Source organism: Paramesorhizobium salinisoli (assembly GCF_003335045.1).
Classification (GTDB): domain Bacteria; phylum Pseudomonadota; class Alphaproteobacteria; order Rhizobiales; family Rhizobiaceae; genus Paramesorhizobium; species Paramesorhizobium salinisoli.
In genome coordinates this window covers 1-56263 of record NZ_QOZG01000002.1, presented here as the reverse complement: position 1 = coordinate 56263, position 56263 = coordinate 1, and the positions used below count along the sequence as shown (strand labels likewise).

The 56263-nt window shown below is 62.4% G+C and carries 54 protein-coding genes (1 of these 54 cut by a window edge); 33 read left to right on the top strand and 21 right to left on the bottom strand.

Annotated elements, in window-relative coordinates:
* On the bottom strand, positions 1-1307 hold the 5' portion of the coding sequence (locus tag DUT91_RS03850) for a glutamate--cysteine ligase (protein ID WP_114439084.1). The gene continues 67 nt to the left of window position 1, outside the view; only the first 1307 of its 1374 coding nucleotides appear in the window; its start codon is at positions 1305-1307; its stop codon lies beyond the left edge, outside the window.
* Positions 1308-1440: 133 nt separating this feature from the next.
* Positions 1441-2178, bottom strand: coding sequence for a 16S rRNA (uracil(1498)-N(3))-methyltransferase (locus DUT91_RS03845; protein WP_114439083.1), 738 nt, complete (start codon positions 2176-2178; stop codon positions 1441-1443).
* Between the two features lie 105 nt (positions 2179-2283).
* Between DUT91_RS03845 and DUT91_RS03840 the strand changes: the two genes are divergently transcribed.
* Together DUT91_RS03840 and DUT91_RS26120 are read left to right on the top strand one after the other, a co-directional pair.
* Positions 2284-2982, top strand: coding sequence for a type 1 glutamine amidotransferase (locus DUT91_RS03840; protein WP_114439082.1), 699 nt, complete (start codon positions 2284-2286; stop codon positions 2980-2982).
* A 210-nt stretch (positions 2983-3192) separates the two neighbouring features.
* Positions 3193-3333 (top strand): hypothetical protein, encoded by a 141-nt coding sequence (locus DUT91_RS26120; RefSeq protein WP_200834894.1) that lies wholly within the window; start codon positions 3193-3195, stop codon positions 3331-3333.
* Positions 3334-3357: 24 nt separating this feature from the next.
* Here DUT91_RS26120 and DUT91_RS03830 read toward each other — a convergent pair whose 3' ends face one another.
* The 3 genes from DUT91_RS03830 to DUT91_RS03820 form a co-directional block, all read right to left on the bottom strand.
* On the bottom strand, positions 3358-4095 hold the full coding sequence (locus tag DUT91_RS03830; RefSeq protein ID WP_114439080.1) for a metallophosphoesterase: 738 nt from the start codon (positions 4093-4095) through the stop codon (positions 3358-3360).
* Positions 4092-4898 (bottom strand): FCD domain-containing protein, encoded by an 807-nt coding sequence (locus DUT91_RS03825; RefSeq protein ID WP_114439079.1) that lies wholly within the window; start codon positions 4896-4898, stop codon positions 4092-4094. The genes DUT91_RS03830 and DUT91_RS03825 overlap by 4 nt, the downstream gene beginning before the upstream one ends.
* Before the next feature lie 75 nt (positions 4899-4973).
* The gene (locus DUT91_RS03820; protein WP_114439078.1) at positions 4974-5894 is read right to left on the bottom strand and encodes a LysR family transcriptional regulator; all 921 of its coding nucleotides are present in this window, start codon (positions 5892-5894) and stop codon (positions 4974-4976) included.
* A gap of 162 nt (positions 5895-6056) precedes the next feature.
* Here DUT91_RS03820 and DUT91_RS03815 point away from each other — a divergent pair, with 162 nt between their 5' ends.
* The 5 genes from DUT91_RS03815 to glcF are packed head-to-tail and all read left to right on the top strand — an operon-like array spanning position 6057 to position 11165.
* A complete protein-coding gene (locus DUT91_RS03815) occupies positions 6057-7553 on the top strand; it encodes an FAD-linked oxidase C-terminal domain-containing protein (RefSeq protein ID WP_114439077.1) in 1497 nt (498 codons plus the stop codon).
* Between the two features lie 3 nt (positions 7554-7556).
* Complete coding sequence (locus tag DUT91_RS03810; protein WP_114439076.1) at positions 7557-8147, top strand: ASCH domain-containing protein; 591 nt, start codon at positions 7557-7559, stop codon at positions 8145-8147.
* 10 nt (positions 8148-8157) lie between these two features.
* Positions 8158-9369 carry a glycolate oxidase subunit GlcE gene (gene glcE / locus DUT91_RS03805; protein ID WP_114439075.1) on the top strand — a complete coding sequence of 404 codons (1212 nt, stop codon included), beginning with the start codon at positions 8158-8160 and terminating at the stop codon, positions 9367-9369.
* Positions 9370-9420: 51 nt separating this feature from the next.
* Positions 9421-9813, top strand: a complete 393-nt coding sequence (locus DUT91_RS03800) for a DUF4870 family protein (RefSeq protein ID WP_245419534.1) — start codon at positions 9421-9423, stop codon at positions 9811-9813.
* 29 nt (positions 9814-9842) lie between these two features.
* Positions 9843-11165, top strand: a complete 1323-nt coding sequence (gene glcF / locus DUT91_RS03795) for a glycolate oxidase subunit GlcF (protein ID WP_114439074.1) — start codon at positions 9843-9845, stop codon at positions 11163-11165.
* Positions 11166-11177: 12 nt separating this feature from the next.
* Here glcF and DUT91_RS03790 read toward each other — a convergent pair whose 3' ends face one another.
* Positions 11178-11999: an aldo/keto reductase gene (locus tag DUT91_RS03790; protein WP_114439073.1), complete on the bottom strand. Its 822-nt coding sequence runs from the start codon at positions 11997-11999 to the stop codon at positions 11178-11180.
* A gap of 280 nt (positions 12000-12279) precedes the next feature.
* Positions 12280-13125: a L,D-transpeptidase gene (locus DUT91_RS03785; RefSeq protein WP_114439072.1), complete on the bottom strand. Its 846-nt coding sequence runs from the start codon at positions 13123-13125 to the stop codon at positions 12280-12282.
* 230 nt (positions 13126-13355) lie between these two features.
* Between DUT91_RS03785 and DUT91_RS03780 the strand changes: the two genes are divergently transcribed.
* Positions 13356-14000, top strand: a complete 645-nt coding sequence (locus DUT91_RS03780; protein ID WP_114439071.1) for a DNA-3-methyladenine glycosylase I — start codon at positions 13356-13358, stop codon at positions 13998-14000.
* A 58-nt stretch (positions 14001-14058) separates the two neighbouring features.
* Here DUT91_RS03780 and copM read toward each other — a convergent pair whose 3' ends face one another.
* Together copM and DUT91_RS03770 are read right to left on the bottom strand one after the other, a co-directional pair.
* Positions 14059-14466, bottom strand: a complete 408-nt coding sequence (copM, locus tag DUT91_RS03775; RefSeq protein ID WP_200834893.1) for a CopM family metallochaperone — start codon at positions 14464-14466, stop codon at positions 14059-14061.
* 81 nt (positions 14467-14547) lie between these two features.
* On the bottom strand, positions 14548-14889 hold the full coding sequence (locus DUT91_RS03770; RefSeq protein ID WP_147272154.1) for a hypothetical protein: 342 nt from the start codon (positions 14887-14889) through the stop codon (positions 14548-14550).
* Positions 14890-15026: 137 nt separating this feature from the next.
* On the opposite strand from DUT91_RS03770, the gene DUT91_RS03765 reads away from it, so the two are divergent.
* The 5 genes from DUT91_RS03765 to DUT91_RS03740 all read left to right on the top strand — a co-directional run bounded on the left by DUT91_RS03765 (position 15027) and on the right by DUT91_RS03740 (position 20076).
* Positions 15027-15638, top strand: a complete 612-nt coding sequence (locus DUT91_RS03765; protein WP_114439069.1) for a LysE family translocator — start codon at positions 15027-15029, stop codon at positions 15636-15638.
* 372 nt (positions 15639-16010) lie between these two features.
* Positions 16011-17510 (top strand): histidine--tRNA ligase, encoded by a 1500-nt coding sequence (hisS, locus tag DUT91_RS03760; protein ID WP_114439068.1) that lies wholly within the window; start codon positions 16011-16013, stop codon positions 17508-17510.
* 220 nt (positions 17511-17730) lie between these two features.
* Entirely contained in the window at positions 17731-18867 is a 1137-nt protein-coding gene (locus DUT91_RS03750; RefSeq protein ID WP_114439066.1) for an ATP phosphoribosyltransferase regulatory subunit, read from the top strand.
* Complete coding sequence (hisG, locus tag DUT91_RS03745) at positions 18864-19574, top strand: ATP phosphoribosyltransferase (protein ID WP_114439065.1); 711 nt, start codon at positions 18864-18866, stop codon at positions 19572-19574. Before DUT91_RS03750 ends, hisG begins: the two co-directional genes overlap by 4 nt.
* Positions 19575-19590: 16 nt before the next feature.
* Positions 19591-20076 carry a GNAT family N-acetyltransferase gene (locus DUT91_RS03740; RefSeq protein WP_114439605.1) on the top strand — a complete coding sequence of 162 codons (486 nt, stop codon included), beginning with the start codon at positions 19591-19593 and terminating at the stop codon, positions 20074-20076.
* 49 nt (positions 20077-20125) lie between these two features.
* On the opposite strand, the gene DUT91_RS03735 is transcribed toward DUT91_RS03740, so the two are convergent.
* The 4 genes from DUT91_RS03735 to DUT91_RS03720 form a co-directional block, all read right to left on the bottom strand.
* Complete coding sequence (locus tag DUT91_RS03735; RefSeq protein ID WP_114439064.1) at positions 20126-20527, bottom strand: DoxX family protein; 402 nt, start codon at positions 20525-20527, stop codon at positions 20126-20128.
* Positions 20528-20631: 104 nt separating this feature from the next.
* A complete protein-coding gene (gene fumC / locus DUT91_RS03730) occupies positions 20632-22023 on the bottom strand; it encodes a class II fumarate hydratase (protein WP_114439063.1) in 1392 nt (463 codons plus the stop codon).
* Positions 22024-22091: 68 nt separating this feature from the next.
* Positions 22092-22352, bottom strand: a complete 261-nt coding sequence (locus tag DUT91_RS03725) for a hypothetical protein (RefSeq protein ID WP_114439062.1) — start codon at positions 22350-22352, stop codon at positions 22092-22094.
* A 103-nt stretch (positions 22353-22455) separates the two neighbouring features.
* Positions 22456-23016 carry an NADPH-dependent FMN reductase gene (locus DUT91_RS03720; RefSeq protein ID WP_114439061.1) on the bottom strand — a complete coding sequence of 187 codons (561 nt, stop codon included), beginning with the start codon at positions 23014-23016 and terminating at the stop codon, positions 22456-22458.
* 131 nt (positions 23017-23147) lie between these two features.
* On the opposite strand from DUT91_RS03720, the gene DUT91_RS03715 reads away from it, so the two are divergent.
* On the top strand, positions 23148-23528 hold the full coding sequence (locus tag DUT91_RS03715; RefSeq protein ID WP_114439060.1) for a winged helix-turn-helix transcriptional regulator: 381 nt from the start codon (positions 23148-23150) through the stop codon (positions 23526-23528).
* A gap of 337 nt (positions 23529-23865) precedes the next feature.
* Here the strand turns inward: DUT91_RS03715 and groL are convergent, their stop codons facing one another.
* The 3 genes from groL to DUT91_RS03700 form a co-directional block, all read right to left on the bottom strand.
* Positions 23866-25509 carry a chaperonin GroEL gene (gene groL, locus DUT91_RS03710; protein WP_114439059.1) on the bottom strand — a complete coding sequence of 548 codons (1644 nt, stop codon included), beginning with the start codon at positions 25507-25509 and terminating at the stop codon, positions 23866-23868.
* Between the two features lie 66 nt (positions 25510-25575).
* A complete protein-coding gene (groES, locus tag DUT91_RS03705) occupies positions 25576-25872 on the bottom strand; it encodes a co-chaperone GroES (protein ID WP_114439058.1) in 297 nt (98 codons plus the stop codon).
* 406 nt (positions 25873-26278) lie between these two features.
* Positions 26279-28255, bottom strand: coding sequence for a TadE/TadG family type IV pilus assembly protein (locus DUT91_RS03700; RefSeq protein WP_245419532.1), 1977 nt, complete (start codon positions 28253-28255; stop codon positions 26279-26281).
* Positions 28256-28485: 230 nt separating this feature from the next.
* Here DUT91_RS03700 and DUT91_RS03695 point away from each other — a divergent pair, with 230 nt between their 5' ends.
* The 6 genes from DUT91_RS03695 to DUT91_RS03675 all read left to right on the top strand — a co-directional run bounded on the left by DUT91_RS03695 (position 28486) and on the right by DUT91_RS03675 (position 35350).
* Positions 28486-29343, top strand: coding sequence for a TIGR01459 family HAD-type hydrolase (locus tag DUT91_RS03695; RefSeq protein WP_114439057.1), 858 nt, complete (start codon positions 28486-28488; stop codon positions 29341-29343).
* Positions 29344-29361: 18 nt separating this feature from the next.
* Complete coding sequence (locus DUT91_RS03690; RefSeq protein ID WP_114439056.1) at positions 29362-30366, top strand: bifunctional riboflavin kinase/FAD synthetase; 1005 nt, start codon at positions 29362-29364, stop codon at positions 30364-30366.
* Between the two features lie 146 nt (positions 30367-30512).
* On the top strand, positions 30513-31292 hold the full coding sequence (locus DUT91_RS03685; protein ID WP_245419589.1) for a MipA/OmpV family protein: 780 nt from the start codon (positions 30513-30515) through the stop codon (positions 31290-31292).
* Positions 31293-31569: 277 nt separating this feature from the next.
* Complete coding sequence (gene ileS / locus DUT91_RS03680) at positions 31570-34488, top strand: isoleucine--tRNA ligase (RefSeq protein ID WP_114439054.1); 2919 nt, start codon at positions 31570-31572, stop codon at positions 34486-34488.
* A 29-nt stretch (positions 34489-34517) separates the two neighbouring features.
* Positions 34518-34673: a hypothetical protein gene (locus DUT91_RS25735; protein ID WP_160113621.1), complete on the top strand. Its 156-nt coding sequence runs from the start codon at positions 34518-34520 to the stop codon at positions 34671-34673.
* 11 nt (positions 34674-34684) lie between these two features.
* Positions 34685-35350 (top strand): hypothetical protein, encoded by a 666-nt coding sequence (locus DUT91_RS03675; protein ID WP_114439053.1) that lies wholly within the window; start codon positions 34685-34687, stop codon positions 35348-35350.
* Between the two features lie 20 nt (positions 35351-35370).
* Here the strand turns inward: DUT91_RS03675 and DUT91_RS03670 are convergent, their stop codons facing one another.
* A complete protein-coding gene (locus tag DUT91_RS03670) occupies positions 35371-35832 on the bottom strand; it encodes a nucleoside deaminase (RefSeq protein ID WP_245419529.1) in 462 nt (153 codons plus the stop codon).
* Positions 35833-35915: 83 nt separating this feature from the next.
* On the opposite strand from DUT91_RS03670, the gene DUT91_RS03665 reads away from it, so the two are divergent.
* The 5 genes from DUT91_RS03665 to DUT91_RS03645 all read left to right on the top strand — a co-directional run bounded on the left by DUT91_RS03665 (position 35916) and on the right by DUT91_RS03645 (position 42136).
* Positions 35916-37682, top strand: coding sequence for a pseudouridine synthase (locus DUT91_RS03665; protein WP_114439051.1), 1767 nt, complete (start codon positions 35916-35918; stop codon positions 37680-37682).
* Positions 37663-38226 carry a 16S rRNA (guanine(966)-N(2))-methyltransferase RsmD gene (gene rsmD / locus DUT91_RS03660; protein ID WP_114439050.1) on the top strand — a complete coding sequence of 188 codons (564 nt, stop codon included), beginning with the start codon at positions 37663-37665 and terminating at the stop codon, positions 38224-38226. The genes DUT91_RS03665 and rsmD overlap by 20 nt, the downstream gene beginning before the upstream one ends.
* A gap of 67 nt (positions 38227-38293) precedes the next feature.
* Positions 38294-39889: a M16 family metallopeptidase gene (locus DUT91_RS03655; protein ID WP_245419527.1), complete on the top strand. Its 1596-nt coding sequence runs from the start codon at positions 38294-38296 to the stop codon at positions 39887-39889.
* A 2-nt stretch (positions 39890-39891) separates the two neighbouring features.
* Positions 39892-41211: a M16 family metallopeptidase gene (locus DUT91_RS03650; RefSeq protein WP_114439048.1), complete on the top strand. Its 1320-nt coding sequence runs from the start codon at positions 39892-39894 to the stop codon at positions 41209-41211.
* A 43-nt stretch (positions 41212-41254) separates the two neighbouring features.
* Entirely contained in the window at positions 41255-42136 is an 882-nt protein-coding gene (locus tag DUT91_RS03645; protein WP_114439047.1) for a patatin-like phospholipase family protein, read from the top strand.
* 102 nt (positions 42137-42238) lie between these two features.
* Here DUT91_RS03645 and DUT91_RS03640 read toward each other — a convergent pair whose 3' ends face one another.
* Positions 42239-44080 (bottom strand): monovalent cation:proton antiporter-2 (CPA2) family protein, encoded by a 1842-nt coding sequence (locus DUT91_RS03640; RefSeq protein ID WP_114439603.1) that lies wholly within the window; start codon positions 44078-44080, stop codon positions 42239-42241.
* A gap of 185 nt (positions 44081-44265) precedes the next feature.
* On the opposite strand from DUT91_RS03640, the gene DUT91_RS03635 reads away from it, so the two are divergent.
* Genes DUT91_RS03635 through lpxK form a run of 6 tightly spaced genes read left to right on the top strand, consistent with a single transcriptional unit; the run spans position 44266 to position 49904 of the window.
* Positions 44266-45609: a TldD/PmbA family protein gene (locus DUT91_RS03635; protein WP_114439046.1), complete on the top strand. Its 1344-nt coding sequence runs from the start codon at positions 44266-44268 to the stop codon at positions 45607-45609.
* Positions 45596-46417, top strand: a complete 822-nt coding sequence (locus tag DUT91_RS03630) for a 3'(2'),5'-bisphosphate nucleotidase CysQ (protein ID WP_281032581.1) — start codon at positions 45596-45598, stop codon at positions 46415-46417. Before DUT91_RS03635 ends, DUT91_RS03630 begins: the two co-directional genes overlap by 14 nt.
* A 37-nt stretch (positions 46418-46454) precedes the next feature.
* Complete coding sequence (locus DUT91_RS03625; RefSeq protein WP_114439045.1) at positions 46455-46724, top strand: DUF4170 domain-containing protein; 270 nt, start codon at positions 46455-46457, stop codon at positions 46722-46724.
* A gap of 35 nt (positions 46725-46759) precedes the next feature.
* Positions 46760-47560: a lysophospholipid acyltransferase family protein gene (locus DUT91_RS03620; RefSeq protein WP_114439044.1), complete on the top strand. Its 801-nt coding sequence runs from the start codon at positions 46760-46762 to the stop codon at positions 47558-47560.
* Positions 47557-48876 carry a lipid IV(A) 3-deoxy-D-manno-octulosonic acid transferase gene (gene waaA / locus DUT91_RS03615; RefSeq protein WP_114439043.1) on the top strand — a complete coding sequence of 440 codons (1320 nt, stop codon included), beginning with the start codon at positions 47557-47559 and terminating at the stop codon, positions 48874-48876. The genes DUT91_RS03620 and waaA overlap by 4 nt, the downstream gene beginning before the upstream one ends.
* Positions 48876-49904: a tetraacyldisaccharide 4'-kinase gene (gene lpxK / locus DUT91_RS03610; protein WP_114439042.1), complete on the top strand. Its 1029-nt coding sequence runs from the start codon at positions 48876-48878 to the stop codon at positions 49902-49904. The genes waaA and lpxK overlap by 1 nt, the downstream gene beginning before the upstream one ends.
* Before the next feature lie 84 nt (positions 49905-49988).
* On the opposite strand, the gene DUT91_RS03605 is transcribed toward lpxK, so the two are convergent.
* The 3 genes from DUT91_RS03605 to queF form a co-directional block, all read right to left on the bottom strand.
* Positions 49989-50222, bottom strand: coding sequence for a DUF2093 domain-containing protein (locus DUT91_RS03605; protein ID WP_114439041.1), 234 nt, complete (start codon positions 50220-50222; stop codon positions 49989-49991).
* 69 nt (positions 50223-50291) lie between these two features.
* Positions 50292-52166 (bottom strand): DNA mismatch repair endonuclease MutL, encoded by a 1875-nt coding sequence (gene mutL / locus DUT91_RS03600; RefSeq protein WP_114439040.1) that lies wholly within the window; start codon positions 52164-52166, stop codon positions 50292-50294.
* A gap of 262 nt (positions 52167-52428) precedes the next feature.
* Positions 52429-52890, bottom strand: coding sequence for a preQ(1) synthase (gene queF, locus DUT91_RS03595; RefSeq protein ID WP_114439039.1), 462 nt, complete (start codon positions 52888-52890; stop codon positions 52429-52431).
* 107 nt (positions 52891-52997) lie between these two features.
* Here queF and DUT91_RS03590 point away from each other — a divergent pair, with 107 nt between their 5' ends.
* Complete coding sequence (locus DUT91_RS03590) at positions 52998-55043, top strand: NADH:flavin oxidoreductase (protein ID WP_114439038.1); 2046 nt, start codon at positions 52998-53000, stop codon at positions 55041-55043.
* Between the two features lie 122 nt (positions 55044-55165).
* Positions 55166-55672, top strand: a complete 507-nt coding sequence (locus DUT91_RS03585) for a DUF1993 domain-containing protein (RefSeq protein WP_114439037.1) — start codon at positions 55166-55168, stop codon at positions 55670-55672.
* Positions 55673-56263 lie beyond the last annotated feature (591 nt).

Sequence of the window (56263 nt, the reverse complement as noted above, 5' to 3'; positions counted from 1 at the left end):
ATCTTTTCGGCATCCGTCGTGCCGCGCGCGACGATTTCCTCGAGTGGCGCCAGGTAATGCGTCTCGTCAAAACCTTCGCTGTTGAGCCGCTTGCGGTTCTTCAGGCCGAGATGTGAAATCTCCAGCGTTTCGCGCGCAATGTCGCGTACGGTGCGGTTGCGGAAAACGGCGCTGAGCGCTTGCGCCGGCACCGCGTCGCGCAGTTCCTGTACTTCTTCATATTGCCAGTCGCGGGTCAGTTCCTCTGCGGCATCGAGCGCCTCAGTATCGTAGAGCAGGCCTACCCAATAGGCGGGCAGCGCGCAGATGCGCCGCCATGGGCCGCCATCGGCGCCACGCATTTCAAGGAAGCGCTTCAGCCGCACTTCCGGGAAGAGTGTCGAGAGATGATTGGCCCAGTCACCCATGTTCGGCATGCCGTCCGGCACCTCGCCCCGCAAGGCGCCATTCATGAACTGGCGGAATGTCACATGGGTCGCGTCGTAATAATGCCCCTCGCGCAGGACGAAATACATCGGCACGTCAAGCGCCCACTCGACATAATCGGCAAATCCGAAATGTGACGAGAAGACGAAGGGCAGGATTCCGGAGCGCTGGTTGTCCGTATCGCGCCAGATATTCGAGCGCCAGGACTGCAGGCCGTTCGGCTTGCTCTCGGTGAAGGGGGAGCTTGCAAACAGCGCCGTCGCAATCGATTGCAGCTTCATCGACACCTGCATCTTGCGACGCATGTCGGTTTCCGACGCGAAGTCGAGATTAACCTGGATGGTGCAGGTGCGGTACATCATGTCGAGGCCTTCATGCCCCACCTTGGGCATGTAGTTCGTCATGATCTTATAGCGCGATTTCGGCATGACGGGCGTTTCCGCCAGCGTCCATTTCGGGCTGCCGCCCGTGCCGAGAAAACGGATGCCGAGCGGGTCGGCGATCTGGCGCACCTGCGAGAGATGCGCGTTTACCTCACGGCAGGTCTGGTGGATGGTCGAAAGCGGCGCGCCGGAAAGTTCGAACTGGCCGCCCGGTTCAAGCGAGATGGCGCCCTGTCCGGTAGGCTCCACAAGCCCGATGATATTGCCTTCGTCGATGATGGGGTCCCAGCCGAGCTTGACTTTCATGCCATCGAGAATAGCGCGGATACCGCACGGGCCTTCATAGGGGACGGGGCTGTTGTCGGCGGTATAGAAAGGAAATTTCTCGTGCTCGGTGCCGATGCGCCATTGCTCCGCCGGCTTGCTGCCCGCCGCCAGATAGGCCACCAGTTCATCCGCTGAGGAGATCGACGTTTCGTCCGTGGTATCGCGCGCCATGCCTTGCCGTTTCCCTAAACCCCTGGTTCTTTGGTCCGTGATTGGACGGTTTTGTCAAACTGCGCAAGTGAATTCCATTTATGCCCTTATCAACGGAAATTGATTACGGCCCCGCATTCTTCGGGCCAAGACGCTAGTCCCAGTCGCCGATCGTCGCCTGTACCAGCGCCAATGCCGCCACGGCCGCCGTGTCGGCGCGCAGGATGCGGGTTCCGAGCGGAATGGCGGTGACGAAGGGCAAGCGACGCATGAGGGTGCGTTCCTCTTCCGAGAAGCCGCCTTCCGGGCCGATGATGAGGCCGAGCGGCCCCGGCCCGAGGGCCTGGAGCAGCGGCAGGGGGTTGTTCGTCTCGTGCCCTTCGTCGCAGAAGATCAGGCGGCGGGTGGGATCCCATTCATCGAGGAGTCGGTCGAGCTTCACCGCCTCGCGGCATTCGGGAAGGCTCAGCACGCCGCATTGCTCAGCCGCTTCCACCGCATTGGCGCGGATGCGCTCAATGCCGATCTTCGGAACCTGCGTGTGCTGGGTGATCACCGGCTGCAGCACGCCCGCGCCCATCTCCACCGCCTTTTGCACCAGATAGTCCAGCCGCCCCTGCTTCAGCGGCGCGAAACAATAGACGAGGTCCGGCTGCGGCGTCTGCGGCCGCGTTTCTTCCAGTACGTCGAGCCCGATACGTTTCTTGCCTTCGACACGAAGTCTGGCTTTCCACTCGCCGTCGCGGCCGTTGAAGACGAGGATTTCGTTGCCGTCCTTCATCCGCAGCACATTGGAGAGATAATGGGCAGTCTCGGCCGACGGCTCGACATGCCTGCCGCCGCCAAGCGGAGCATCGATGAATAGTCTCTGCATTCTGTAATTCGCGCGCATGTTTCACCGATGGCAGAGCAGGGGCCTTTCGGTCAAGTCCACCTCTTTTGGACCGGTCAGGCGCATGCTATCGCTTCTCATGCCGCCAGCACACGGAATCACGAAATGCGCGTTCTCACCGTCCAGAACTATAGGGGCACCGGTCTGGGCCAGGTCGACCAGGCGCTTGCGGAGGCCGGCGCCGAAATCGACCTTTGCGCCGCCTATCTGGGCGATCCGCTGCCGCAATCCGATGATGGATATGACGCGTTGATCGTGCTTGGTGGGGAACAGAACGCGCTGGCCGATGACGAATATCCTTACCTGCCGGCGCTCACCGCGCTGATCCGCGATTTTGGCGATGCCGGCAAGGCGGTGCTCGGCATCTGCCTCGGTAGCCAGCTCGTCGCCCGCGCCTATGGCGGAAAGAACATCCTCGATCGCCCGGTGGAATTCGGCTGGCATGAGGTGCGTATTTCCGAGGCCGCAGCCGACGACCCCGTGCTTTCCGCCTTGCCGGCGGCGTTCCCCATCTTTCATTGGCATAGCGATACGTTCAGCTTGCCCCAAGGCGCAGTGCACCTGGCTTCAAGCGACAAGACGGCCAATCAGGCTTTCCGCCTCGGCCGCGCCGTCTATGGCATCCAGTTCCATTTCGAGGCGGACCGCCAGCTGGTCGATAAATGGAACAGCATGTTTGGCGAGCAGATTCGCGAATATCACCCGGGGTGGCTCGAAAACTACGTTTCCGAAGCGGCGCTAAACGGCCCGGCAGCCGACGCCGCCGGCCTCGCACTCGCCCGCGCCTGGGTGCGGCAGATTTAGCCACCCGGAAACGTTGCTCTCCTGCCACAGAGATCGCTCAAAGCTCGCCAATTTGTGGAAATCTAAAATCCTCATTCGGCTGTTCAGTTGTATGAAAGGAATTGCAGGTGTACTTGGGCCATGCACCGGCAGCGACCTGATGATCCGGATTTTCAACCGGGCGTTTTCCTTGCCGGAATATCAAAACTGAAGTTTGTGGAGACGTTCAAAATGACTGCCAAGGGCGCTACGCTCCTTACCGTTCTCATGATCTCCGCCATCCTGTTCATGGCCACGGGCATCTTCTCCGTCGATGCGGGCAATCATCAGGTATCCAGCGACGGATACGGCATTTCGTCCGACTTCCATTAATCCTTAGGAATCACCGGTTTTCGATCAAGGCTGCGTCTGGATGAAGCGCTTGGCCGCTCCGTCGATGACGATGGCGCTGAGCCGGCCTGAATGCCAGGCGAACGTGTCGACATTGACCCGGTTGATCCTCACGTCGATTTCTTTAAGCGGCGTATGGCCATGGATGACGACCTTCTCGAAAGGCTCCGTCCAGTCGAGAAATTCGCGCCTGATCCAGATCAGATCCTCCGGGTCCTGCCTATCGAGCGGGACGCCGGGCCTGATGCCTGCATGGCAGAAGAAGAAGTCGCCGAATGTCGCGGCGCGGGGCAGGTGCTTGATGAACTCGACATGCGCCTGCGGCACTGCATCGACCAGCGCGACATAGCCCCGGTCGACCGAAACGGGATTGTCGAAATCGATCTCGGCCCCATAGGAGAGCGCCGTTTCGCGGCCGCCATTCCTGGCGAACACACCGTCCGGCTCGGCAAGCGCCAGGAAATCCAGGAAACTCACATCGTGATTGCCGGCGAGGACCAGATTGCGGCCGTCCTTTTCCTGCGCATCGATCAGAAAATCCAGAACGTTTTTTGAATTCGGGCCGCGATCGACATAGTCGCCGAGATGTACGATGCGCCAATCATGCGCGGGATTTTCGGTAAGATCGGCACGGATCATCCCATGCAGGCTCGCAAGCAGATCCGCCCGCCCGTGGACATCGCCGATGGCGTAAAGGCGCAGGCCCTCCGGCCCCGCCGCTTCGGGAAACGTGACTGGCATCATGAGTCCTGACTTGCAATGGCGTGAGGTGGGCCGGAACTGCGCTGGGTGAGCCGGAGGCGCGAGATCTGCTGCCATGAATCGCTGCGCTCGGCCTCGTGCATGGCGCGCTCGATGAAATCGATATGCGCCTCGACCGCCTTGCGCGCCGCCGGGGCATCCCCGGTGATCACCGCATCGAAGATGGCCCGGTGCTGCGCCAGGAGCAGCTCGCGTGCACCGGGAAAGCCATAGATCAGCGTACGATTATAGAAGACACCGTCGGCCAGAAGCCGGTAGCAGGAGCGCAGCGTATGCAGCAGCACGATATTGTGCGCGCATTCGCCGATGGCGTTGTGGAACTCGACGTCGAGATGCGCCTCCTCGCCGAAATCATCCTTGCCATGGGCGGCCTCCATCGCCTCCATGATCTGCGTCAGCAGCGCCTTGTCGGCCACCGTGGCACGCTTCGCCGCGAATTCGGCCCCGATGCCTTCGATCTCCCGGCGATATTCGAGATAGTCGGCGGTCGCCTTGCGGTGGCTGGCGATGAGGTCGATAATGGGGCGGGTGAAGACTTGCCCAATCACATCGGCGACGAAGGTGCCCTCGCCATGGCGGGTGACCAGCAGGCCGCGGCTCTCCAGCCGCTTCAGCGCTTCCCGCAGGATCGGGCGCGAAATATCGAACTGCCGCGCCAGTTCGCGTTCGCCCGGCAGGCGGTCGCCGACCCGCAATATGCCTTCCAGGATGAGCAGCTCGATCTGGCTGACGACATCGTCCGCGGTGCGCGACGGCTCGATCCTGGAAAATATCTGCTCGCCCATCGATCTTCGCCAAACAATCCTGTGAGAGGGCAGAGTAGCGGTATCAGGCAAAACTGGTCAATTGATTTGTCCAGTTCATGCGGCCGTGTCGCTTTTGCCTTTTTCCCAATAAGGCACAGGTCCGTAGAGGTCGGCGAGATAATCGATGAAAAGCCGCACCTTGGCGGGCAGGAACTGGCGCGAGGGATAGACGGCGTGGATCGCAACCTTGCGCGTCGCGGTATAATCCGGCAGCACCTGAATGAGCTTGCCTGCCGAAAGCTCAGGGCCGATGTCCCAGGTCGAGCGCTGGGCGATGCCGAGCCCACCCAGAACCGCCTCGCGCACCACTTCGCTGGAATTGGTCTGCAACGGCCCGGCGGGGCGTAAGCTCACCGGACCATCCGGGCCTTCGAGCCGCCAGGGATCGTTATTGTGCGGGGCGAGGCAGACATGGTTTTCCAGGTCGGCGAAATCGCGGGGCATTCCGTGTTCCGCGACATAGCGCGGCGCGGCGACGAGGATGCGCCTCACCGGCGCAAGCCGCCGCGCCACCAGGCTTGAATCCGAAAGCTCGGCAATGCGGATCGCCAGATCGTAGCCTTCGCCGACGATATCGACGATCTCGTCCGTCAGCATCATGTTGATGGAGAGATCGGAATTGGCTCGCATGAAGGGTTCGAGATAGGGCGCGATATGCATCCGCCCGAAGGTGGTCGGCGCCGAGATCTTCAGCGTGCCGCGCGCATCCGCCGAGCGGCGCGAGACGAAGCTCTCGGCTTCCTCGACGCCTGACAGAATGGCCAGCACCCGCTCGTAATAGCCCTGGCCAGCCTCGGTGAGCGCGATCTGCCGCGTCGTGCGCTGCAGAAGCCTTGTGCCGAGGCGATCTTCCAGCCGGCGCAGCCGTTTCGAGACGACGGCGGGAGAAAGCCCCAGTTCCCGACCGGCCGCCGACATGCTGCCGCTCGACACCACCCGGGCGAAGATCTCCATATCTGCCAGATTGCTCATCATGCGCGTGTCGGCCCGTTACAGGAATTCCAGCCTCAAAGGGGTCTTCATTCATTCCCTGAGGGAATAACGCCTTCAACGACGCTGTGTCCGTCTGTAGCATTTACAAGCTTGTTGGCAGACAGGTAAACTGTTTTTACCACTTTTCTCATTCGGGAGCGCCCCATGTCCGGACTGACGATGCCGAAAGCGGACAGCAACACGCTGTCGCGGCGTGCCGAGATCGTCGCTGACCTGCGCGACATCGTGCCGGGCGAGGGCGTCGTCGATGCGACCAATGAGATGCGCGTGTTCGAATCCGATGGCCTTACCGCCTATCGCCAATTGCCTCTGGTCGTCGTCCTGCCGCAGACGGTGGCGCAGGTTTCGCGCATCCTCAAATATTGCCACGCCAACGATATTCGCGTCGTGCCGCGCGGCTCCGGCACCTCGCTTTCCGGCGGCGCGCTGCCGCTGGAGGATGCGGTGCTCCTCGTGATGTCACGCTTCGATCGCATTCTGGAGATCGACTATGCCAACCGGGTCGCGGTGGTGCAGCCGGGCGTGACCAATCTCGGCATCACCCGCGCTGTCGAGCATGAAGGTTTCTACTATGCGCCCGATCCGTCCTCGCAGATCGCCTGCTCCATCGGCGGCAATGTGGCCGAGAATTCCGGCGGCGTGCACTGCCTGAAATACGGCCTGACCGCCAACAATGTGCTCGGCATCGAAATGGTGCTGATCAATGGCGAGGTGATCCGTCTCGGCGGCAAGCATCTGGATAGCGAGGGCTATGACATGCTGGGTCTGATGACCGGGTCCGAGGGCTTGCTCGGTGTCGTCACGGAAGTCACCGTCCGCATCCTGCAGAAGCCCGAGACGGCGCGCGCGGTTCTCATCGGTTTCCCCTCCAGCGAGGCGGCGGGGCAGTGCGTCGCCGACATCATCGGCGCCGGCATCATTCCCGGCGGCATGGAGATGATGGATCGGCCGGCCATTCACGCGGCGGAGGATTTCGTCCATGCGGGCTACCCCCTCGATGTCGAGGCGCTGCTGATCGTCGAGCTGGACGGTCCCGAAATCGAGGTGGATCATCTCATCGCCATGGTCGAGGCCATCGCGGGCAGGAACAGCGCCACCACCTGCACCGTGTCGCAATCGGAAGAAGAGCGCATGGCGTTCTGGGCCGGGCGCAAGGCGGCTTTCCCCGCGGTGGGCCGCATTTCGCCGGATTATTACTGCATGGACGGCACCATCCCGCGCAAGGAACTGCCGAAGGTGCTGGCCGGCATGCGCGAACTCTCGGAGAAATATGGTCTGCGCGTCGCCAATGTCTTCCACGCCGGCGACGGCAATCTGCATCCGCTCATCCTCTACGATGCGAACCTGCCGGGCGAGCTTGAAAAGGCGGAAGCGTTCGGCGCGGATATCCTCCGGCTGTGCGTGAAGGTCGGCGGTGTCCTGACCGGCGAGCATGGCGTCGGGGTCGAAAAACGCGACCTGATGCCCGAAATGTTCAATGAGACGGATCTGAACCAGCAGATCCGCGTCAAATGCGCCTTCGACGAAAAACACCTGCTCAATCCCGGGAAGGTGTTTCCGCAGCTTCACCGCTGCGCCGAGCTTGGCCGGGTTCACGTCCATCGCGGCCAGATGGCCTTTCCCGATATTCCGAGGTTTTGAGGGATGCTGTTCAAGGCTGATATCCTTGAGAAGATCGCGAGCGGGCAAGTGGACCTGGCGTTCCGGCGCTGGCGTCGTCCCAGCGTCAGCGAGGGCGGTCGCCTGCGCACGCCCGTCGGCGTTCTCAGGATCGGCGCGGTCGAAATGGTGGAGCTTTCCGCAGTGACGCCGGAGGAGGCGAGGCGGGCTGGCTATCCGGAATTCGATGCTTTTCAGGCCGAGTTTGAACGTGACGATGCATTGCCGCTCTATCGCATAAGGATCGATGCGGTGGTGGCCGACGAGCGCGCCGCGCTGCGCGGGCAGGCGATTGTGCAGCCGGACGAATTTGCGACGATTATCGATCGCTTTGAGCGCTGGGACCGCGTCGCCGCGCGATCCGGCTATCACCGGGCGATCCTCGCCATTATCGCCGAGCGGCCATCCACGCCCGCAGGCAAACTTGCTGAAGCGGTCGGCATCGACAAGATCAAATTCAAGCGCGATGTGCGCAAGCTGAAGGAACTGGGCCTCACCGAAAGCCTCCATATCGGCTACCGGCTTTCGCCGCGTGGCCAATCGGTGCTGGCGCTGTTGTCGGGAGAGAATGCGTGAGAGAGGCTGCATGACGACAATCACCCCCGCAACCGAGGAAGACGTCCTCGAAGCCGTGCAATGGGCGCTGTCGGAAGAAACGCCGGTGGAAGTGCTCGGCCAGGGTTCCAAGCGCGCGATCGGTCGCTTCGTGCAGACCGAGCACGCGATCGACGTTTCGAGGCTTTCCGGCGTCACGCTCTATGAACCGGAAGAACTGGTTCTTTCGGCAACGGCGGGGACGCCGCTTGCCGAAATCGAGGCACTGCTTGGCCAGCACGGGCAATGCCTGCAGTTCGAGCCGATGGATTACGGTCCGCTTCTCGGAGGCGAGCCCGGGAGGGGAACGATCGGCGGTGTTCTCGCCGCCAATCTGAGCGGCCCCAGGCGGCTCAAGTCGGGCGCGGCCCGCGATCATATTCTTGGCGTGCGCGTCGTCTCTGGCCGGGGCGAACTCTTCAAATCGGGTGGCCGCGTGGTGAAGAATGTCACCGGCTACGATCTCTCCAAGGGCATGGCCGGGTCGTGGGGCACGCTCGGCATCGTCACCGAAGTGACGTTCAAGGTGCTGCCCGCGCCCGAGACCGAAACGACGCTCGCCATTCGCGGGCTCGATGACGAGGAGGCGGCCCGAGCCATGGCCATTGCTCTTGGGTCGAGCGGCGAGGTTTCGGCTGCAGCCCATCTGCCTGTCACGGTCACCGGCAAGGTGATCGGAGGCGCTTTGTCGGGCAAGGCGTCGACGCTGCTGCGGCTCGAAGGTTTCGCGCCCTCGGTCAGGGATCGCACGGCGAAGCTGAAGGCGTTGCTGCGGCCTGCGGGCGATATTGACGAGATCGCCGAGGCGCAGTCGCGCCAGCTCTGGCGGGAGATCCGCGATTGCCTGCCCTTTGCCGATGGAACCGGGCGTTGCGTCTGGCGTGTCTCGATGACGCCGATGGTGGCGCACAAGATGGTGGCTGCGCTCCGCCTGGGCGCCGGCGTCGATGCCTTCTATGACTGGCAGGGCGGGCTGGTCTGGTTGCGCATGGAGGCCGATCCCGAGCCGCTGGCGCTGCGCCGCCTGATCGCCCATTTCGGCGGCGGCCACGCGACGCTGGTGCGCGCTCCCGCCGCCATGCGCGCCGCAATCGATGTGTTCGAACCCCAGCCGCCGGCGCTTGCCGTCCTGTCGCAGCAGCTGAAGCACCAGTTCGACCCGAAGGGTATTCTCAACCCCGGCCGCATGGCGGCGGGATCGTAAGGCGTGGCCCGGTGTTATTATGGGCATGGAAACAATTGACGGAGGATCATCATGCCCGAACAACCCGCTGACAATGGCCCCATGAATAATGGTCCGCGCCCGACCGGCGGCTGGCTTGAGCCCGGCGCGCAGAACATCCAGGCGATCTATTTCCTCTATCTGGCGGGTCTTGCGATCGGCGTCACCCCGCTCATCGGCATCGTCATGGCCTACCTCAACCGCGGCAAGGCGGGCGGCTGGATCGAGACGCATTACAGCTGGGCGATCCGCACCTTCTGGATCGGCATATTCTACGGCTTCATCGCGACCCTGCTGATGGTCGTCGGCATCGGTTTCCTGCTGATCCCTGTCGTCATCATCTGGCTGATCGTGCGCTGCATCGTCGGCCTGCAGGCGGTCAGCCGGGGTGAAGCGCTGAAGAACCCGCAAAGCTGGATTCTCTAGGACCCGTTATTTCAGAATAGGAACACGCCGTGCAGACCAATTTCACTCCTGAGCAATTGCGCGATCCCGGTGTGGCGGAATCGGAAAAGATCCTGCGCAAATGCGTTCATTGCGGCTTCTGCACGGCGACCTGCCCGACCTATGTGACGCTCGGCAACGAGCTCGACAGCCCGCGCGGGCGCATCTATCTCATCAAGGACATGCTGGAGAACGGCAGGCCGGCCGACGAGCAGATCGTCACGCACATCGATCGCTGCCTCTCCTGCCTCTCCTGCATGACCACCTGTCCGTCCGGCGTCAATTACATGCATCTGGTCGATCATGCCCGCGCCCATATCGAAAAGACCTATAAGCGCCCGCTGATGAACCGGCTGACGCGGGCGCTGCTCGCCGCCGTCCTGCCCTATCCCGGCCGTTTTCGCGCGGCCCTTTCGGCCGCGAAATGGGGCCGGCCTCTCGCGGGCCTGTTCAGGGCCATTCCGGGGCTGAAACCCGTGGCCGCCATGCTCGACTTCGCGCCGCGTTCAGTGCCCGCCAGATCCGCCTTCGCCGAGGCTGGAACGCACAGGCCGAACGCCGCCTTGCGCGGTCGCGTCGCCATTCTGACCGGCTGTGCCCAGCCGGTGCTGAAACCCGGCATCAACGAGGCGACGATCAGGCTGCTTACGAGGGTAGGCATCGAGGTCGTGGTGCCGAAAGGCGAGGGCTGCTGCGGCTCGCTGGTGCATCACATGGGGCGCGAGGAACAGGCGCTCGATGAAGCCAGGCGGAATGTCGATGTCTGGACCCGCGAAATGGACAATGGCGGCCTCGACGCAATTATCGTCACCGCCTCGGGCTGCGGTACGACCATCAAGGACTATGGCTACATGCTGCGCCTTGATCCCGCCTATCAGGACAAGGCAGCGAAGGTCTCGGCGCTCGCCAAGGATGTTACGGAGTATCTGGCAACCCTCGACCTGCCGGTGCCGGAGAAGGCTCCCGGTCTCACCGTGGCCTATCATTCCGCCTGCTCGATGCAGCACGGCCAGAAGATCACGCGCCAGCCCAAGGAGCTTCTGGCGCGGGCGGGCTTCACCGTGAAGGAGCCGGCGGAAGGCCATCTTTGCTGTGGCTCGGCCGGCACCTACAACATCATGCAGCCGGAGATCGCGCAGCGCCTGCGCGACCGCAAGGTGAAAAATATCGAGGCGACGCGCGCCGATATCATCGCCACCGGGAATATCGGCTGCATCACCCAGATCGCGTCGGGCTCGAAGCTGCCGATCGTCCACACGGTCGAGCTGCTCGACTGGGCCTATGGCGGGCCGAAGCCCGCCGATCTGGCGATAACGGAAAAAACCGCCGCCTGAAACGGCAAATGTCTAGATGCTGTCAGGATGTGGCCCGATCCGGCCATCCTGGGCGTTCAGGGCGGAAATCGCGTCGTGATCGCCTGAAGTGAGCTTGAAATTCAACACATCGAAATTCTCCCGGATGCGTGACGGCGTCACGGATTTCGGGATGACGATATTGCCGATGTCGAGATGCCAGCGCAGGATGATCTGCGCCACGGTCTTGCCGTGCTTGGCGGCGATCTGCTTCAGGTCGGCGTTTTCCAGTATCTTGCCCTGGCCGAGCGGGCTCCAGGCCTCGGTGGCGATACCTTTCTTTTCGTGAAACACACGCAATTCGTTCTGCTGAAACTGCGGATGCAGTTCGATCTGGTTCAGCACCGGCGTCACATCCGTCTCCTTGATCACGCGCTCAACGTCGGCGATGCGGAAATTTGACACGCCGATCGACTTGACCAGACCCTGTTCCCTAAGCTCGATGAGCGCGCGCCATGTGTCGAGGAAGCGGTCCTGCGATGGTACCGGCCAATGGATCAGGTAGAGATCGACATAGTCCGTGCCGAGGCGCTTGAGGCTCGCGTCGAGAGCCCGGAACGCTGAATCATATCCCTGGTCGGCATTCCATAGCTTGGTCGTGAGATAGATGTCGCCGCGCGCTATGCCCGATCCCCTCAGCGCCCTGCCGACGCCTTCCTCGTTCCCGTAGACCGCTGCGGTGTCGATATGCCGGTAGCCCGCTTCGAGCGCCTGGTTGACGGCGGCGACGGCCTCGTCATTGCCGACCTGCCAGACACCATAGCCGAGTTGCGGTATCTCGCTGCCGTCGTTCAGTTTTATCCCCGGTACGCTCATGGTCCATCCTTTGCTTTCATTGTCCGGCCCCTGACCGGAAGGCGAGGCGATCAACCCTGGCGGGAGCCTCGAAATCATTGAAAGGAGTATCATCGGAAAAGGTTGCGTGGGGCAAGAGCGCCCCTGTGATGGATATGGCGTTTCCGGCAAAAAGAAAAAGGGCAGCAGCGCCGGAACCTTTCATGATGAGACGGACCGGTTTTGTCGGTCCGTCTTATCCGAGGTTTCCTGCGCTGCTGCCCAGCGGCGATGCCCTGGCGGGCTTCCCCTCTTGTTGTCTCTACATAACCACGACCTTGGTGCCGATCTTCACGCGCTCGTAGAGATCGGTGACATCCTCGTTGCGCATGCGGATGCAGCCGGAGGAGGCGGCCGTGCCGATGGTCCAGGGCGCGTTGGTGCCGTGGATGCGATAGAGGGTGGAGCCTAGATAAAGGGCGCGGGCGCCCAGCGGATTGGCCGGGCCGCCTTCCATGTGTACGGGCAGGACGCGGCCGTTCTTCCGCTCGCGCGCGATCATCTCCGCCGGCGGGCGCCAGTCCGGCCATTCTGCCTTGCGGGTAATGGGATTGGTACCCCGCCAGCCGAAGCCCTCCTTGCCGACGCCGACGCCATAGCGCCGCGCCTTGCCATTCGGCCCCACGAGGTAGAGGAATTTCCGCGCCGTATCGACGACGATGGTGCCTGGCTTGTGCGGACCGTCATAATCGACCGTCTGCGGCAGGTAGATCGGATTCATCTGCCGCTGCGGCCGATCTTCGGAACGCCTGACCGCGCGCTGGGCCGGACGCCTGTAAGTCACCTCGCGATAGCGCGGTGGCTGGTCGGCCGCCATCCCCGGGGTGCCACGCATCCCCGGGGTGCTGCGCATCCCCGGCGCGCGACGCACCGCCACGCGGCGGGTCTTCTGGGATGGAGCGTAATAGCGTTGCGGGGTGAAGGACGGTGCCGGATAATAATAGCGTGGTTGCTCGAGCTGCATCACCCACGGCGCGGCAAGGTCCGGGCTCATGACCACCGGGGGTCTGGTGGCATAGCGGTCGCTGGCCCATGCTCCGGTCGCGGAGATGGCGGAAATCGTGATTGCGGTCACGGCGGTGATGAGAAGAAGGTGGCGAGGTTTCATATCTTGTGCCATTGCCCTTGGGCCAGCCCCGGCTCCTGACAGGACGTTGTCAGGAGTGGAGGGTGGCAGTGTCGATGATGGGATTGTGGCCGAGCTTCGGAGTCGGAAAGGTGAATCGAATTCAATAAAATGCGATTCTTCGGCAAAACCATTTCTTGTGGTTATCACCCGGTTTCGAACGCTGGTTAATGCCGTCTGAATGGCGAAAGATAAGAAGTGGAACAGGCATCATGACCGAGGAAACGCCCGTCAAAACCGGACTTGTCGAAGGTGCGGATGGCAAGACGCGCTGTTTCTGGCCCGGCACTCTGCCTGACTATCTCCATTATCACGATCATGAGTGGGGCAGGCCCGTCGCCGACGACCGGCGCCTGTTCGAAAAGATCTGTCTCGAGGGTTTCCAGTCAGGCCTTTCCTGGCTGACGATCCTGCGCAAGCGGGAAAATTTCCGCGAGGCCTTCGAAGGCTTCGATTTCGAGCGCGTTGCCCGTTTCGGGGAAAAGGATGTCGAGCGGCTGCTCGGCAATGCCGGCATCATCCGCCATCGCGGCAAGATCGTCTCGACTATCAACAATGCAAAACGCGCCATAGAACTGGCTTCGGAAAAGGGCTCGCTCGCCGCCTATTTCTGGTCTTTCGAGCCGGGCGATGAGGAAAGGCCTGATATCATGGATTATCAGACGCTGAGGGCCAATCCAACCAGCCCGACATCCCTCCGCCTGTCGAAGGATCTGAAAAAGCGCGGCTGGAGCTTCGTCGGGCCGACCACGATGTATGCCCATATGCAGGCGATGGGCCTCGTCAACGATCATATCGAGGGCTGTTGCTGCCGCCAGGAGGTCGAAACCCTGCGCAAGAATTTCATTCGGCCCTGAGAAAAACCCGCCGGCATGAACCGGCGGGTCTCCCAAACGGGTTCAATGAGCGTCGGGCTTAGTGCCCGTTTTTGGCGAGCCAGGCCTTCATCGTCTCGATCTCGGCCTCCTGGGCCTTGATGATGTCTTCGGCAAGCTTGCGCAGGCTTGAGTCCTTGCCATATTCGAGTTCAATGCGCGCCATGTCGATTGCACCCTGGTGATGGGCGATCATGCCGCGAACGAAATCAACGTCGGCATTGCCGGTGAACATGATGTCCATGCCCTTGTGCATCCGTGCGTTGGCCTCGGCAAAGGCCTTGCTGGAAGGCCCCTTGTCGCCTTTGGGTTCGCTCATCTGCATCTGGCCATTATCCGCGCTCTGATGGCCGGAATGGTTCATCTCTTGCGCAAGGGCGGGCCCAGATGCAGGCAAGGCGAGGCAGAGTGCGAGCGCAGGCCCGATGATGGTGGTCTTTCTGGTCATGTGTCTGTCCAGTTCTGGATATGGTTTCTCTGCGGGCGTAAGTGCGTTCTTCGCCCGTTTGATGTCTTTCGTTCGGGATCGTCACGCCCGGGGCGGTGGGCTCAGCGGTGAAGGGACTGTTCCGGCAAGAGGTTGCGCAAGCGCGGCCCCATAGGCAGAAACCGGCGCTACTTTCCGCAATGCTGGCCCGCTTTCCGCAGGAAGGGCAAAACAGGCAGCGCAGAGCATCGGGTGGACAGCCGCATCCTTTCTCTCGTCGGACTGACGGGAGCCGTGCTCGTGGGAGCCGCGATGAAGGGAATGCGCGGTCTCCGTGCCGCTCATTGTGTGCCCGCCGCCGATGTCGAATGTCGCCGAAAGCGCCGGCAACCAGCCGGAAACAAGCGCGCCAAGCACCGCGATGAGGATGATGAAGCGTCTCATGGGTAAAGAGATATACCTTCGCCGGAAAGATGGAAAGGTTCGCTCATCCGCCCACCAGTCGAGGATATCGGAAAGCGACTTTCCCTTTGAATCGGTCTGCAAAACCTGCAACATTGCGGAAGTTTCGAGAGGGTTTCATGGATATCGCTTCGCTGTTTATTTTCGCCGGCGCGCTGCTCGTTGCGGCCGGCTCTCCGGGGCCGAGCATCGGCGCGCTGGTGGCGCGCGTGATCAGCCGAGGCTATCGCGACGTCCTGCCCTTCCTCTTCGCCATGTGGATCGGCGAGGCGATCTGGCTTTCGCTCGCCGTCTGGGGCTTGGCCGTGGTGGCGCAGACCTTCCATCTCGTCTTCACCATCATCAAATATGTCGGCGTCGCCTATCTTCTCTTCCTTGCATGGAAGATGTGGACGGCGCCCGTCGAGATGCGGGATGGCGCGCTGCCAAAGGAGAATTCGGCGGGCAAGCTGTTCATGGCCGGTTTCGCCGTAACGCTCGGCAATCCCAAGATCATGATGTTCTACATGGCGCTTCTGCCAACGATCATCGATCTCGGTCGGGTCACCCTGCTTGGCTGGGCTGAGTTGATCTGTGTCATGATGCTGGTGCTGATCGCCGTCGATATATTCTGGATCGTGCTCGCGGCGCAGGCGCGACGCTTTCTCAGGAGCGTGCGCGCCATGCGCATCGCCAACCGCACCAGCGCCACCATGATGGCCGGTGCTGCGGCCGCCATCGCCACGCGATAGCATTTCCTTCCTCATGGGAGGGAGATCGTCCCTCCGCCTTTGCCGGACCTCACTTGATCGGTGAGGAAGCGGCAGTATCTTCTATAGAGGATACAAATATCCGAGTCGGGGCAGGGGTGGTTAAAGCTATATGACGCTTTCAACCATCGAGCCGAAGACGGGGCGGACAGGTTGACAAGGTGGCAGAACGGCTCTTTTGCGGGCTTTTCGACCGCCATGCAGCCGATTGAGAGGGATAGACTCTCTGCCCTTGCCGCGCCTGACCTGATCGGTTAGGAAAACGACGCTATCGCCTATAGTAGATACTTTGTGTTCGAAATGGGGCAGCGATAGTTGAAGCTACATGACAATTCCAGACATCGGGTAGAAGACATGGCGAACAAGGCTGACAAGGTGAAGGCACGGCTTCCGCGCGGGCTTGTCGACCGCCATGCCGCCGATATCCGCGCCACGGACAAGATGCTGGCGGCGATCCGCGAGGTCTATGAGCGCTACGGCTTCGACCCGGTCGAGACGCCGATGCTGGAATATACCGATGCGCTGGGCAAGTTCCTGCCTGACCAGGACCGGCCGAACGAAGGCGTGTTCTCGCTGCAGGATGATGACGAGCAGTGGATGAGCCTGCGCTACGACCTGACCGCGCCGCTGGCGCGCCATGTCGCGGAAAACTTCAACGAGATCCAGCTTCCCTACCGCACCTATCGCGCCGGCTATGTCTTCCGCAACGAGAAGCCGGGCCCGGGCCGCTTCCGCCAGTTCATGCAGTTCGACGCCGATACGGTCGGCGCACCGTCAGTCGCGGCGGATGCCGAGATGTGCATGATGATGGCCGATGTGATGGAGGCGCTGGGCATTGCGCGCGGCGACTATATTGTCCGGGTGAACAACCGCAAGGTGCTCGACGGCGTCATGGAGGCCATCGGCGTCACGGACGAAGGGCAGAAGCTCGCTATCCTGCGGGCGATTGATAAGCTGGACAAGTTCGGCGTCGAAGGCGTGAAACTGCTGCTTGGCGAGGGCCGCAAGGATGAAAGTGGCGATTTCACCAAGGGGGCAGGGTTAAATGACAACCAAATCGATCGTGTGCTGAAATTGGTGGCTCCGGTGGTGGGCACGCGACTGGAATTGCAATATTTCATGAGTGGAGCCGTTCACGGTTCCGATATCGGCTTAGAGGGCGTCGGCGAATTGGATCAAATCGGCGAGCTCATTGAGGCAGCCAAATATTCCGACCGCATCCGCATTGACCCTTCAGTCGTTCGCGGCCTCGAATATTACACCGGCCCCGTCTTCGAAGTCGAACTGACCGCCGAGATCCCCAATGAAAAGGGCGAGATCGTGCGTTTCGGCTCGGTCGGCGGGGGCGGGCGTTATGATGGGCTCGTCTCGCGCTTCCGTGGCCAGCCGGTTCCGGCAACAGGCTTTTCCATCGGCGTGTCGCGCCTGATGACGGCCTTGAAGAACCTGGGCAAGCTCGGCGAGGGCGATGTGCTCGCTCCCGTGCTCGTCACCGTGATGGACGGCGACATGGAAGCCATGGGGAAATATCAGGATTTCACCCAGAAGCTTCGCGCCGCCGGCATCCGCGCCGAGATGTACCAGGGCAACTGGAAGAAATTCGGCAACCAGCTCAAATATGCCGACCGCCGCGGCGCGCCCCTCGCCATCATCCAGGGCGGGGACGAACGGGCGAACGGCGAGGTCCAGATCAAGGATCTGATCGAGGGCAAGCGCCTTTCCGGGGAAATCGAAAGCAACGAGGAATGGCGCGCCAGCCGCCCCGCGCAGGTGACCGTGAAGGAAGAGGATCTGGCCGCCAAAGTGCGCGAGATGCTGGACCAGCAGGCGCAGGACCGCGCCGGGGGCGCGTGACTGTCATGCTTGATTTGCGGTTGTTCACCCCCCTCTGCCCTGCCGGGCATCCCCCCCACAAGGGGGGAGATTACCACGTCATGGATGGCGGCTACCAATCGCAGCTGTCGAAGAGCAAGCAATACGGCGCATGTCGGCTAATCTCCCCCCTTGTGGGGGGGATGCCCGGCAGGGCAGAGGGGGGTGTGATCGTAAACGCGCGGCGCAAGGACCTGCTCGCATGACCCCCTCCCGCATCCCTGCCTTCGCCAAGGACCTCTCCGCATTTCTCTCCGGCCGAAATGCCGAGCTTGTCGATATCCCGGTCATCCAGCCCGCCGATCCCTTCCTCGACATGGCGGGCGAGGATCTGCGCCGCCGCATCTTCCTGACCGAGAACGAAAACGGCGACAGCCTTTGCCTGCGGCCTGAATTCACCATTCCGGTCTGCCGCAATCATATCGCGCTCAATGCCGCGACGCCGAAGCGCTATGCCTATCTCGGCGAGGTCTTCCGCCAGCGCCGCGAGGGCGACACCGAATTCTACCAGGCGGGCATAGAGGATCTGGGCGATGCCGACGAGGCGCGCGCCGATGCCCGTTCGCTGGCCGACGCGCTCGCCTGCGTGCGCGTGGTGGCGCCCGCTAAAGAACTTGAGATCGTGCTCGGCGACCAGGCGATGTTCGAGGCAGTACTTGCCGCTCTTGGCCTGCCGCGCGGCTGGCAGAAGAAGCTGGTGCGCACATTCGGCAACCCCGCGCAGCTGAAAAGCCTGCTCGCCGGCCTCTCCTCGCCGCGCGAAAATGGTGTGCTGCCCGAGCCGCTGGCCGGGCTGGTCGCCTCAGGCGATGAAGCCGCGCTCGCCGCATCTCTCGAAGCGGATATGCGCGAGGCGGGCATCTCGCCAGTCGCGGGCCGCACTCCGGCCGAGATCGCCCACCGGCTGGTCGAGAAGGAAAGCCTCGCCTCGATCAGGCTGCCGAAGGAAGCCTTTGCGGCGCTCGAAGCCTTCCTCGCCATCCGCGAACCGCTCGACCACGCGCCGCAGCACTTGCACGAATTCGCCGCGCAAAACCATTTCGAACTGCCATCCAAACTGGGTGACGCCCTGAAAGCCTTCGCCGCCCGCGCCGAAGCGATCAAGGCCGCCGGCATCGATTTGCGCGATGTCCATTATGATGCGGCGTTCGGCCGCCCGCTCGATTATTATACGGGCCTCGTCTATGAGATCCGCGCCGCCTCGGGCGGTGGCGCGATCGTCGGCGGCGGGCGCTACGACCGCCTTTTGACGCTATTGGGCGCGCCCAGCGCCATACCGGGCGTCGGCTTTTCCATCTGGCTTGATCGGCTGGCAGAGCTCGCGGGGAGGCCGCAATGATCGCGACATCGACAAACGTCACGCTGGCGCTCCCGTCCAAGGGGCGTCTCAAGGAACAGGCGCTGGAAGTTCTCGCAAACGCCGGGCTGCAAGTCGTCCTGCCGCAGGACCAGCGCAATTACCGCGCGCGGATCGAAGGCATGGAGGGCGTGGATATCCTGTTCCTGTCGGCCTCGGAGATCGCCCGTGAGCTCGGCTATGGCGGCGTCGATCTCGGCGTTACCGGCGAGGATCTGATCCGCGAGACGCTTGCATCAGCCGACGAGCGGGTCGCCATCGAAGCGCCGCTCGGCTTTGGCCATGCCGATGTCGTGGTGGCGGTGCCGGAGGTATGGCACGACGTGACGACCATGGCCGATCTCGACGATGTCGCCGCCGATTTCCGTCAGCGCCACGGACGCAGGCTGAGGATCGCCACGAAATATTGGCGCCTGACGCAGCAGTTCTTTTCGCTGAAGCACGGCATCCAGGTCTATCGCATCGTCGAAAGCCTCGGCGCGACTGAAGGTGCGCCTGCCGCCGGTTCCGCCGATATCATCGTCGATATCACTTCGACCCGCTCGACGCTCAAGGCCAACCGTCTCAAGGTGCTCGAAGACGGCATCATCCTGCGCTCGCAGGCCTGCCTCATCTCCGCCCGCCGCAGCGACGGCAATCCCCGGGTTGCCGACATCTCCGCCCGCATCCGCGGCAGTTTGAAATCCTAGCGAGGAAGTCATGCCGGTGATCATCAGAGATGAGAAGCCGGCCGACATTGCCGCAATCCGCCGCGTGGTGGAGGCCGCTTTTCAGCAACCTGCGGAGGCCGATCTGGTCGACCGGCTTCGCGCCGATGGCGACAGCGTGCTTTCACTCGTCGCGGAGGGTGAAGGCGAGATCATCGGCCACGTGCTCTTTTCGCCGATGTCCGCGCCCTTTCCGGCGCTCGGCCTCGCGCCGGTATCCGTCCTGCCCGAAAGGCAGCACTCGGGTATCGGCAGCAAGCTCATTCGCGAAGGATTGACACGGGCGGAACGTAGGGGATGCCGCGTCGTGTTCGTTCTCGGCGAGCCGGAATATTACAAGCGTTTCGGCTTCGATCCCGCTCTGGCGACCGGCTTCGCCTCGCCCTATGCCGGGCCATACCTCATGGCGCTGCCGCTAAACGGGGTGATGCCTGCCGAACGGGGCAGGGTAGACTACGCCCCGGCGTTCGCGACGTTGGGCTAATAGAAAAGGCCGCGGAACCTCCGCGGCCTTTTCCATCATTTATATCCGATCAGCCGCGCTTGGCGTCGATCGACAGCGCGCCGGCGCCGGCTGCTGCGAGCACGAAGAAGCCGCCGGCGATGGCGATGTTCTTCTGGAAATTGATCATCTGCATCATGTCGGCAAAGTTCGTGTGAGCGACCAAGGCCGATGCGATGCTGAACAGGCCGAGCGCGATGGCCGCGATGCGGGTCTTGAAGCCGACGAGGACGGCAAGACCGCCGAAAAACTCAAGCAGGCCGACGAGGACCGCGACGACGGTCGGAGCCGGAAGGCCTATGCTGCCGAAATAGCCGGCCGTGCCGGCGATGGCGGTCAGCTTGCTGAAGCCGGCCGGGATGAAGAGCGAGGCGAGAAGGGCACGGCCGAGCAGATTGCCGTAGGGATTGCTGGAATAGGCATTGGCAGACATGAAATTGTTCTCCGGGTTGCGTTCAGGGCAAATAGACAATTCTCGTTGTCAAAGAAAGCCGCATTATTCTCGACAGATTGTTCACCAATGCGAGACGGCTCCGCCTATTCCGGTGCGATCATCCGCTCCGGCCTCACGAGCTTGTCATAATCCTCCGCCGAGACGAGCCCGCTAGCCAGCGCCTCCTCACGCAATGTCGAGCCGTTTTTGTGCGCTGTCTTGGCGATCTTGGCGGCATTGTCATAGCCGATGGCCGGGGCCAGCGCCGTCACCAGCATCAGCGAACGTTCGAGAAGCTCCTTGATGCGGACTTCGTCGGCCTCCGTCCCCTTGATGCAATGATCGGCGAAGGACACCATGGCGTCCGAGAGAATCCGGATCGATTGCAGCACGTTGAAGGCGATCACCGGCTTGAAGACGTTGAGTTCGAAATGGCCCTGGGATCCCGCAACGGTCACCGTGGTGTGATTGCCGAAGACCTGCGTCGCCACCATGGTCAGCGCCTCGGCCTGCGTCGGGTTGACCTTGCCGGGCATGATCGATGAGCCGGGCTCGTTTTCCGGCAGCTTCAGCTCGCCAAGGCCGGAACGCGGGCCGGAGCCGAGAAAGCGGATATCGTTGGCGATCTTGAAGAGGTCGGCGGCGAGCGCATTGAGGCTGCCGTGGAAATTGACGATGGCGCCGTGGCTGGCCAGCGCCTCGAACTTGTTGGGCGCCGTCTTAAACGGCAGGCCGGTGATTTCCGAGACCACGTCGGCAAAGCCGGTGTCGAAGCCCTGCGGCGCGTTGAGTCCCGTACCCACGGCCGTGCCGCCCTGGGCAAGCAGGAAGATGTCGGCGAGGCTGTCGTCGATCCGCTTGCGGCCATATTCGAGCGCCGCGCGATAGCCGGAAAACTCCTGGCCGAGCGTCACCGGCGTAGCGTCCTGCGTATGCGTGCGGCCGATCTTGATGATATGGGCGAACGCCTCTTCTTTTTCCTTCAGCGCCTCGATCAGATGGTCGAGCGCGGGATAGAGCCGGCTGGTCGTCTCGACCGCAGTCGCGATATGGATCGCGGTCGGGAAGCTGTCGTTCGACGACTGGCTCATATTGACGTGGTCGTTGGGGTGGACCGGCTTCTTGGAGCCGAGCGTCCCGCCCAGAAGCTCGATCGCCCGGTTGGAGATGACCTCGTTGGCATTCATGTTGGACTGCGTGCCGGAGCCGGTCTGCCAGACGACCAGCGGGAAATGATCGTCGAGCTTGCCCTCGACGACTTCCGCCGCCGCCACCGTGATGACGCGGCCGATCACCGGATCAAGCTTGCCGAGCGCGATATTGGTTTCCGCCGCCGCGCGCTTGACGATGCCCAGCGCATGGATGAGGGGCAGGGGAAGCCTTTCGCCGCCAATCCTGAAATTATGCAGGGATCGCTCCGTCTGCGCGCCCCAATAGCGATCCGAAACGACCTCGATCGGCCCGAACGTATCGGTTTCCGTGCGTGTTCCTGCCATGATAGTCTCCGTTTTCTATCGGAATTTGGGAAATATGCGCATCGTGCGGGGCGATTTTGCGGGCGCTGCTATTTCTCCTCGTCCTCTTCGTCCTGATCGTCTTCTTCCGAAAACCAGGCAGTGGGATCGATCTTCTTCTGCGTCCGGCTGTCGGTGAATATCCACCATCCGGTATCGGCTTCGTCCCAGTCGCCGCCGCCTGCCTTCAATTGCGCGAGCGAGTGATACCGCGCGACCGATTCGTTTTCCTGGTCGTCATTGTCGGTCCACAAGACAGTGATCTTGGTGCCATTCATCGGCGCGGTGGAGATGGGAAGCTTCTTGCGCATGGACGTCTCCTGTTGATACCAGGAGATTACATAGCGCGAGATTGATCAGGAACAAAGCCGGGCGTTGCATGGGCGCCCGGCCAGTCCATGAGGAATACCGGGATCAGGCTTCGCGGGCAGCCTTCAGCGCCTTTGCCCACCAGACGAGCTGGTCCAACATGCTGGTAGCGGCTTCTGCCAAATGCGGGTAGTCGCCGAGCTGGGCTTCGCCCTTCACCACGGCAAGATATTCCGGGAAGAGGATATGCACGCCTGTCTTGACCGACGCGGCCTGCATCTCGACGGCGATCAGGCGCAGATGCTCGACCGCGCGCGCGCCGCCGACACCGCCATAACCGACGAAGCCGAACGGCTTCTGGATCCATTCGCCCATGTCGATGGCGTTCTTCAGCACGGCCGTCGGTCCGTGATTGTATTCGGCGACGGTGAAGATGTAGCCGTCGAACTCGCGCATCTTCTTCTTCCAGCGCTCCGCCGTCTCGTTCTGAGCCTCCGTGGTGCGCTCTTCGCCGAGGAATGCCATGGGGTAATCGAGCAGGTCGACCACTTCCACCTCGATGTCACCGCGCGCTCCCGCAAGCTCCGCGATCCATTTTGCCGGGGTGGGGGAGAAGCGCGATCCGCGCGTGCTGCCTATGACGACGGCGATCTTCGATTTTGCCATGAGTATAGAGCCTTTCTTCATATATGATGGTAACCAAAGGGAACCGGCGCTATATAAGTGGCCGACTTTAAGCGGCGCAAGGAGGCACTTTTTTGGAACCGGATCACTTTGAAGTAACCGCGGAATGCACGATGGTGAATGAAGTTCTGTCGCGCGTAGGCGATAAATGGACGGTGCTCGTCGTCAATTATCTCGGCAATGGCACCATGCGCTTCAACGAGCTGCGGCGGACCGTATCGGGCATTTCGCAGAAGATGCTGACGATGACGCTGCGCGGGCTGGAGCGCGACGGTTTCGTCACCCGTACGGTTTTCCCAACCATTCCGCCGCGCGTCGAATATGAGCTGACCGATCTCGGGCGCGATCTGCTTGTTCCGGTTCGGGCGCTGGGCGCGTGGGCGATCGCCAACGAGGAGAAGGTCAGAGCAGCGCGCCATCGCTTCGATGCCGCCCACCGCGCACCGCAGGAGCCGTTCCGGCATTCGAAGAGCTTGAGCGAAGCCGCCGAATGAACTGGTTTAAGGAAAAATCTTCGGGAGGGTGGAAAGGCGGATTTTGATCCGCCTTTCCGGTTGCCTGAGACAGGACTTCCGTAAAAGCGGGGGCAATTTGGAAGTCCATCTGTGTGCGGCAAGCCCCTGCCGAGCGGTTGACCATGTTTGCCGAAGCCAGTCAATCAGAACTTTCTAACAGACAAGATCGTTCAACAGCCAATTAGCCGCGCATGGTTAAGCCTTCATTAACCCGGAGGGTCAACGTTCGGTTCCAACTGAGCCAGGAATCAATCCGACGCAGGCAATAAAAAAGGCGGGCACAGGGCCCGCCTTTCCTAATTCAGGACAGGACTTCTTAGAAGTCCATGCCGCCCATGCCGCCCATGCCGCCGCCAGGCATTGCCGGCATGCCGGAATCCTTCTTCGGAAGCTCGGCGATCATGGCCTCGGTGGTGACCAGCAGGCCGGCTACCGACGCTGCGTTCTGGAGAGCGATGCGGACGACCTTGACAGGATCGACGATGCCGAGGGCGATCAGATCGCCATATTCGCTCGTCGCCGTGTTGTAGCCGTAGCTGTCGCTCTTGTTCTCGAGGATCTTGCCGACAACGATCGAAGCCTCGTCGCCCGCGTTCGTGGCGATCTGGCGGGCCGGAGCCTGCAGGGCGCGGCGGACGATGTTGATGCCGGCATCCTGATCGGCATTGGCGCCCTTGACGGTGAGCGCAGCCGAAGCACGCAGCAGAGCCGTGCCGCCGCCGGGAACGATGCCTTCTTCAACGGCCGCGCGGGTCGCATTGAGGGCGTCGTCGACGCGGTCCTTCTTTTCCTTGACTTCGATTTCCGTCGCGCCGCCGACGCGGATCACGGCAACGCCGCCAGCAAGCTTGGCAAGACGCTCCTGGAGCTTCTCCTTGTCGTAGTCCGAAGTGGTCTCTTCGATCTGCTGCTTGATCTGGCTGACGCGAGCGGTGATCTCGGCCTTCTGGCCGGCGCCGTCGACGATCGTGGTGTTTTCCTTGGTGATCGACACCTTCTTGGCACGGCCAAGCATGTCGAGCGTGACGGTCTCCAGCTTGATGCCGAGATCTTCGGAGATCACCTGGCCGCCGGTGAGGATGGCGATGTCTTCGAGCATGGCCTTGCGGCGGTCGCCGAAGCCCGGAGCCTTCACGGCAGCGATCTTGAGGCCGCCGCGCAGCTTGTTGACGACGAGCGTGGCAAGAGCCTCGCCTTCGACGTCTTCAGCGATGATGACGAGCGGCTTGGAGGTCTGGACGACAGCTTCGAGAACCGGCAGCAGAGCCTGAAGGTTCGAAAGCTTCTTCTCGTGCAGGAGAATGTAGGCGTCTTCGAGCTCGGCCACCATCTTTTCCGGATTGGTGACGAAGTACGGCGAGAGATAGCCGCGGTCGAACTGCATGCCTTCGACGACTTCCAGCTCGGTTTCGGCGGTCTTGGCTTCCTCGACGGTGATGACACCCTCGTTGCCGACCTTCTGCATCGCCTGGGCGATCATCTCGCCAACCGATACGTCGCCATTGGCCGAGATCGTGCCGACCTGGGCAACTTCTTCCGAGGTCTTGATCTTCTTGGCCTTCTTGACGAGGTCCGCGACGACTTCGTTGACGGCCAGATCGATACCGCGCTTCAGGTCCATCGGGTTCATGCCGGCGGCAACAGCCTTGGCGCCTTCCTGAACGATCGCCTGACCGAGAACGGTCGCGGTCGTGGTGCCGTCACCGGCGATGTCGTTGGTCTTGGAAGCCACTTCGCGCAGCATCTGTGCGCCCATGTTCTCGAACTTGTCCTCGAGTTCGACTTCCTTGGCGACGGTCACGCCGTCCTTGGTGATGCGCGGTGCGCCGAAGGACTTGTCGATGACGACGTTGCGGCCCTTGGGGCCGAGCGTTACCTTGACGGCATCGGCAAGGATGTTGACGCCGCGCAACAGGCGCTCACGCGCGTCACGGCCGAATTTTACTTCTTTGGCAGCCATTTGAGTCTCTCCTGGGATTTAACCCGGTTTGATCGATGGTGAGGATTTTAAAAAGGGAACCGGCGATCAGCCGATGATGCCCAGAATGTCGGATTCTTTCATGATCAGCAGGTCTTCGCCGCCGATCTTGACCTCGGTGCCCGACCACTTGCCGAAGAGGATGCGGTCGCCGGCCTTGACATCCAGCGGAACCAGCTTGCCGGCTTCGTCGCGAGCGCCCGTGCCGACGGAAATGATCTCGCCTTCCTGCGGCTTTTCCTTGGCGGTATCGGGGATGATGATGCCACCGGCGGTCTTCGCTTCCGATTCGACCCGGCGAACGACGACGCGGTCGTGAAGCGGGCGGAACTTGGTGTTGGCCATGGTTTGAACCCTTGAGTTTAAATTGAATGGACGGAATGAACCCTTGCGGTCCAATTTATTAGCACTCGCCGTCGGTGAGTGCCAATATGCTGTCCGAGATAGAATTTCGGGCTCGATTTGTCAAGGGAACAAACGGTTGAACCCCACCGGGGGCCTGTGCGGGATGCAGGCATTTCAAGCGCCGCCAACCCGGCCCCAACCTGACCCATTGCAGGATATGGGGTGCCCCGGGGGATAAACAAGGCGCAGGAAATTTAAACCCGCCGCCTGCCGGATTTCACTGTTCCCTGCAGCTAGCGTTAACAGAAGGTAGACGCGTTCGGGGCTCATCAGGCGCAGCTTGGCTCGAACGGCCCATGCTCCGCGAAGGACGAGAGGCAGGGTCGGATGCAAGGCCGAGGCAGGCCTACCTGACGATGCGCAGGTTGGAGAGTTCGTCGCCGATCTGCCGGAAGGTTTCCGACAGGTCGCCGCCCGTGGTGTTCCAGAAGAGCTTCGCCGGCTTGCCCGGATCGTCCTCATCGCGGCGACTGCGCGAATCCGACGAGCAGGATTTAAGCGCATCGATCTGCCCCTGGACCTGCTTCTTCTGAGCCGCGTTGCCCTTTGTGGCGTCGAGATCGAGCGCCACCGTCATGACGATGATGTTGGCTTCCTTCACATTATCGCACAATGCGGCGAACTGCTCGTTCATGGCGGCGGTATAGTTATCGTTGGTGTGCAGGTTGGTGCTCACCTTGCTGGTGTTCTGGAAAATGCGCGTCGTGGCGTAACCGGGCGTTTTCTGGCCGGTATAGCCGTAATTGGAATAGGCCGAGATGACGCCGGCCTCGTCGCGGAAGTTCCAGTTCCTTAAGGAGTAATAGGTGTTGGCGCCGTCGGTCAGGACGATGACCACCTTGTCGTTCCCGCGCTCGGTCTCGGGACGCCCCTCGGTAAATGGTTCTCCATGCGAAATCGTCCGCCAGCCCCATGCCATTCCTTCCGGAACGTTGGTCGCCCCATTGGGAACCATGGCATTGATGGCGGTTTTGATCTTCGAAAGTCCGACGGCATCGGAAACATCGGTCAGCGCTGTGATAGCCGTCGTCGTGCAACTGTAATCGGGCCCCGGTACGATACCCTGAACCGAGGAAGAAAGTTTGGAGGATAGATTATAAGGAGCAGGCTTGTAGTATTTGGTGATGTCACGCTGGCGCTGCGATGCGCTGCTTGTGTTCACCTCCGCGTCCGGCCACCAGTCGTTTATGGGCGCCGTATAGAGGTATCCATCCCGGTCATTGTATTTTCTTGTGGCGTTGTATTCGTCCGGGGCCAGCATCGGTACGAAAAGCGTATCCGGCATAGCCGCGCTCGGCTTTGTGTCCATGAGAGCATGAACTCCGGGGCGCACCTCGACGCAGCCTTTCCAACTCGTATATGATCTGGTCGCCGTGTTTAAACTGTTCGTATAGATTTTGAGGTCTTCATAGATCGAGAAGCGAGTGAAGCTGGTACCCACTTGTGCACCCCAACCGCTGCCGACTTTCGTGAAGACATTGTTCGTGTTTTTGACGGCCTTGTTGGCCCCAACGGTCACGGAACTGCCGGGCCCCGGCATATCGAAATTTTCATAATGGACGGAGGACCGCCCATCCTTGTCCAGCCAATTGGCAGTCTGCTCGTAATCCGGGCCCACATTGACCGATGCCGCAAACGGCACGACGGAAAATTGCACCGGTTTGTCGATGCGCGTCATCAAAGACGCTTGTTGGGCCATGGTGTCAACGAGTTGCGTCGCCGCGTTTTTCAAGAGCACCATGCGCTCTTCGTTGGAGCCGGTGCCTTTTTCACTCATCGACCCGGAATTGTCGAGAACCAGCGCCACCTCGACCGTGTTCTTCACGCGCACGTCCGAGACCATATGATATCTGAACTTGTTCCAGTCGCCGCCGCCAAGTGAACTGGCAAGCGTCCCGAAAAGCGAATTGTAGGTGAAATCAGCGACGGCCGAGACTTGCTGTATGGGAGCGCCATCTTCTGGCAGGACGACGCTGAACTGGACCTTGGCCGGGTTCATGACCTTCAGATTGGCGGCGAAATATCTCTGGCCATAATCCTGCATGCTCTCTTTCGAGGCCCCGCCGCCGAATTGGCGCCCGACGGCCAGCGAGGCCGCGTCGAGGGCGTGCTGCACATTGGTCCTGGTCCGCATCAGATTTGCCGCATCGATGGCCGCCATGCCGGCGAGCAGCAGGGGCGCCATGATGAACACCCCCATGATCGCGAAATTGCCGCCTTCGTCGCGCCGGAAACGCGCCAAAATCGATAGGTTCTCTTTGGGATTGGCTGAGTTCTTTACCCCACCGGCCATTGCGGCCGCCCGCATGCTTTCCGATTGCATCTACGCCCCCAAACGTTCCCCAGGAATTCTCCCGCGCCCGCTTGTGGAAGAATTCCATTCGTTCATAGCAGGGGGCTTCTAAGAGTTGGTCACGAAGCAAGGTAAAATTTGAATGACCGTCGAAGAAGCTCGCAATCCGATCCTCGCTCCCGAGACTTTGAAGGCGAAAGCAGATGACATGCCCGGCGGCTTCGGCTAATCCGGTCGCGCCCGCTATAAAAGGAGCCCGCATGTTCAACCTTCCCAAGATCGAACGCCTTGATGAACTGATGCCCCGCTATGACGTTCTTCTCTGCGATGTGTGGGGCGTGGTGCATAACGGCATCCATGCGTTCGCTCCCGCGAAGGCGGCGCTGCAGCGCGCCCGCGAGGCCGGGCTGACGGTCGTCCTCATCACCAATGCGCCGCGTCCCGCGCCGCTGATCGCCGCGCAATTGTCGCTGCTCGGCGTTCCCGAGGAGGCCTATGACCGCATCGTCACCTCGGGGGACGTGACGCGCGACCTGATCGCAGCAGGCCCGCGCCGCGTGTTTCATCTCGGTCCCGATCGCGACTTGGCGCTTTATGAAGGGCTCGACGTCGAACTGGTCGAGGAGTTCGAGGCGTCAAGCGTAGTTTGTACCGGCCTGGTCGACGACGAGATCGAGGCGCCCGAGGATTATGCCGATATGCTCGCGCGCTTGCGCTCGCGCGACCTGCCTTTCATCTGCGCCAACCCCGATATCGTGGTGGAGCGCGGCAACCGCCTGATCTGGTGCGCCGGCGCCCTGGCGCGTGACTATGGCCTCATCGGAGGGCGCACGCTCATCGCCGGCAAGCCGCACCGGCCGATCTATGAGGCGGCGCTGGAAGTCGCGAGCGAAGTGCGTGGCGTGGCCGTGGACAAGAGCCGGGTGCTGGCGATCGGCGACGGCATGCTGACCGATGTGAAGGGCGCCGAGCAGTTCGGGATCGATATCCTCTATATATCGGGCGGCATCCATGCCGGCGATTATGCCGATCAGGGCATAGTGGATGTCGAAAAACTGCTTGAGTTTCTGAAAACCCATGGCAGCAATCCTGTCGCCACCATGCACGCCCTGGCCTGAGATCAGAGCAAACACGCCATGCCGGAACATTCTTTTCTTCGCCTTGCCAGCCCCGCCGATCTGCCCGCTCATCTCCGGGGAGCCGTCGTTGCTATCGGCAATTTCGACGGCGTGCACCGTGGCCATCAGGCCGTGCTTGAGCGCGCGCTCGATCTGGCCCGGGAGGAGGGACGTCCGGCGGTCGTGCTGACCTTCGAGCCGCATCCGCGCAGCGTCTTCGTGCCGGACCAGCCCGTCGACCGGCTGACGCCGGCGGTGGAAAAGGCCGAGCTCCTCGACGCGCTCGGCTTCGATGCCGTGGTCGAGCAGGAGTTCACGCGCGCCTTCGCCGAGCATACCGCGGAAGATTTCGTCCAGTCGATCATTGTCGACGATCTTGCCGCAAGCCGTGTCGTCACCGGCTTCGATTTCCATTTTGGCAAGGGGCGGCAGGGCGGTCCGGCTTTCCTCATGGACGCCGGAAAAAGGCTGGGCTTCGAGGTCACGCTGGTCGATGCCTTCCGCGACGAGGGTGGAGAGGTCGTCTCGTCGAGCCGCATCCGCTCACTTCTGGGGGAGGGCGATGTCGCAGGCGCGGCGGGGCTGCTCGGCTACCGCTATACGGTCGAGAGCGAGGTGGTGGGCGGCAAGAAGCTCGGCCGCACGCTGGGCTTCCCGACCGCCAATATGGAACTGCCGCCGCAGACGCATCTGAAGCACGGCATCTACGCCGTGCGCTTCCGCCGTCCCGATGGCTCGCTGCATGACGGCGTTGCCAGCTTCGGCCGCCGCCCGACAGTCGACAAGGACGGCTCGCCGCTGCTTGAAACCTTCCTGTTCGATTTCGCAGGCGATCTCTATGGTGAGACCTGCGCTGTTTCCTTCTTCGCCCGACTGCGCGGCGAGGAAAAATTCGACAGTCTCGACGCGCTGATGGTGCAGATGCGCCAGGACGACGCCGAAGCGCGCGCCGTGCTTTCCGGCGTGCGTCCGCTGTCACAACTCGACCGGGCGTTCAATTTCGAGGAAAAGCCTTCGGAATGAGGAACTTTCTTCCTCGAATTTAAGCAATTTTTACGCATTTCTCTGCAAAGACTGTTTACCATCAAAGACTTTTCAAACTCTCTCCCCGGAGCTTCATTTTGCGTAATTTTCCATTGGGCGTTCTGTCCGGCGCGGTTCTCTTCCCTCTGATCGCCTCCACCTCTTTTGCCCAGGCTCAGGAAACCCAAACCCGCAAGCATTTCTGGTCGGGCGACTGGTATCTGACCGTCGGCGCCGCCGGCTTCGCCGCGCCGCGCTTCGAGGGATCGAACAGCCGTATCTTCAATGCGACGCCGATGATCTCGCTGGGGCGTGCGGGCGCGACGACGCGCTTTACCTCGCGCAACGACAACCCGTCCTTTGCCTTCATCGACACGGAAACCTTCCGCGCCGGTATCGCCGGCAAGCTGCTCTTCAAGCGCGACGGAGATACGGCCGATGAGCTGAAGGGGCTCGATCCCGTGCGCTGGGGCGTCGAGGCAGGCGGCTTCTTCGAAGTCTACCCGACCGACTGGCTGCGCGTCCGCGGCGAGGTCCGGCAGGGTATCCGCGCGCACAAGGGCGTCGTGGCCGATGTCTCCGCCGACGCCTTTGTCGACGTGACGCCGACCGTGCGCATCTCCGGCGGCCCGCGTGCGTCCTTCGCCACCAAGGATTATTTCGACACCTATTACGGCGTCGATGCCGATGAGGCGGTTGCCTCGGGCCTCAGCCAGTATAAGCCCGGCGGTGGCTTCAAGTCGGCCGGTGTCGGCGGCGCGATCACCTGGAAGGCGACCGAGAAGGTGACCACGAGCCTCTTTGCCGAATATGCCCGCCTGCAGGGTCCGGCGGCCGATTCGAGCCTGGTCAAGGAGCGCGGCTCGCGCGACCAGTTCACCGTGGGCCTCTCCGCCACCTACCGCTTCGACTTTTCGCTGGAATAGCGATCAGCGATTAATAGCATTAGGCAGGCATCAAGTTTCTTGGGCCTGCCCCTTTATTCCTTGGCGCGTCATTGCTAAAAGCAGCGCCATGATGACTGCATTCCGGCTTTTCATTTCGGTCATACGAATTAGTGGCCCGGCCTTCCCAGCTGCTTCCATAGCAGCAGCGTAAAGCGGGAAGGTCCGGGAACGACCGGCTGCGCCTTCACGGCATTCACCGTTTTATTCAACCTGCCCGCCGCGCTGCCTGCGCGGGCTTGAGAACGAGCCAGAAACCATGACCGATACCACCGGGAAAATCGACTATTCGAAGACCCTTTATCTTCCCCAGACCGAATTCCCGATGCGCGCCGGCCTGCCGCAGCGCGAGCCGGAATTCGTCGCCCGCTGGGAAAAGATGGATCTCTATAAAAAGCTGCGCGAGGAGGCGAAGGACCGTCCGCTCTACATCCTCCATGACGGCCCGCCCTACGCCAATGGCAACATCCATATCGGCCATGCGCTGAACAAGGTGCTGAAGGACGTCATCACGCGCTCCTTCCAGATGCGCGGGTATAATTCCAACTACGTGCCGGGCTGGGACTGCCACGGACTGCCGATCGAATGGAAGATCGAGGAACAATATCGCGCCAAGGGCAAGAACAAGGACGAGGTGCCGATCAACGAGTTCCGCAAGGAATGCCGTGAGTTCGCCGCGCACTGGATCAAGGTGCAGTCGGGCGAGTTCAAGCGCCTCGGTGTAACAGGCGATTTCGACAATCCCTACCTCACCATGGATTTCCACGCGGAAAGCCGCATCGCCGGCGAACTCCTGAAATTCGCCATGTCCGGCCAGCTATATCGCGGCTCCAAGCCGGTGATGTGGAGCGTGGTGGAGCGCACCGCACTCGCCGAGGCCGAGGTCGAATACCAGGATGTCGAGAGCGACATGATCTGGGTGAAGTTTCCAGTGGCGACGGGTTCGGATGACCTGAATGGCGCCTTCGTCGTCATCTGGACGACCACCCCCTGGACCATCCCCGGCAACCGCGCGATCGCCTATTCGCCCCGCGTCTCCTATGGCCTTTACGAGGTGACGGCGGCGGAGAATGATTTCGGCCCACAGCCCGGCGAAAAGCTGATCTTTGCCGACGCCTTGGCCGAGGGTTCCTTCGCCAAGGCGAAGCTTGAGTATGACCGTCTACGCGATGTTTCCGCTGACGAGATGGCATCGATCCTTTGCGCCCATCCGCTCAACGGTCTCGGCGGCGGCTATGAATTTCCCGTCCCTCTCATCCCCGGCGATCATGTCACCGACGATGCCGGTACGGGCTTCGTCCACACCGCGCCCAGCCATGGCCGCGAGGACTTTGACGTTTGGACGGATCATGCCCGCGAGCTCGAGGCTCGCGGCATCGATACCGCCATCCCGTTCCCCGTTGACGATGCAGGGTTCTACACCAAGGATGCGCCTGGCTTCGGGCCGGATCGCGAGGGCGGCCCCGCTCGCGTCATGGACGATAATGGCAAGAAGGGCGACGCCAACAAGGCGGTCATGGATGCGCTGATCGAGCGCGGCATGCTTTTCGCGCGCGGACGGATGAAGCATTCCTATCCGCATTCCTGGCGTTCGAAAAAGCCGGTCATTTACCGCAACACGCCGCAATGGTTCGTCTATATGGACAAGGAACTGGGCGACGGCACGACGCTGCGCTCGCGCTCCCTGAAGGCCATCGACGAAACGCGTTTCGTCCCCGCCGCCGGCCAGACGCGCCTGCGCGCCATGATCGAGGATCGTCCCGATTGGGTTCTCTCGCGTCAGCGCGCCTGGGGCGTGCCGATCTGCGTCTTCGCCGATGCGGACGGCAAAATCCTGCAGGACGAGGCGGTCAACCAGCGCATTCTCGATGCCTTCGAGCTTGAGGGCGCTGACGCATGGTTCGCCGAAGGCGCGCGCGAGCGCTTCCTTGGCTCCCGCGCCAACGAGCCATGGCAGCAGGTCCGCGACATCCTCGACGTCTGGTTCGATTCGGGCTCGACGCACACCTTCACGCTGGAAGACCGCCCCGATATGAAATGGCCGGCGGATGTCTATCTCGAAGGGTCCGACCAGCATCGCGGCTGGTTCCATTCCTCGCTGCTGGAAAGCTGCGGCACGCGCGGCCGCGCGCCTTACGATACGGTCGTCACCCACGGCTTCACCATGGACGAGCACGGCAAGAAAATGTCCAAGTCGCTCGGCAACACCGTGACGCCGCAGGAGGTCATCAAGGATTCGGGCGCCGATATCCTCCGCCTCTGGGTAATGACGACCGATTACTGGGAAGACCAGCGCCTCGGCAAGAGCATTCTCCAGACCAATATCGACGCCTACCGCAAGCTCCGCAACACCATCCGCTGGATGCTCGGCACGCTCGCCCATGACGACGGTGAAACCGTCGCCCATGCTGATCTGCCTGAACTGGAGCGGCTGATGCTGCACCGCCTTGCCGAACTGGATGAAATCGTGCGCGCCGGCTACGACGCCTTCGATTTCAAGCGCATTGCGCGGGCGCTCATCGATTTCATGAATGTCGAGCTTTCGGCCTTCTACTTCGATATCCGCAAGGACGCGCTCTATTGCGACGCGCCGTCGAGCATCAAGCGCAAGGCTGCGCTCCAGACCGTGCGCGCGATCTTCGACCGCGTGACGACATGGCTTGCGCCGATGCTGCCGTTCACGACGGAGGAAGCCTGGCTCGACCGTTATCCCCAGGCGCTGTCGGTGCATCTGGAACAGTTCCGCGAAACGCCGGCCAAATGGCGCGACGAGGAATTGGCGGAAAAATGGCGCAAGGTGCGCAGCGTGCGGCGCGTCGTCACCGGCGCGCTGGAGCTGGAGCGCGCCGATAAGCGCATCGGCTCGTCGCTGGAGGCGGCTCCGGTCGTTCATATCACCGACCCGTCGCTGGCCGAGGCGGTCAAGGGGCTCGATTTCGCTGAAATCTGCATCACCAGCGATATCAATGTGACGGACGAGCCCGCGCCGGAAAGCGCCTTCACGCTGGATGACGTGAAGGGCGTGGGCGTCATCCCGGCGCGCGCGACGGGCGAGAAATGCGCGCGCTCCTGGCGCTACACCCATGATGTCGGCAGCGACCTTGAGTTTCCCGATGTCTCGGCTCGCGACGCCGCCGCCCTGCGGGAATTGAAGGCGCTCGGCCGGCTTCCAGCCTGAGACGCGCCTTGAGGGACGGAACATGGCAATTGCGGATAACACCGATATCCGCAATTGCCGCCTCGACCGCCGTCATGTACAAGGCCATTCACGGGCTTGCCATGGAGTTGCCGGAATTCTACGGCAGGGCTGGCGGAGAAGGCCGGGGACCGGCTGAAACGATCAGCCTGGTTATGACGGGTTAGAAGTGGCGATAATGAAGATTAATGGGCAGTTTCTGATTTTCGGGGCAATGTTCGCCGGTTTTGGGCTTTCTGGCTGTGTTTCCTCTCCGACCTACGGCACTGACAAGACGGCCGGCGTTCAGCTTTTTGACGACGTGTCCAATATTGCCTCATTGGGTGCGAGCAAGGGCCAGCGGATAGAGTACAAGCCGCGTCCCGAACTCGTGAAGCCCGCCGGGCGCGTCACGGCCCTGCCGCCGCCGCAGGAGAGCGTGGATCACGCAGGCAATCCGAACTGGCCGGAATCGCCCGAGGCGCGCCGCAAGCGTCTGCGTGACGAGGCGACGGCCAATCAGGACAATCCGAGCTACGTTTCCCCGATCGCCAGTGACGGGCCTGTCTCGACATCCTCCTCGTCGCGCAACCTCGCTTCGGCCAACAGCCGCGCCGCCGACCGCGCATCGCGCGGCAGCAATCTGTCGGCAGCGGAATCGGCGGAGATCATCCGTCGCCGTCAGCTCGCAAAGACCGGCTCGCCCACGACCCGACGCTATCTGAGCGAACCGCCGCTGGACTACAGGCAGGCAGCCGGCACAGCGCCGGTGGGCGATCTTGGCGAGGATGAGGCTCGGAAGGAACGCGAGCGCAAGGCTGCGGCGCGCGGCTCCAAGAGCTGGCGCGATTATGTCCCCTGGTAAGGCGGCGAAGCGCTTTGCAATCAGAGACGCTTCGTTCTAAAAAAATTCTTTAGGAGCGCTTGCGCTTCTTTCTCGGCAAAGCCCGTATAGACTTCGGGCGCGTGATGGCAGGTCGGCTGCGCATAGAAGCGGGCGCCGTTTTCCACGCCACCGCCTTTGACGTCGGAAGCACCGTAGTAGAGGCGTCTGATGCGCGCAAACGAAATGGCCGCCGCGCACATGGCGCAGGGTTCGAGCGTCACATAGAGATCGCAGCCGGTGAGCCTTTCGTCGCCGAGCACTGTGCATGCCGCGCGGATGACAAGGATTTCCGCATGCGCCGTGGGATCGTTCATCTCGCGCGTCCGGTTGCCGGCGCGGGCGAGCATTTCGCCGTTGCGGACGACGACTGCTCCGACCGGAACCTCGCCCCGCGCCGCAGCCGCCCGCGCTTCTTCGAGCGCGACGTCCATCGGGGCCGGGGTTGAAACGCCTCTTTCCATCGCGGTGATATCCTTTCCGGGAATTTTCGCTCGCATGAACGTAGTTGATTTGTTAGTTACCGCCGCTGAAAGGCAAACACCAGATGACCAGCGACAATGACGAGGGCGGCAGCCCGAAACGCCCTTTTGCCAAGCGCCCGTTCGACAAGTCGGTACGGCCAAAGCGGCCCGGCGACAGCCCGTACCCGGACAAGCGCAAACCCTTTAGCAGTGACAAGCGCCCGGCAAAGGCCGGATCGCGTGTGCCTGACGCGGAAACGGCCCCTGAAGAAGGCGAACGCATAGCCAAGCGGCTGGCGCGCGCCGGCATCGCCTCGCGCCGCGAGGCCGAAACCATGATCGCCGCGGGCCGCATATCGGTCAATGGAAAGGTCTTGGCAAGCCCCGCCATCAACGTGATGCGCGCCGACCGCATCGAGGTCGATGGCAAGCCGTTGCGCCAGACAGAGCGTACGCGGCTATGGCTCTATCACAAGCCTGCCGGGCTGGTGACGACCAACCGCGATCCCGAGGGACGTCCGACTGTGTTCGAGGCGCTGCCGAAGGACATGCCGCGCGTTCTCTCCGTCGGGCGCCTCGATATCAACACCGAAGGCCTGCTGCTTCTCACCAATGACGGCGGATTGTCACGCATCCTGGAACTGCCCTCGACAGGCTGGCTCCGGCGCTACCGCGTCCGCGCGCACGGCAAGGTTACGCAGGAACAGCTCGACGGCTTGAAGAACGGCATCGCCGTCGATGGTGTGTTCTACGGCTCCGTCGAAGCTTCGCTGGAGCGTGAGCAGGGCTCGAATGTCTGGATTTCGGTCGGCTTGCGCGAAGGCAAGAACCGTGAGGTCAAGAATGTACTGGGCGCGCTCGGGCTTACCGTCAGCCGCCTCATCCGCATCTCCTTCGGACCCTTTCAGCTGGGCGATCTGGAAGAGGGTGCGGTTCGCGAGATACGCGGACGCACGCTGCGCGACCAGTTGGGCGAAAAGCTGATCGAGGAATCCGGCGCGGATTTCGATGCGCCCATCCTGAACGAGTTCTCGAACATGGCCGTGCAGGGCGAAGTGGCGCCGCCGGAAGTCCGTGAACGCCCCGCTCGCCGTTCGCCGGAATGGATTTCCAGCAGTCCAGGCGGTGCCGGCAAGGCGAGGGGCCCGCGCCGCTCCAAGGATGAAAAGCGCGACGATGCACTGTCGCGATTGAGCACCAGCCCAGCGCCCCGCTCTCCTGGGCCGGGGCGTGGTCCGGCAAAGGCTGCCCCCGCAAAGGGTAAAGCAAAGGAACGCGAAGCCGAGCCGCTTCAGCGCAAGTCCCGTGGCGCCAATGTCTGGATGGCTCCGGGCGCAAGGCCGCAGGGCAAGAAATCCGGTCATGAGGAAAGCGCCGAAAGGCCGCGCCGCGAGGAAAAGCCATTTCGCGCAAGATCCGCTTCCGCACCGGCAGAGCGGGTGAGGGAAGGCGAGGGAAGGCCTCCGCGCAGGGAGCGCCCCGAAAGATCGCAAAACGAGAGACCTCAAAACGAAAGATCGCAGAACGACAGACCATCGCAAGGCGAGCGCCCCGCGCGTCCGCCGCGTGTCGGCAAGCGTGAGCGGGCCGAAGCCCGCGAAAGAGACGAACGTGGCGGTGCAGGTCAGGCCCCTGGCGCACGCTCCTTCGGCGACAAGCGTCCAGCGCGCCCCGACGACAAGCGGCCGCGCGCAAACGTCCCCGGCAGGCCGGGCGGCAGCGGCCCCAGAAATGACGGCCCCAGAAATGATGGACCCAGAAATGATGGGCCAAAGGGACCACGCGGCGATCGTCCTGGAGGTGGCCCAAAAGGTGGACCAAGAGGTGGAAATGCGGATCGTCGGCGGTAGGCTCCGCGGGCGAACGCTCGCTACGCCATCGTCGAATGCGATCCGTCCGACCTCCGATCGCACCCGCGAAAGCCTTTTCAATATCCTGTCGCACCGCTTTCCCGAAAAGCTGGAGGGCGGCCGCGTGCTCGATCTCTTCGCGGGAACCGGCGCGCTTGGCCTCGAAGCCATGTCGCGCGGCGCGCGCGCGTGCCTCTTCGTCGAGGAATCGGTGGAGGGACGTGGATTGCTGCGCGAGAACATCGAGGCGTTCGGTCTTCAGGGCCAGACCAAGATATTCAGGCGCGACGCCTGCAATCTGGGCGCGATAGGCAGCATCGAACCCTTCGATCTCGTCTTTGCCGACCCTCCTTACGGCAAGGGCTTGGGAGAAAAGGCTTTTGTTTCCGTTCTGGAGGGCGGTTGGCTTAATCCTGACGCACTTTTGGTGCTTGAGGAGGAGGTGGATGCCGCGCTCGCGCTCGATGATCGGCTCGCGGTTCACGACGAACGCAACTATGGCGGGACCGTTATCCGTTTGATCGGGCTGCGCGAACCGTCTTGACACATGGGGCGGATCGACGCCGTATGGTGGGATTCGCAGTGCCATTCAGTTCAAAGGACGCCTTTCTGTGCCGAGCTTCACGATCCGTCATCTGCTGCTTTCGACCATAACGGCCGCCGCCTTCTGCGCATCGCCGATTTCCCCTGCCGGTGCGCAAACGACCGCTCCGGCGCCGCAACCTCCAGAGGCACAAGCTCCTTCCGGCCAGCCTCCCGCCTCGCAGCCGTCTGTCAAGACGACGCCGTCCCACAATGCCGCCCAGGAGGCCGTGGCCCGGCCGCAGATCGTCACCAAGGAGGGCGTCAGCGATTTCAAGCTTGCGAACGGGCTGGAGGTCGTGGTCATCCCGGATCACCGCGCCCCCGTTGTCACGCAGATGCTCTGGTATCATGTCGGTTCCGCCGATGAACTGCCGGGAAAATCCGGCATCGCACATTTCCTCGAGCATCTGATGTTCAAGGGCACCAAGACTCATCCGGCGGGTGAGTTTTCCAACAAGATCTCCGAGATCGGCGGCCAGGAAAACGCCTTCACCTCCTATGACTACACCGCCTATTACCAGCAGGTCTCACCGCAGGCGCTGGAGATGGTGATGACCTATGAGGCGGACCGGATGGAAAATCTGGTCCTGACTGAAGATGTGGTGAATACCGAGCGCGACGTCATCCTCGAGGAGCGCCGCATGCGTGTCGATGGCGATCCCGGCGCGATCCTGGCCGAGGAGGCCAACACAGCGCTTTTCCTCAACAGTCCCTACCGTGTCCCGGTCATCGGCTGGATGCAGGAGATGCAGAAGTTGAGCCTGAAGGATGCGACCGACTTCTACCAGCGCTTTTATACGCCGAACAATGCGACGCTGGTGATCTCCGGCGATGTCGATCCCCAGACGGTGCTGGCGCTGGCCGAAAAGACCTATGGCAAGGTTCCGCGCCGCGCCGATCCGGGGCCGCGCATCCGCCCGCAGGAGCCGGAACAGCGCACCAGACGCACGGCGACGCTCAACGATGCGCGTGTCTCGCAGCCGAGCTTCCGCAAGATGTGGGTGGTACCCTCCTACCAGAACGCGAAGCCGGGAGATGCAGAGGCGCTGGATATTCTCAGTGAAATTCTCGGCGGATCGATACGCAGCCGCCTCTATCAGGAACTGGTCGTCAAGCAGGGCATTGCTTCGGTGGCCGGTGCCGATTATTCCGGTGACGCGCTCGATGACGGCATCTTCTCCGTTTATGGCGCGCCGCGCGGGGATGCCACGCTTGATCAGGTCGAGACGGCGGTAAAAGCCGAGATCGCCCGTGTTATCAAGGATGGCGTGACCGAAACGGAACTGCTGCAGGCGCGCAACCGCTTCCTCAAGAGCGTCATTTTCTCCCATGACAACCAGATGGGCATGGCGCGCATCTATGGCTCGACGCTCGCTGTCGGAGGAACCGTCCAGGAAGTTCAGGATTGGCCGGAGCATATCCGTGCGGTGACGAAGGAACAGGTCAAGGATGTCGCCACCCGTTATCTCGTAGAGGCGCGCTCGGTGACGAGCTATCTGCTGCCGCCGGCAGTAGAGCCTGAGAGCGCGCAGTCGAACGAGCCAAATGAGCAGCAAGGCGGTCAACAGATCGTGCCGCAGCCGGGAACATCGAAGGGCGGAACAGAGGGAGTGGTGAAGTGAAGATGTCAGGAGTTTCCCTCTATCATCAAGGCCGTGCTTTTGTCGGCGCCCTGCTGGTTGCCCTGTTTTTCGTCCTCCCGGCCCGCGCCGTCACCATCCAGGAAGTGGTGTCGCCCAAGGGCGTCCGGGCCTGGCTGGTGCAAGATGATTTCGTGCCGCTGATCTCGATCCGTTTTGCCTTCAAGGGTGGTTTTACGCAGGACCCTGCCGGCAAGGAGGGCCTCGGCAATCTGATGACCGGGCTGTTTGACGAAGGCGCGGGAGATCTTCCGTCCGATGCCTATCAGGAACGGCTCGACAATGTCGGAGCCGAGATGAGCTTTTCGGAAACCTCGGACGATATCGGCGGTTCCATGCGCATGCTTTCTGAAAACCGCGACGCCGCGTTCGATCTCCTGGCGCTCGCCGTCAACAAGCCGCGCTTCGACCAGCAACCCATCGACCGCATTCGCCAGCAGATCATCGCGAACATCAAGGCATCCGAACGGGACCCGAGCACCATCGCCTCGCAGAAATTCGCTGAAGTGCTTTATGGCAGCCATCCCTATGCCCGTCGCGAGCAAGGCACGGAACAGTCGCTGATGGCCGTCACGCGCGAAGATCTGCAGGCCTATCACCGCAAGGTGTTCGCCCGCGACAATCTCACCATCGGCGTCGTCGGCGCGATCAGCCCGCAGGAACTCGCGCCCCTGCTCGACAAGGTGTTTGCCGCCCTGCCTGAGAAGGCCGAACTGACGCCCGTTCCCGATGCCAAACTGGCGCTCGGCGCCACCACAAGCGTCAGCTACAAGCTGCCGCAGACCTCGATTGCTCTCGTCTATCCCGGTGTGGCGCGTAAGGATCCCGATTTCTTCGCCGCCCATCTGATGAACCACATCCTGGGCGGCGGCTTCTCCTCGCGCCTTTACAAGGAAGTACGCGAAAAGCGCGGTCTGGCCTATTCCGTGAGTTCGTCGCTGATCAATCGCGACCACGCCTCGGCCCTGATGATATCCACGGCCACTCGTCCGGATCGGGCGCAGGAGACGCTGAAGATCATTCGCGACGAGGTGAGCCGCATGGCCAGCGATGGCCCGACGAATGAGGAACTGGCGGCGGCCAAGAGCTATGTGATCGGCTCCTATGCGATCAACAATCTTGATACGTCCAATGGCATCGCGCAGACGCTGGTGGCGCTGCAGCAGGAGGGATTGGGCCGCGATTATATCGACAAGCGGGCCAGTCTCATCGATGCCGTTACGATGGATCAGGTAAAAGCGGTGGCGAAGAAGCTGCTGCAGGCGAATCCGGCAATCCTCATGGTTGGCCCCGCGCAGATGTAGCATTTGCCAGCCGCCAAATGCGGTGAAGCGAGGAGATGACGCGTTGACGGCAGCATCCACAGGCGAACGCGTTGCAAGGCCGGGTCCATCCGTCGCGGTGGCTTTCGGCGGCGGCGGTGCGCGCGGCATCGCGCATGTCAATGTTATCGAGGCCTTGGACGAAATGGGCATTCGCCCCGTGGCCATCTCGGGCTCGTCCATCGGCGCCATCATGGGCGCGGGCATGGCCGCCGGCATGAGCGGCAGGGAAATTCGCGCCTATTGCAACGAGACGCTCGCCAACCGCGCCCAGGTCGCCGGCCGCATGTGGAAGATGCGCCCGACAAGCATCTCGGAGATCCTGGCCGGTGGCATCCGCTTCACCCAGTTCAACATCGAGAAAATTCTCAAGGCATTCCTGCCCGAGCGCCTGCCCACCACGTTCGAGGAGCTTGAGATACCGCTTGCCGTCACCGCGACGGATTTCTACGGCCAGCAGGAAGTGATCATCGAAAGCGGCGATCTCATCTCGGCAATAGCAGCATCGGCCGCCATTCCAGCCCTGTTCCGGCCGATCCGCCGCGACGGGCGGATATTGATCGACGGCGGCATCTACAATCCCGTGCCGTTCGAACTCCTGGAGGAGAAGGCGGATATCGTCATCGCCATCGATGTCGTCGGCGGGCCGGTCGGCGACGATGACAAGATGCCGTCCTCCATCGACGCCATGTTCGGCGCGTCGCAACTGATGATGCAGTCGATCATCGCCACCAAGCTCAAGCGCACGCGGCCTGTCATCTTCCTGCGCCCGCAGGTATCCCGCTTCGGCGTCCTCGATTTCATGCGCGTCGCGCCGATCCTGCGCGAAAGCGTCGGGGTCAAGGACGAGCTGAAACACGCATTGGACGCGGCTCTAACCTTTTCCGAAAGCCGCCGGAGCGCCTGATAGCCGGCAGAGCGGTTCTTGTTTTGATTGAACGCTAGGCACCCCCCTGCGCGGCAGGGCAGAGGGGCGCGCTGTCCCGTGTTCCAATCCATATGAAAATCTCTACTCCGCCGGTTCCGTCTCCGCCAGGTTGGTTCCCCCGGCAGGCGCCAGCGTTTCCTCGGTGATCTTGTCGAGCGGCTTTGCTTCGCGGGTCGGCTTCGTCAACGGCTCTGGCGTGACCGGCTTGTTGAACAGCAAATGGCGTCCGGCAAGGATGCCTTCGGTTGCCTGTACGCGGAGCCGGTCCTCGTCGCGCCTGCGCACATCTTCGGTGATCTCGCCGGCGAGGTCTTCGCTGATGCCGAGTTCCTCCAATGTCTTGCGCCCGAACAGAAGTCCCGATTCAAATGTTTCGCGCAACTCGTAATCGACCTGCTTGGCGCGCAATTGCAATGTGTGCTCGCGGTCGTAGGAGCGCACGAAAAGTTTCGTGTCGGGGAATTCCGATTGGATCAAATCGATGATCCGATTGGTGACGTCCTTTTTCTGCGTGCAGACGGCGACGATCTTCGCCCGCCTTATCCCGGAGGCTTCGAGCACGTCCTTGCGCGTGCCGTCGCCGAAATAGATGCGGAAGCCGAATTTGCTGGCGGCCCGGATGCGGTTGGCCGATGTGTCGATGACGGTGACGTCGATGCCGCCGGCGAGCAGGATCTGCGCCGCGATCTGGCCATAGCGCGAGAAGCCGATCATCAGCACATCGGCGCCCGCGCCGTCGAAATCCTCTTCCAGCACTTCCTCCCTGTCGCCGGCGAGAAGGCGATTGCCCAGCGCCACGGAAAGCGGCGTCAGCGCCATGGAAATGGTAACCACGGCGACGAGTTCCGAGGCGAGCGAACTGCTGAGGATCGCGGCAGCCGATGCGGCGGAAAACAGCACGAAGGCGAATTCGCCCCCCTGCGGCAGCAGGAATGCCACGCGAATCGCATCGTCATGGCTGGAACGGAAGACGCGGCAAAGCACGTAGATGATCGCGATCTTTACGGCCATGAGCACGGGCACGGCCAGGAGAATGGCCAGCCAGTTCTCCATGATGACGGTGAGATTGAGCGACAGGCCGACGGCGACGAAGAAAAGGCCGAGCAGGATGCCGCGAAACGGCTCGATATCGGCTTCAAGTTCATGGCGATAGGACGATTCGGCGAGGAGAACGCCGGCGATGAAGGCGCCCATGGCCATGGAAAGTCCCGCAAACTGCATCAGCGTCGCGGAGCCGACGACCACGAAAAGAGCAGCCGCGATCATCACCTCGCGCGTGCCGGTGTTGGCGATGATGCGGAACATCGGGTTCAGGAGATAACGCCCGGCGACGATCAGCGCCACGATGCCGATGATGGCGGTGGCGAACTGGTATTCACCGGACGTCTGCGAGACACCATGCGGGGAAAGGGCGGGAATCAGCGCCAGGATGGGCACGATGGCGAGATCCTGGAAAAGCAGGATGGAGAAGGCCCGCTGGCCATGCTTCTGGTTGGTCTCCGCCCGGTCCTCCAGCACTTGCATCGCAAAGGCGGTGGAGGAGAGCGCAAGCCCGAAGCCGATGATGATGGCAGCCTCAAGGGCTATGCCGGCGACATAGAAGGTGAGGGCGGAGAGGGCGATCCCCGTCAGCAGGACCTGGGCGAGGCCAAGGCCGAAGATTGAATGCCGCAGCGCCCACAGCCGCGACGGCTTCAGCTCGAGCCCGATGATGAACAGGAGGAAAACGACCCCAAGCTCGGAAAAATGCAGGAAATTCTCCCCATCGCTGATCAGCCGCGCGACTGGCCCGATGACGATGCCCGCCGCGAGATAGCCGAGAACAGTGCCGAGCCCCAGCTTCTTGAACAGCGGCGCGGCGATGATCGCGCCACCGAGGAGCATCAGCGATTGGAGATAGAGATTTCCGCCTTCCGCGACCATTGCCTGACCTTGATGAGCCGCCTCGATGGGCAGCTTGATGAACTTGATGGGAAAGGTTTCTCGGCAACCGCCTTGATGCACCCAATTTTGCACCATATAGGAAGATTATGGACTGATTTCAGTTTTGTCTCGAATAATCATTCCGATCAGATCCTCATTCTCGGCACGGCCCGAACCGGATTATCATGAACGCTCCGACAGACTCCAGACAATTGGTCGACAAGGCCGCCTCCCTCGTCGAAGCCGCGCGCCGCGCCGGTGCCGATGCGGCCGATGCGGTGGTCATTCGCGCTCATTCGACGAATGTGACCGTCCGGCTCGGTAAGGTCGAGGGAACGGAAGCCTCCGAAAGCGATGAATTTTCGTTGAGGGTTTTCGTCGGCAAGCGCATCGCCAGCGTTTCTGCCAATGGCGATGGCGACCCCGCAAGGCTCGCAGAGCGCGCTGTCGCCATGGCGAAAGTCTCTCCCGAGGACCCCTATGAAGGCCTGGCTTCGAATGGCCTGCTCGTCGGCAAGCCGCGTGACCTTGACCTGTTCGATCCGACGGTGGTCGACGCCGCCAGATTGACCTCCGACGCCTTCGCGGCGGAGGAAGCGGCCCTTGCGGTCGCAGGCGTCACCAATTCCGGCGGAGCGTCGGCCTGGGCCGGGCTGGGCGGTCTGGTCCTGGTCACGTCGGCCGGTTTCGAGGGGCATTATGCCGTGACGCGTTTCGGCGTCTCGGCCAGCGCCATTGCCGGAACCGGCACGGCGATGGAGCGAGACTATGAATTCACGTCGCGCCTGCATTTTTCCGAGCTGGACGACGCAGCCGCCATAGGCCGCAGCGCAGGTGAGCGCGCGGTGCGCCGCCTCGGCGCGCGCAAGGCGAAGACCGGCCCCGTCAACATCGTCTTCGATCCCCGCGTGGCGCGGAGTATTGCCGGGCATCTGGCCGGCGCTATCAACGGCGCCTCGGTCGCCCGCAAGACCAGCTTCCTCAAGGATTCCATGGGCAAGCAGATCCTCAAGGCAGGCATTCACGTCACGGATGATCCGCTGCGCATGCGCGGCACCTCTTCGCGGCCCTTCGACGGCGAAGGCATCGAGGGGCAAAAGCTCGCCATGGTGGAGGACGGTGTGCTCAAGCATTGGTTCCTCTCCTCCTCGACCGCTAAGGAACTTGGCCTTGAGACGAACGGGCGCGGCGTCCGCTCGGGTTCAACGGTCGTTCCAGCTTCCACCAATTTCGCCATCGAGCCCGGCGAGGCGTCGCCGGAAGACCTGATCCGCGGCATCGGCACCGGGTTTTATGTGACGGAGGTCTTCGGCCAGGGTGTCGATATGGTGACCGGGCAATATAGCCGTGGCGCCTCGGGTTTCTGGATCGAGAACGGCGAGCTGAGTTATCCGGTGAGCGAGGTGACCATTGCCTCCAACCTGAAAGACATGTTCCTCAATTTGACGCCCGCAAACGATATCGACCGCAATTTCGGCACGGCCGCACCGACACTGGCGATAGAAGGCATGACCCTTGCCGGAAGCTGAGAGCAGAGCCGATGTTCCCGCAACGCCTGAAGCCGATCTGGCGCTGATCCGCTCGGTGGCTGAAGAGGCGGGCCGCATCGCCATGCGATTTTTCGGTCGCGATCCGGAAGTCTGGATGAAGGAAGGCCAGTCGCCGGTAAGCGAGGCCGACATGGCGGTCGATGCGTTTTTGAAAGAAGCGCTTTTGACCGCGCGCCCCGGCTATGGCTGGATTTCAGAGGAAACGGTGGATGATCGCGCCGTCCTGGCGCGCCGCCGTGTGTTCGTCGTCGATCCCATTGACGGCACCCGCGCCTTCATCGCCGGTCAGGATATGTGGTGCGTCAGCATCGGCATTGTCGAGGACGGCAGGCCGTTGGCCGGCGTGCTGGATTGTCCGGCGCGCGGCGAGGCGATCGAGGCGAGCCTTGGCACAGGCGCGCGCCAGAACGGGCGCGATATCAGGGTTGTCGATCTGGCAAGCCAGGACCGGCTGAAGATCGCCATGGCGCGCTCGGCCCTGGCGCTTCTGCCGGAGGATTTCCGCAATCGCGTCGAGACCTATCCCTATGTGCCGTCGCTGGCCTATCGTCTCGCCATGGTGGCGCGTGGCGAAATCGCCGGAACCTTCGTGCGGCCCAATTCCCATGACTGGGATCTCGCCGCCGCCGATCTTATATTGGCGGAAGCCGGAGGCGCGGTTGTCACCGCGGATGCCGAACGGCTGCGTTACGGGGGCCCGACCCGCAAGCACGGCACGCTTGTCGCGGCAAGCGGCCAATTGCTCGACGATATGTTGGGTGTTGTGGCGCAAACGACGTTCGGCTAATCATTCGGCACGTTTTACTCGGTTTGGGAAATTGATCATGAGCGCAGGCGGCGAAGGCAAGAAACAGCTTCTTCATCTGGTTTTCGGCGGAGAACTGAAGAATTTAACCGGCTTGGAGTTCCGCGATCTGAACGATCTCGATATTGTCGGCATCTATCCGGACTACGAATCGGCAAAAGTCGCATGGAAGGCAAAGGCCCAGCAGACCGTCGATAACGCCCATATGCGTTATTTCATCGTGCATCTGCACAGACTGCTCGATCCGGCCACAGCGGCCAGCGCGATCGCATCAGGGAAGGTAGACTGACGGTCCCCGGGATTGTCAGCGGGTCCAGAGGAAGCATGGCAGAAAACGTGGATACCGCGCCTTCGGAGCCGCGAAAGGCCGGGCCTCGAAAGGATAGCGCGGTCAAAAATATCTGGCGCAGCATTCGCGGGCCGCTGGCACGTTCGGCGGTGGTGACGACGGCGCTGGTATGGCTGATCTCCGCCTATTTGAAATTTGTCCATGCCACCAATCCTCGCATCGAGGGTTCCAAGGATCCCAGCGACCTCAAGCGCGATTACAGTCCTCTCATCGTCACCTGCTGGCATGGCCAGCACCTGATGGCGCCGTTCCTGCGCCCCGACGGGCTGGAACTCGTCGCCATGTTCTCGCGCAGTGCCGATGCCGAGCTCAACGCCCGGGTGGCGGAGCGGCTGGGGCTTGAGACCGTGCGGGGCTCCGGCGGACGCGGCTCGCGCAGCCGCATCGAGAAAGGCGGCGCGCGGGCGCTTCTGGCGTTGAAGAACGCCTTGAAACAGGGCAAGTCTACAGCCATCATCGCCGATATCGCCCATGGCAAGGCGCGTGAGGCGGGGCAGGGCGTCATTCTCCTGGGCAAGCTGTCCGGCCGTCCCATTGTGCCGATAGGCTACGCCTTCTCGCGCCGCAAGATTCTGGAAAAAACCTGGGACAAAACCGCCATACCGCTGCCCTTCGGTCGGTCGGTTGTGGTTTCATGCGAGCCGGTTCTCGTGCCGGAGGATGCAGATGAAGCCATGCTGGAGGCAAAGCGCGTGGAACTGACCGAGAAACTCAATACGGTTACGGCTGACGCTTATGCCCGTCTGGAGCAAATTGCCGGGAGGCAAGTGGCATGAGCGAGAAATGGGCCCGGACGATCCTCACCGCCTATCGCTGGGGCGGGGCCGCCGTCTATCCCGTCGTCGGCGCCTATGTCGCGTTTCGCGTGTCGCGCGGCAAGGAAGACCATGCCCGCCGCCGGGAGCGCTACGGCAAGGCCAGCATCCCGCGGCCGGATGGCCCGCTGGTCTGGGTTCATGCGGCAAGCGTCGGCGAAACCTCGGCGGTGATCCCGCTGATCGAGCGCATCGTCGCGATGGGCATCCATGTCGTGCTGACCACGGGCACCGTGACCTCGGCCAAGCTCGTCGCCGAGCGTTTGCAGGACCGGGTGATCCATCAATATGTTCCACTCGACCTCAAACCGGCGGTCAACAAGTTCCTGACCCATTGGCGCCCGGATCTCGCGGTGATCTGCGAATCCGAAATCTGGCCCATGACCATCCTGGAACTCGGCGCCCGCCGGGTGCCGCAGGTGCTGGTCAATGGAAGGCTGTCCGACCGCTCCTTTGCCGCATGGAAGAAACGCGCTTCGCTGGCGGAGGCGCTGTTTGAAAATCTTGCGCTAGTGGTGGCGCAGTCGGAGGTGGATGGCGAACGTTTCCGCACGCTCGGCGCCCGTCCGGTGGTCGTCTCAGGCAATCTGAAGGTCGACGCCATTGTCCCGCCCGCCGATGTTTCCGTGGTTGCAGCCTACCGGGATCAGATCGGCGAGCGCGGTACATGGGCGGCTATCTCCACGCATCAGGGCGAGGAGGAGATCGCGGTCGAGGTTCATGACATGCTGAAGACCCGGCACAAGAATCTCCTGACGATCATCGTGCCGCGCCATCCAGACCGCGTCGCAGCGCTCGAGACGATGATGGTCGCACGCGGCCTCAAGGTGGCGTTGCGCAGCCGCAATGACCCGATTACGCCGGAAACCAATATTCTCCTCGGCGACACGATCGGTGAGATGGGGCTTTATCTGCGACTGACCGAGATCGCCTTTGTCGGCCGCTCGCTGACCGGCGAGGGCGGTCAGAACCCGCTGGAGCCGGCCATGCTCGGCACCGCCATTCTTGCAGGGCGCAACGTCCAGAATTTCCGCGATTCCTACCAGCGGCTCATCAAGAATGGCGGTGCAAAGCTGGTGCGCGACCGCGATATGCTGGCTGGCGCGGTCAACTTCCTCTTCAACAACGAGGCGCAGCGCCGTGAAATGATCGCCGCTGCCGCCCGGACCGTCGAGGATATGCGCGGCTCGCTCGAGCGCACATTGGTTGCTCTCGAACCCTTTATCCAGCCCCTGGTGGTCCAGGCGCAGTTGACGGGACCGCAGGGGTCGCGCTGATGGCAAGCGAGGCACCTCCATTCTGGTGGGAAAAGCCGGACTGGCGTGCCTTCGCACTCTCTCCGCTCTCAGCCCTTTATGGTGCTGTCGCCCGGCGCAGGCTGGTGCGGGGGACGCCGCCCAAAGTGCCGCTGCCGGTTCTCTGCATCGGCAATTTCACGGTGGGCGGCGCCGGCAAGACGCCGACGGCCATAGCCTTTGCCAAAGCAGCGCAAGCAAAGGGGCTGAAGCCGGGCATCGTCTCGCGCGGCTATGGCGGCGGGTTCTCCGGTGTTCATCTCGTCGATCCCGATCATGACACTGCCAGACATACCGGCGACGAACCTCTGCTTCTCGCCCGCCATGCCCCGGTCGCGGTCTCGCCTGATCGGGTCGCCGCGGCCAGACTGCTGATCGCAGAGGGATGCGATTTCCTCATCATGGATGACGGCTTCCAGAGCGCGAGGCTGCATATCGATTATGCGCTCATCGTGCTGGATTCGAGCCGCGGCATCGGCAATGGCCGGATCATACCGGCAGGACCGCTGCGCGCGCCGCTGATCGACCAATTGCGGAAGGCTGATGCGCTCCTCAAGATCGGCACGGGCAGCGGAGCGGACAAGGTGATCCGGCAGGCCGCGCGCGCTGCAAAGCCGATCCACGGGGCGCGGCTCGTCCCCAGTTCCAAAAGCGCGATTTCCGGCAAACGCTTCCTCGCCTTCGCCGGCATCGGCAATCCGGAGAAGTTTTTCGCAAGCCTCAGCGAAATGGGCGGCGCGCCGGTCCTGACCCGCAGCTTTCCCGACCACCACCCCTATACCCCGGATGACATCACCGAACTGATGCAGACCGCCGCCGCCGCCGACCTTAATCTGGTCACTACGGCCAAGGACCATGTCCGCCTCGCCACGGCACTCGGCACGCCCCCGCAATTCCTGGAAAAGCTCGGTGTGATCGATGTCGAACTGGCCTTCGATCAGCCTGATATCGCAGGACGGATCATCGATGCGGCACAGGAGCGCTATCGTCAGCGGCGGATAAAGGGGTGATCGGCCGCGTTACGCCAGCATTCCACATCTCCGCTCCCTCAGCGGCACAGAACGGCTTCAAGTCGGAAACCCATCAAACAGGATCTAGCCCTTGCGGCTGCGCAGTTCCGGATTGCACTCCAACTCGCGCTGGTAGGAAACCATGCCGTTGGCATAAGGCTCCTGCCGCGTGACGCTCCAGTATTTCAGTTCGTCCAGCGGGATCTGTTCGCCCGTGACGGCGCAGACGACATAGGCGCCGGGGCTCAAAACCTGAAAGTCGCCATCGAGATAGCGCAGCCGCGCTTCCTGAGAACGTGGACCTTCAAATCTGTTCATGGTTCTTCCTGTCTTGTTCTTTCGGTTAAAAGCGCCACAAAAGCTGCGACGGGTCAAGCCGTCCGCTGTCTATCTGCGCCCGAACAGGCGCTCGATATCGGCCAGTTTCAGCTCGATATAGGTCGGACGCCCGTGATTGCACGTGCCGGAGCCCGGCGTCGCCTCCATCTGGCGCAAAAGCGCGTTCATTTCCTCCGGCTTCAGGCGGCGTCCGGCGCGCACCGAGCCATGGCAGGCCATGGTCGCGGCGACATGATCCAGCATGGCCTTGAGCCCGTCCGATGTATCGTGCTCGGCGATTTCATCGGCGAGGTCTCGGATGAGAAGCTGCACGTCGATCTCACCCAGCATGGCCGGCGTCTCGCGCACCGCCACCGCGCCCGGCCCGAAGCGCTCGACGCCCAGGCCGAAGCGCGCGAGCGTCTCGGCGTGGCTGGCGAGCCGCTCGGCATCCTCCTCCGGCAAATCGACGATCTCGGGGATGAGCAGCATCTGCGCGGGCAGGGGCCGGGCGTGCAGCGCGGTCTTCAGCGCCTCATAGACCAGCCGCTCATGCGCCGCATGCTGGTCGACGATCACCAGGCTGTCGTCGGTCTGCGCCACGATGTAATTGGCGTGGATCTGCGCCCGCGCAGCACCGAGCGGTGCGGCGATGAGCTCCGCCGGCGCATCTTCTACCGTCGCCCGCGCATCGGCGCTGGGCGTGGTCACCCCTTCGAAGGTCGCCTGTTCGTTTTCCGCAAAGCCCATATCCATATCGAGCGGCCGATAGGGCGCGGTGGCCGGCGACCATTCGGAGCGCGGTCTTGGCGCGGTCGTCGTCCAGCTGCCCGCCTGATAGGCCGGCGCGCGATAAGCGGCCGCGGGGCGCTCAGGGGCCTGTCTCGCGCCGAACCCTTCGGCACGGAAGGCCTGCATCATCGCCTCTGCCCCGCTTGTCGCCGCCCGGATGCCGGATTGCGAAAGCGCCTGCCTGATGGCGCCGACGATCAGCCCGCGCACCAGGCCCGGATCGCGGAAGCGCACATCCGCCTTTGCGGGATGCACGTTGACATCCACCAGCGCCGGATCGAGCGTCAGGAACAGCACCGCCACGGCATGGCGGTCGCGGGCGATCACATCGGCATAGGCCCCGCGGATCGCGCCCCATATCTGCTTGTCGCGCACCGGCCGCCCGTTGACATAGGCGAACTGGTGAAGGCTGTTGGCGCGGTTGAAGGAGGGTATGCCGGCAAAACCGGCAAGCCGCACGCCGTCTCGTTCCGCATCGATGGCGATGGCGTTCTCCGGAAACTCCTTGCCGAGCACCTGCGCGATACGCTCCAGCATCCCGTCGCTGCCCGCACCCGTCGCCGGCAGTTCGAGCGGCGTGCGGTCGCTGCCCGCGAGCGAAAAGCGGATATGCGGAAAAGCAATGGCCACCCGTTTGACGATATCGCCCACCGCCATCGCCTCGGCGCGGTCGGTCTTCATGAATTTCAGCCGCGCAGGCGTGGCGAAGAAGAGGTCGCGCACTTCGGCGATCGTGCCCTGGTTGAGCGCCGCCGGGCGCGGCCCCTCCATGCGTCCGCCGGAAACAGTGATCTCGAACCCGGATTCGGCGTCGGCCACGCGCGATTTCAGCGACAGCCGCGACACCGAGCCGATGGAGGGCAGCGCCTCGCCGCGAAAGCCGAGCGCGCGGATATCGTGCACGTCGTCGGTAAGCTTCGATGTGCAATGGCGCGACACCGCCAGCGCCAGTTCGCCCGCCGGAATGCCTGAACCATTGTCGGTGACGCGGATCAGCGTCTTGCCGCCGCCCGCCGTCACCACCTCGACGCGCGATGCTCCCGCATCGATGGCGTTTTCGACGAGTTCCTTCACGACACTGGCCGGCCGCTCGATGACCTCGCCTGCCGCAATCTGGTTGATGATGGTTTCGCTTAAATGCCGGATCGTCATGGGACTATATAAGCGGATTCGCTACAGCATGGTCCCGAAAAGTTGCAGACTTTTCGGATAAGACCATGCGGCTAACAGGAACATGGTCCCGAAAAGTTGCAGACTTTTCGGATAAGACCATGCGGCTAACAGGAAGATGGTCCCGAAAAGTTGCAGACTTTTCGGATAAGATCGGCTTGGTGTCGCGCGCGACAAAGCGGCGATGCCGGACGCATGCTATTGATGATGGCAAATGCAGTCCGGCAGCGCCCATCTCCCCAGATCATCCCCGGCCGCGATAGGGCGGAACGCCGGTATCCGGAAGCCATGCGCCCTCCGGCGGTGTGCCGGTCTGCCAGAAGACGTCGATCGGGATGCCGCCGCGCGGATACCAGTAGCCGCCGATGCGCAGCCAGAGCGGCTTTGTCGCCTCGACGATCCGCCGCCCGATCTCGATCGTGCAATCCTCGTGGAATGCGCCATGGTTGCGGAACGAGAAGAGGAACATCTTCAGCGATTTCGATTCCACCAGCCGGGCATCCGGCGCATAGTCGATGACGATATGCGCGAAGTCTGGCTGTCCGGTCATCGGGCAGAGCGAGGTGAATTCGGGGCAGGTGAAGCGCACGATCGCCGGCGGCCCGTCGCGGCGGGTGTAGGGTACGGTTTCGAGCACGGCTTCCTCGGGCGAGGCCGCTATGTCGGTCTTGGCTCCCAGCTGGGTCAGTCCTTGGACATCGGTCACAGCTTTACTCCTTTCAAAGAGTGTTCAAAGCATTTCCAGCAAAAGTGCAAAGCGGTTTTGCGTTCGGAAAATGCGCAATAACAAATAGAGATCAGATTGGAACCGCAATGGCATCGAATGACCCGCTTCTGCAACCCTTCCAGCTGAAACATCTCACGCTGAAGAACCGCATCATGTCGACGAGCCATGAGCCGGCCTATTCCGAGGACGGCATGCCGAAGGACCGCTACCGCCTCTACCATGTCGAAAAGGCGAGGGGAGGCATGGCGCTGACCATGACGGCGGGCTCCGCCGTCGTCTCGCGGGACTCCCCGCCAGCCTTCGGCAATCTCCTCGCCTATAAGGATGAGATTGTGCCCTGGATGAGGCAACTCGCCGATGGCTGCCACGAGCATGATTGCGCGGTGATGATCCAGCTCACCCATCTCGGCCGGCGCACAGGTGGCTGGAACAAGGCCGACTGGCTCCCCGTGCTGGCCCCTTCACCGGTCCGCGAGCCGGCGCACCGCACCTTTCCGAAGGAGATGGAGGATTGGGATATCGAGCGCGTCATCGCCGATTATGCCTCCGCCGCCCAGCGCATGAAGGAAGCCGGCCTCGACGGCATCGAGTTCGAAGCCTATGGCCATCTCATCGACGGTTTCTGGTCGCCCGCCACCAACCACCGCACCGACGAATATAACGGCTCGCTCGACAACCGCCTGCGCTTCACCTGGAGCGTGATCGACGCGGTGCGCGACGCCGTCGGCGCGGATTTCCTGGTGGGCGTCCGCATGGTGGCCGATGAGGACTGGGAGAAGGGGCTGTCGCGCGAGGAGGGCGTGGAGATCGCCCGCCGCCTCGCCGCATCCGGCAAGGTCGATTTCCTCAACATCATCCGCGGCCATATCGATACCGATGCGGCGCTGAACGAGGTGATCCCCATTCAGGGCATGCGCGCCTCGCCGCATCTCGATTTTGCCGGCGAGATCCGCGCGGCGACGAAATTCCCCGTCTTCCACGCCGCCCGCATCGGCGATGTCGCCACCGCGCGCCATGCCATCGCCGAGGGCAAGCTCGACATGGTCGGCATGACCCGCGCCCATATCGCCGATCCGCATATCGTCCGCAAGATCATGGCCGGCGAGGAACACCGCATCCGCCCCTGCGTCGGCGCCACCTATTGCCTCGACCGCATCTATGAGGGCGGCGAGGCGCTGTGCATCCACAATGCCGCGACGGGCCGCGAGGCGACCATCCCCCACATCATCCGCAAGGCCGAGGACGGCGCAAAAACCGTCGCAATCGTCGGCGCGGGGCCGGCGGGGCTGGAGGCGGCGCGCGTCGCCGCCGAGCGCGGCCACAGGGTTAGCGTCTTCGAGGCGGCGTCGCAGGCGGGCGGACAGGTGCGGCTCGCCGCGCAGAACCCGCGCCGCCGCGAGATGATCGGCATCATCGACTGGCGGCTCGCCGAACTCGAAAGGCTGGGCGTGCCGCTCACCTACGACACATGGGCCGAAGCGGACCACATATTGGCGCTCGAGCCCGATATCGTGGTGATCGCCACCGGCGGCCTGCCGCAGAACCCGCCGCTGGACGAGGGCGACCACCTCGTGACGTCGAGCTGGGACATCCTCGCGGGCAGCGCCAAGCCGGGCGACAGCGTGCTCTTCTATGACGACCATGGCGGCCATCAGGGCATGAGCGCGGCGGAAATGATCGCCCATGCCGGCGTGAAACTCGAACTCGTCAGCCCCGAGCGCTTCTTCGCGCCCGAGATGGGCGGCATGAACCATGCGCCCTATATGCGCGCCTTTCAGGAGCATGGCGTGCGCGTGACGATCAATACCCGGCTCGCCGCCGTCAGGCGCGAGGGCAACCGGCTGGTAGCGGTGCTGCGCTCCGATTTCGCCAGGGACTATGAGGAGGAGCGCCTTGTCGACCAGGTGGTGGTCGAGCACGGCACGCTGCCCATCGACGATCTCTATGCCGCGCTGAAACCCCTGTCGCGCAATGGCGGAGCGGTCGATTACGACAAACTCGTCCATGGCGGCGCGATCTTCCCGCGTCGCCGGGAGGGCACGTTCGATCTCGTCCGCATCGGCGATGCCGTCCACGCCCGCAACATCCATGCCGCCATCTATGACGGCATCCGCTATGCCTTGCGGTTCTGAGGGACGCCGGGCAAAGCGGGACGGGTGAGGAATGCCGGTGAAGTGATCGCAAATCATTTGACCCGTCCCATGCGCGGTCTATGGTCAGCGCCATCGATCCTCAACGATGTCAAAGGAAATCCATGCCCCTGTCGCTCTATGACGTCACCGTGCCCGCCTTCCTGCGGGGCTTCGCCAACCTCACCGAAATCCTCGAAAAGGGCCGCGCATTCGCCGACGAGAAAGGCATGCCGCATGCCGAACTGCTCGAAGCGCGCCTCTTCCCCGACATGGCCCCGCTCACCTCGCAGATCCAGCGCGCCAGCGACACCGCCAAATTCGCCGCCGTCCGCGTCGGCCAGGTCGAGACTGTCTCGATGGAGGACAACGAGGCGAGCTTCGACGATCTGCAGGCGCGCATCGCCGCGACGGTCACCTTCCTCAAGGCGGTTCCCGCCCATTCGATGGACGGACGCGAGGCTGCCGAAGTGGAGCTTAAGACCGGCCAGGGATCGAAGACCTTTACCGCGAGAGACTACGTCCTCGGCTTCGCCATTCCTAATTTCTACTTCCACGTCACCACCGCCTACGACATCCTGCGCCACAAGGGCGTGCCGATCGGCAAGCTGGATTATATCGGGCGGGTGTGAGGCCGCTTCGGCGGGGAGGGAGATTCTATCCCCTCCGCCTCGGCGCTGCGGCCTGAAATCTCACCCCCCTCTGCCCTGCCGGGCATCTCCCCCACAAGGAGGGAGATTGGCTGACATAAGCTCGGCATTCAATCTTCAACGTCTGTGGATTAGTACCGAACCTCAATGAAGGTGTAATCTCCCTCCTTGTGGGGGAGATGGCCGGCAGGCCAGAGGGGGGTGACACCACGCCCGCTTTCCGCGTCTGGCCATTGAGAAAGAACGCCCCAAGTCAGGGCCCATAATCCTGGGATGGGAAGACGGGCGGTCATGCGAACGCTCGTATGAAATAGTTTGACTGCGGTCACAGGACCGCCCGTCCGGCGATTTCTGTCTCCACCCCTTCCGATCACGGAAAAGCCGGCGGCATCGCACGCGGGTCTGTCACCCCCGCATCTGATATCCGCCGCTCTCCCGCTTCGACAGTGAGCGTCCGGCGAAAGCATTTCCGCTTGGTCGAGCCGCCGAAGCTATAGGACGCGCTTCACCTCATCTGCCATGACGCGCTCGATCATCTCGAGGTCGCATTGTTCATCGACGAGGAACTGGCGG

Bases quoted from the DNA above. Each gene is read 5' to 3' on its own strand.
- DUT91_RS03750 (WP_114439066.1), top strand. From the start codon at position 17,731: ATGACCCCCTCCCGCATCCCTGCCTTCGCCAAGGACCTCTCCGCATTT.
- DUT91_RS03765 (WP_114439069.1), top strand. From the start codon at position 15,027: ATGGATATCGCTTCGCTGTTTATTTTCGCCGGCGCGCTGCTCGTTGCG.
- DUT91_RS03770 (WP_147272154.1), bottom strand. From the start codon at position 14,889: ATGAGACGCTTCATCATCCTCATCGCGGTGCTTGGCGCGCTTGTTTCC.
- ileS (WP_114439054.1), top strand. From the start codon at position 31,570: ATGACCGATACCACCGGGAAAATCGACTATTCGAAGACCCTTTATCTT.
- DUT91_RS03640 (WP_114439603.1), bottom strand. From the start codon at position 44,080: ATGGTCGCGGAAGGCGGAAATCTCTATCTCCAATCGCTGATGCTCCTC.
- fumC (WP_114439063.1), bottom strand. From the start codon at position 22,023: ATGGCAGGAACACGCACGGAAACCGATACGTTCGGGCCGATCGAGGTC.
- DUT91_RS03690 (WP_114439056.1), top strand. From the start codon at position 29,362: ATGCCGGAACATTCTTTTCTTCGCCTTGCCAGCCCCGCCGATCTGCCC.
- lpxK (WP_114439042.1), top strand. From the start codon at position 48,876: ATGGCAAGCGAGGCACCTCCATTCTGGTGGGAAAAGCCGGACTGGCGT.
- DUT91_RS03605 (WP_114439041.1), bottom strand. From the start codon at position 50,222: ATGAACAGATTTGAAGGTCCACGTTCTCAGGAAGCGCGGCTGCGCTAT.
- DUT91_RS03720 (WP_114439061.1), bottom strand. From the start codon at position 23,016: ATGGCAAAATCGAAGATCGCCGTCGTCATAGGCAGCACGCGCGGATCG.
- DUT91_RS03785 (WP_114439072.1), bottom strand. From the start codon at position 13,125: ATGAAACCTCGCCACCTTCTTCTCATCACCGCCGTGACCGCAATCACG.
- DUT91_RS03790 (WP_114439073.1), bottom strand. From the start codon at position 11,999: ATGAGCGTACCGGGGATAAAACTGAACGACGGCAGCGAGATACCGCAA.
- DUT91_RS03715 (WP_114439060.1), top strand. From the start codon at position 23,148: ATGGTGAATGAAGTTCTGTCGCGCGTAGGCGATAAATGGACGGTGCTC.
- DUT91_RS26120 (WP_200834894.1), top strand. From the start codon at position 3,193: ATGACTGCCAAGGGCGCTACGCTCCTTACCGTTCTCATGATCTCCGCC.
- DUT91_RS03625 (WP_114439045.1), top strand. From the start codon at position 46,455: ATGAGCGCAGGCGGCGAAGGCAAGAAACAGCTTCTTCATCTGGTTTTC.
- DUT91_RS03845 (WP_114439083.1), bottom strand. From the start codon at position 2,178: ATGCGCGCGAATTACAGAATGCAGAGACTATTCATCGATGCTCCGCTT.
- mutL (WP_114439040.1), bottom strand. From the start codon at position 52,166: ATGACGATCCGGCATTTAAGCGAAACCATCATCAACCAGATTGCGGCA.
- rsmD (WP_114439050.1), top strand. From the start codon at position 37,663: ATGCGGATCGTCGGCGGTAGGCTCCGCGGGCGAACGCTCGCTACGCCA.
- hisS (WP_114439068.1), top strand. From the start codon at position 16,011: ATGGCGAACAAGGCTGACAAGGTGAAGGCACGGCTTCCGCGCGGGCTT.
- DUT91_RS03670 (WP_245419529.1), bottom strand. From the start codon at position 35,832: ATGGAAAGAGGCGTTTCAACCCCGGCCCCGATGGACGTCGCGCTCGAA.
- DUT91_RS03780 (WP_114439071.1), top strand. From the start codon at position 13,356: ATGACCGAGGAAACGCCCGTCAAAACCGGACTTGTCGAAGGTGCGGAT.
- DUT91_RS03620 (WP_114439044.1), top strand. From the start codon at position 46,760: ATGGCAGAAAACGTGGATACCGCGCCTTCGGAGCCGCGAAAGGCCGGG.
- waaA (WP_114439043.1), top strand. From the start codon at position 47,557: ATGAGCGAGAAATGGGCCCGGACGATCCTCACCGCCTATCGCTGGGGC.
- DUT91_RS03585 (WP_114439037.1), top strand. From the start codon at position 55,166: ATGCCCCTGTCGCTCTATGACGTCACCGTGCCCGCCTTCCTGCGGGGC.
- DUT91_RS03650 (WP_114439048.1), top strand. From the start codon at position 39,892: ATGTCAGGAGTTTCCCTCTATCATCAAGGCCGTGCTTTTGTCGGCGCC.
- DUT91_RS03840 (WP_114439082.1), top strand. From the start codon at position 2,284: ATGCGCGTTCTCACCGTCCAGAACTATAGGGGCACCGGTCTGGGCCAG.
- DUT91_RS03820 (WP_114439078.1), bottom strand. From the start codon at position 5,894: ATGATGAGCAATCTGGCAGATATGGAGATCTTCGCCCGGGTGGTGTCG.
- DUT91_RS03700 (WP_245419532.1), bottom strand. From the start codon at position 28,255: ATGCAATCGGAAAGCATGCGGGCGGCCGCAATGGCCGGTGGGGTAAAG.
- DUT91_RS03665 (WP_114439051.1), top strand. From the start codon at position 35,916: ATGACCAGCGACAATGACGAGGGCGGCAGCCCGAAACGCCCTTTTGCC.
- groL (WP_114439059.1), bottom strand. From the start codon at position 25,509: ATGGCTGCCAAAGAAGTAAAATTCGGCCGTGACGCGCGTGAGCGCCTG.
- hisG (WP_114439065.1), top strand. From the start codon at position 18,864: ATGATCGCGACATCGACAAACGTCACGCTGGCGCTCCCGTCCAAGGGG.
- DUT91_RS03830 (WP_114439080.1), bottom strand. From the start codon at position 4,095: ATGATGCCAGTCACGTTTCCCGAAGCGGCGGGGCCGGAGGGCCTGCGC.
- DUT91_RS03675 (WP_114439053.1), top strand. From the start codon at position 34,685: ATGAAGATTAATGGGCAGTTTCTGATTTTCGGGGCAATGTTCGCCGGT.
- DUT91_RS03810 (WP_114439076.1), top strand. From the start codon at position 7,557: ATGCTGTTCAAGGCTGATATCCTTGAGAAGATCGCGAGCGGGCAAGTG.
- DUT91_RS03735 (WP_114439064.1), bottom strand. From the start codon at position 20,527: ATGTCTGCCAATGCCTATTCCAGCAATCCCTACGGCAATCTGCTCGGC.
- DUT91_RS03800 (WP_245419534.1), top strand. From the start codon at position 9,421: ATGCCCGAACAACCCGCTGACAATGGCCCCATGAATAATGGTCCGCGC.
- DUT91_RS03590 (WP_114439038.1), top strand. From the start codon at position 52,998: ATGGCATCGAATGACCCGCTTCTGCAACCCTTCCAGCTGAAACATCTC.
- groES (WP_114439058.1), bottom strand. From the start codon at position 25,872: ATGGCCAACACCAAGTTCCGCCCGCTTCACGACCGCGTCGTCGTTCGC.
- DUT91_RS03815 (WP_114439077.1), top strand. From the start codon at position 6,057: ATGTCCGGACTGACGATGCCGAAAGCGGACAGCAACACGCTGTCGCGG.
- glcE (WP_114439075.1), top strand. From the start codon at position 8,158: ATGACGACAATCACCCCCGCAACCGAGGAAGACGTCCTCGAAGCCGTG.
- DUT91_RS03695 (WP_114439057.1), top strand. From the start codon at position 28,486: ATGTTCAACCTTCCCAAGATCGAACGCCTTGATGAACTGATGCCCCGC.
- DUT91_RS03825 (WP_114439079.1), bottom strand. From the start codon at position 4,898: ATGGGCGAGCAGATATTTTCCAGGATCGAGCCGTCGCGCACCGCGGAC.
- DUT91_RS03725 (WP_114439062.1), bottom strand. From the start codon at position 22,352: ATGCGCAAGAAGCTTCCCATCTCCACCGCGCCGATGAATGGCACCAAG.
- copM (WP_200834893.1), bottom strand. From the start codon at position 14,466: ATGACCAGAAAGACCACCATCATCGGGCCTGCGCTCGCACTCTGCCTC.
- DUT91_RS03635 (WP_114439046.1), top strand. From the start codon at position 44,266: ATGAACGCTCCGACAGACTCCAGACAATTGGTCGACAAGGCCGCCTCC.